This window comes from Phyllobacterium endophyticum (assembly GCF_003010935.1).
Taxonomy (GTDB): Bacteria; Pseudomonadota; Alphaproteobacteria; order Rhizobiales; family Rhizobiaceae; genus Phyllobacterium; species Phyllobacterium endophyticum.
This window is the reverse complement of the sequence record NZ_PGGN01000004.1, coordinates 403699-461369: the sequence shown is the minus strand read 5'-3', so window position 1 is coordinate 461369 and position 57671 is coordinate 403699. Positions and strand designations below refer to the sequence as shown.

Sequence of the window (57671 nt, the reverse complement as noted above, 5' to 3'; positions counted from 1 at the left end):
GCCGCCAGCCGCTACCAGCCCGTCAAGCCTGAAACATCCGGCGCCATTGCGCCCTATTCATACCGTTGAGGAATTCGCCTTGAGTGACCTACCAAGTCCGGCAATCGATGCCGACGTTTCCCCCTATGATCGTCTCAAGGCGCTGGGCATAGTTCTTCCCCCGGCCCCGAGCCCGATCGCGAATTTCGTCACCCACATTCAGGAAGGCAATATGCTGTACCTGTCGGGGCAGGGACCGCGGGAAGAGGACGGGTACATGCACACCGGTAAGGTCGGCGCCTATGTAAGCGTCGAAGAGGCCTACAAGCACGCACGTCTCACTGGTATCAACCTGCTTGCGGTCATGCATTCGGCGCTAGGAGATTTGCGGCGCGTCAAACGCGTGGTGAAGCTTCTGGGCATGGTCAATGCAGTACCTGATTTTGCCGATCACCCATCCGTCATCAACGGATGCTCGGACTTGCTGATCAATGTGTTCGGGGAGGCCGGCAACCATGCCCGTTCAGCCGTCGGGTTCAGTTCTCTGCCTGGCAATATCACCGTGGAAATCGAGGCAATCATATCTTTGAAGGATTAGATCAGGAATGACTGCGCCAACCCATCACCGTTTCGATCCGTTCCGCCGAGGCTTTTACCTCGGCCGTATAGCGGTCGGGATTCTCGGCGATTTTCTGCTCGGGAAGAACAATGGAAATGGTCGCGATACAGGCGCCCTTGTCGTCGCAGATTGGAGAGGCAACGCACGCGACGGCATAATCGGATTCGCCCGCCTGTATGGAAATGCGTGCCTGCAGGGCTTGTTTGGCCGATTGCGACAAGACGGAGGGATCAATAACGGCACGTCCTGTCGGGGAAGATTTCGCGCAATGCTCGAACAGATCCAGCCGTTCCTGTTCCGGGAGATGTCCAACGAGCAGGCGGCCGGATGCCGTCCAATTGAGTGGGACGCGGGTGCCGACACGCGACGTCACCTGGAAATGACCTGGCCCATCAGCCATCGCGAGCACCATCATATGATCACCATCGCGGCCACAGACCTGCACCGTTTCGCCCGAAACGCGGCTGAGATTATGCATCTCGTGATTGGCCACATTGAGAAAATCCAGCGAGCGCGCATAGGCAAGACCGTAGTGATAAAGGCGCGCTCCGAGCCAGACAGTGCTGTCGCCGTTGCGCGACAGAAGGTTCTTTTCCACGAGATCGTCAATGATCACGTAAACCGTCGACAGCGGTGCGCCTATAGCCTTGGCTATCGCGTAGACGCCGGCCGGACTTCCTGTTTCATAGAGATAATCCAGAACCTGCAGGGCGCGATCGATACCGCTGACGCGCGAGCGCCTAGCGGGCGCATCAGCCGATTGCTGAATGCCGTCGGATGCGTCCATGTCTGATGCCTTCGCGTCCACTTTCAGGCTCCTGGTACAATCGATGAAGTTCTCTGGCGCATTATTACATTATAGCGGCATATATGCCAAGCAAGCGGAATACCTTTTGAGGAGAATATCATGACCGACTCTCATACGTCGCCCGACATCCGCCAGTCGCTTGGACTAAGGCCGGTTATCAATGTCTCGGGAACGATGACATCACTCGGGGCGTCCATCGTTGTGCCGGAGGCCATTACGGCGATGAATGCCATACTCCCGCAATTTGTGGAAATCAACGATCTCCATAAAAAGGCGAGCCCCGTGATAGCACGCCTGACCGGGGGCGAGGCAGGCTTTGTGACAGCGTCCTGTTCGGCGGGGATCAGTCTCGCCGTGGCTGCAACAATGACGGGAAGCGACCTCGCAGCTATCGAACGGCTGCCGGACACAACTGGGCTGAAGAGTGAGGTCATCATACAGATGGGCCATGTTGTCAGCTACGGGGCGCCGGTTGACCAGGGCATCCGGCTTCCAGGAGCCAAGCCAGTTCTCATCGGCCAAGCCACCTCGTGCCATCCCTACCACCTAGAGGGTGCCATCAATGAACGAACAGCCGCAGCCGTCTTCGTGGTTTCGCACCACACAGTCCAGTATGGTTTGATCGCCCTGAGGACGTTCGCCGAAATCTGTCATGCGCACGGCGTTCCGGTCATCGTTGATGCTGCGTCGGAGTACGACCTGAAGATATTTCTCGCCCAGGGCGCCGACATTGCGCTTTATTCTTCGCATAAATTTCTTGGCGGCCCGACTGGCGGCATTGTTGCCGGACGCAAGGACCTGGTTCGAAATGCCTTCCTTCAGAATATGGGCATTGGTCGGGGTATGAAACTGGGCAAGGAAAGCATCCTTGGTACCATCGCGGCACTTGAAGCTTGGGAAAAGCGCGATCATGCCGGTATCCGCGCAAAAGAAACCGGATATCTGAATTTATGGAAGCAGACGCTATCCGGCAAGCGCGGTATCGCCGCCGAGATTGAACCGGACCCGACCCACAATCCGCTTGACCGTCTAAAAGTGACAGTCATTCCAGAAGAAGCCCATATTACAGCTTGGGATTTCGCCGATGCACTAGCGAAGGGTGCACAGCCCATCATTGTGCGGGATCACGAAGCCGAGCATGGCTTTTTTTACATGGATCCGTGCAACCTGCATCCGGGTGAGGAGAAGATCGTGGCAAGGCGTCTTGAAGAGGAGCTTGGCAAGGCCCGAGCCTCGAATGATATCATCGCGACGCCATTGGAAGAACGCTACGCCCGCCGTATTGCCGGCATGATGCGCTGGCCCGATTGATCGAAGGATAGGAACATGGAAAACTACGTCGCCCCGGTTCTTTCGGTTTCAAACCTAACCACATCGTTTCTGACCGACGGCAAGTGGCGCCCTGTGGTGCGTGATGTCTCTTTTGATGTCAGGCCCGGAGAAACCGTGGCAATTGTGGGTGAGTCCGGATCGGGCAAGAGCGTCACGTCGCTTTCTATCATGCGACTTCTCCAGGGAGACAAGAGCCGCATCGAGGGGAAGATCATGCTGGGCGGAAAGGACATACTCGCCTTGCCGGAGAACCAGATGCGCGGCGTACGCGGCAATGACGTCGCCATGATCTTCCAGGAACCCATGACAAGTCTCAACCCGCTGTTCACAGTTGGCCAACAGATCAGCGAAGCACTGCTTTGCCATCACGCCATGTCGCGCGCCGAAGCGAAGGCGGAGACAATCCGGCTCCTCGAAAAGGTGCGGATACCTGCCGCGAAATCGCGATCCAATGAGTATCCACATCGCTTCTCGGGCGGAATGCGCCAGCGCGTGATGATTGCGATGGCGCTGGCAAGCAAACCAAAACTGCTTATCGCCGATGAACCGACCACAGCTCTGGACGTGACCATTCAGGGCCAGATCCTCGATCTTATAAAATTGTTGCAGGACGAGGAGGGTACCTCTGTTCTCTTTATCACCCACGATATGGGCGTAGTGGCGGAGATCGCCGACCGGACCGTGGTCATGTATAATGGCGAGGCGGTCGAAACCGGCAAGACCGAAGACATCTTCGCGCGGCCGCAGCATCCGTACACGCGTTCGCTGTTGTCGGCAGTTCCGGTTCTGGGCTCGATGAAAGGGCACGAGCGGCCTTTGCGATTTCCGGTGGTCGATCGCGCTACCGGCACATCCGACACGCCGGTCGAAGCGGCCGATACGGTGCAAGCGGGGGTCCAGCCGCTGCTCGAAGTACGCAATCTTACGACGCGTTTCAACATCCATTCCGGTATGTTCGGCCAGCTCGAGGGCAGAGTGCACGCTGTCGAAAACCTGTCCTTCACACTGCAGCCCGGTGAAACCTTGTCACTTGTCGGCGAGTCCGGCTGTGGCAAGTCGACGACAGGGCGCTCGATCATGCGCCTTGTTCAGGCCCAGGCCGGCGAAGTGCTCCTCAATGGTCAGGACATCCTGACCATGGACGCGAAGCAGTTGCGTGACATGCGCCGGACCATGCAGATGATATTCCAGGACCCGTTCGCCAGTTTAAATCCGCGCATGACCGTCGGCGCGGCCATTGCAGAGCCGTATCTGGAACACAAACTTGGAACCCGTGCCGAAGCACGTGAGCGCGTTGCCGATCTGCTCGAGCGAGTGGGTCTTGCCGCAGACATGGCGAGCCGCTATCCGCATGAATTTTCCGGCGGTCAGCGCCAGCGCGTCTGTATCGCCCGCGCATTGGCGCTTGACCCAAAGATCATCGTTGCGGATGAGTCTGTTTCGGCGCTCGACGTTTCGATCAAGGCGCAAGTCATCAACCTTCTGCTCGACCTCCAGGCAAGCCTCAACCTCGCTTATCTGTTCATCTCGCATGATATCGCCGTGGTCGAACGCGTCAGTCACCGTATCGCCGTCATGTATCTGGGCGAAATCGTCGAGATCGGGCCCCGCGCCGCGATCTTTGAAAATCCGCAACATCCCTATACCAAAAGGCTGATTGCAGCCGTACCCGTTCCAGATCCTTCGCGAAGGGGTGTCAAGCGGCCTGCCTCCAGTGACGAGATTAAAAGCCCCGTCCGGGCTCCGGACTACGTGGTTCCGCTCCGCCACTACGCCGAAGTCGCGTCAGGGCATCTGGTTCAGATCTGATTTGATCCGGGCTTGAGACATTCATCCGATCGTGAGATGACACTGCCAGAGTTGCCCGCAGCATAGAGCAGGATTCGTCATGACCAAGGCTTTCATCGACCACCTTTCTTCCGAACTCGCGGGACTGAAACAGTCCGGGCTTTACAAGACCGAGCGCGTCATAACTTCGAAACAAGCGGGACAGATCGTTGTAGATTCAGGCGCAAAGGTACTCAACTTCTGCGCCAACAATTATCTTGGGCTTGCCGACAACGAAGAACTTGCAGCAGCGGGCAAGGCAGCACTCGACCGTTATGGCTATGGGATGGCCTCGGTGCGGTTCATCTGCGGCACCCAGGAAGAACATAAGCAGCTCGAAGCCCGCATCTCCAGCTTCCTCGGCCTCGACGACACCATTCTTTATTCCAGCTGCTTCGATGCCAATGGCGGTCTGTTCGAAACGTTGCTTGCCGAAGAAGATGCAATCATTTCCGATGCACTCAATCACGCCTCGATCATCGACGGCGTGCGTCTGTCCAAGGCGAAACGCTTCCGGTACGCCAATAATGACATGGCAGCGCTGGAGGAAGAACTGAAGAAAGCCGAGAGTAGCCGCTTCAAGATGATCGCTACCGACGGCGTATTTTCGATGGACGGTATCATTGCGAATTTGCAGGGAGTCTGTGATCTTGCCGAAAAATATGGCGCCTTGGTCATGGTGGACGATAGCCATGCGGTCGGTTTCGTCGGCGAAAACGGTCGCGGCTCTGCCGAGCATTGCGGCGTCGAAGGTCGCGTCGATATTATTACCGGCACGTTGGGTAAGGCGCTTGGCGGCGCGTCGGGCGGCTACACGTCCGGCAAGCGCGAGGTGGTCGACTGGCTGCGTCAGCGCTCGCGGCCCTATCTTTTTTCGAACACCCTCGCTCCCGTAATTGCAGCAGCATCGCTGAAAGTGTTTGATCTGATTGAGCAGGGCGCGGACCTGCGCGCTCGTCTCAGCGCCAATGCCGCCCATTTTCGTCGTGATATGACAAGGCTTGGCTTCAATTTGGCCGGTGCTGATCACCCCATTATTCCGGTGATGCTTGGCGAAGCCACGCTGGCGCAGGAGATGGCTTCACGCATGCTGGAGAAGGGCGTCTATGTCATCGGTTTTGCCTTTCCGGTGGTGCCGAAAGGCCAAGCTCGCATTCGCACGCAAATGTCTGCCGCCCATACCACCGAAGACGTCGCTCGCGTGATCGAGGTTTTTGCTGAAGTCGGGCGTGATCTCGGCGTCATAAAATAGGATAGAACCATGTCGAACATGATGAAGGCACTGGTCAAGGCGAAGGCCGAACCTGGAATCTGGATGCAACGCGTTCCGGTCCCGGAGCCTGGTCCTAACGACGTGCTGATACGAGTTAAAAAGTCTGCCATTTGCGGCACTGACGTCCATATCTACAACTGGGACAAATGGGCTGAAGCTACGATCCCGGTGCCGATGGTCGTGGGTCACGAGTTCAGCGGCGAAATCGCCGAGATCGGCTCGTCGGTGACCAAATACAACGTGGGACAGCGTGTATCGGGAGAAGGTCATATCGTTTGCGGCATTTGCCGCAATTGCCGCGCAGGCAGGGGACATCTTTGCCGCAACACGCTTGGTGTCGGCGTACATCGTCCTGGTTCCTTTGGCGAGTATGTCTGCATTCCGGAAGACAATGTAGTGCCGATTCCAGATGATATTTCGGATGAAATCGCCGCAATATTCGATCCTTTCGGCAATGCCGTGCATACAGCTCTGAGCTTCGATCTTGTTGGAGAAGATGTGCTCGTTACCGGTGCGGGCCCAATCGGTATCATGGGGGCACTGGTCGCAAAGCGATCAGGAGCCCGCAAGGTTGTCATCACCGATATCAACCCGGCGCGCCTCGCCCTCGCGCGCAAACTCGGGATAGATCATGTGGTCGATGCATCGGTGCAAAATCTCGCCGATGTCATGAAGGACATCGGCATGACTGAAGGTTTCGATGTCGGTCTTGAAATGTCAGGGGCAGCACCAGCATTTCGGGACATGATCGACAAGATGAACAATGGCGGCAAGATCGCCATTCTCGGCATCGCACCGACCGGTTTCGAGATTGACTGGAACAAGGTAATCTTCAAGATGCTAAATCTCAAAGGCATCTATGGCCGCGAAATGTTCGAGACCTGGTACAAGATGATCGCGTTTGTCCAAGGCGGCCTTGATCTGTCACCCATTATCACACACAGGCTGCCAATCGACGATTTTCAGACCGGCTTTGACGCGATGCGCTCCGGAAGCTCCGGCAAAGTTGTCCTGAGCTGGTAAGTTAGGGAAGTTCCATAACCGACGTTATGCCTCAATCTGCGTCAAGCGGGATGGGTTCAAGGATGAAGTGCAACTTGATAGCTTATGGTCAATGGGCAACGCTGTCGTTTGGCCTTTCGTCGTATCCACTCGTAAGTCATACTGTCGCCATTCAGTCCCCGCGCAAGGTGTGAACAGTCCATACGATTCGGGCAATTCGCCGCGGAGGTGTGCACGAACAATGTGTGATAATGGTTAGTTATATTTTGCCGATGACACGGGGACGTCGATGGAGCGCCTGGATCACAAGCTCGACTGTAAGTCCTGCGGTACTATCTATCTCAAGATTCCCGATGAGGTGCGCCTCATCACGCCGATTGAATGTACCTTGTGTGGCCAATTCCTTGGCTACTGGGGGGAGTTGTCGCGGGATTTTGACCGTCAAGGCGGACAGGAAGGTATTTTCGAGATGAAAGAGGGCCAAATTCTACGCAAAGCATAGATTGGAGCACGCCTTCTGCCATCTTTGCGCGGCTGCAATGAGATCGTGACGGTCACGTTCATTATTCGCTCCGCGGTTTGTGGAAATGATGTCAGATATCACACATTGAATGGTCGAATTACTACGATCCTCGTCCATTCAATAGAGACATTGTCCACATCATCGATCAGTGGTCACAATACGCAACCGCCTGGCGTGTTTCGCCGGAGGAATTCCAAAGATGCGTGAATAGTCGCGACTGAACTGCGAGGGACTGTCATACCCGACGTGGAAGCCGGCACTGGCTGCGTCCATGGCGCTGCTCACCATCAGCCGGCGCGCTTCCTGTATGCGCAACTGGGTTCGGAACTCGATCGGGCTCATTGCGGTGACAGCCCTGAAGTGCTGGTGGAAAGAAGAGCGGCTCATCCCCGCAATCTCCGCAGCCTCCTCGATGCGGCAGGCTTCCTGAAAATGCTTTCGGAGCCACACGATGGCGCGCGCGACTTGGCTAAGTCGGCTGTCGGCCTGTGTCATGTGCCGGATGACAATGCCTCCGGACCCGGTCAGAAGCCGATACAGGATTTCGCTGATCGTAAGCGGGGCCAGCGCCTCGATGTCGCGTGGCTCGTCGAGCAGGCTCGCCAGCCGAACGACCGCGTCCAGCATGGCTGGATTGGTTTGATTGAGCGTCAAGCCCATTGCAAGGGCGACGGGTTCGTCTGGGGCGAGCGGATGCCGAGCAGCGAGTTCCCCGAGCACTGGCAAGTCAAGGTCGAGTTGGAGGCTGAGATACGGCTCCGCTTTGGTGGCTTCGATCACAGATCCCATGACCGGCAGGCCGACGGAAGCAACAAGATATCTTGCCGGATCATAAATGTAGGCTGTCGTTCCCAGTGCCGCCTGCTTGCGCCCTTGTGCGACGAAGCAGACTGTCGGCTCATAAATCACAGGCATAGGCATCGTCGGCGTGGACGATCGAAGAAGCTTCACGCCCGGAATCGCGCCATCGAACGTTCCATCGTGCGGTGCATGCCGAGCGATTATATCGATTAACATCTTTAGTCTGGTCATTTCCTTTTATCCCACAGACCCCAGTCGCAAAAAAGAGTTGAGCGGCGACAATCGGATGATCGTGCAAGAATTTTGGAAACGTTGACTACCTCTCTCGCACTGATCAGCAGCAAATAGGGGTGCATCGAACGACATTACAAGGAGCGTCTCAATATGACTGCACCATCTTCTCTAGACCACTACCGGCTGCTTGGCCGGTCCGGCCTACGCGTTTCGCCACTGGCGCTCGGCACCATGACCTTTGGTCAGGATTGGGGCTGGGGCGCCGATCCGTGCGAGGCCAAGCGCATCTTCGACGCCTATAGCGATCGCGGTGGTAACTTCGTCGATACGTCCGTCAACTACACCAATGGCGCGTCGGAGCGCATCCTCGGCAGCCTCGTCAAGGACAAGAGCGAGCGCACCGTCATTGCCACCAAGTTCACCATGGCACGCGATCCCGCCAATGTGAATTCCGGCGGCAATCACCGTCTCAATCTCGTGCGCTCCGTTGAAACTAGCCTTCGCCAGCTCGACACAGATCGCATCGATCTTTTCTACCTCCACGTCTGGGACTTCACGACGACACCTGAGGAGGTCCTGCGGGCGCTTGATGATCTCGTCCGATCCGGTAAAATCCTCTATGTCGGCATCTGCAACACGCCTGCATGGCGGGTAGCGCAAATGCAGACGCTAGCTGACCTGCGCGGGTGGTCGCCCTTTGTCGCCCTGCAGATCGGATACAGCCTAGTCGAGCGGACCGTCGAGCACGAGTTGCTGCCAATGGCGCAGGCGATGGGACTTGGGGTTCTCCCGTGGTCACCCCTCGGCGGCGGTATCCTTACCGGCAAGTACAGCCGCGCCGACCTGTCGGATGACAATAATGCGAACGTCTCCGCGACGCGCAAGGGGGTAATCGCCTCTTCGGGCCATCTTAATGAACACTCCTTGCTGGTCGCAGACATCGTAGGCGACGTCGCCAAAGAACTCGGCGCCTCGTGCTCGCAGGTCGCGCTTGCCTGGACATTGCAAAATCCAGCTGTAGTCTCACCAGTCATGGGAGCGCGCACCCTGAAGCAGGCTGAGGACAATTTCGGAGCGCTGAGCGTTGCGTTTACCGACGATCACCTCGATCGACTGAATCGGGCGAGCGCGGTTCCGCCAATTTTCCCGGAGAACTTCATCGGCAGGCCGATGGGTCAGCAGTTGATCTTTGGCACGTCTACGGTCGAAAGCAGGAGATGACGCCATGATATTTACCATTCTCACCAAGGGAAGGACCATTCTCGTCGTTGGCACTCTGTTTTGCTTAACATCCCACCCGGCAACATCGCAGGCTGAGTCGACTACGAACTCGCAAGAAGTGCAGGCGAAGCGCAACAAACAAATAGTCACTGCAGCGTTCGATCGCTGGGCGGATGGCAGCTCGGACTTCTTCAACGAGATGCTCGCGCCAGACATCGAATGGACGGTTGAAGGATCAGGGCCGAACGCGGCCACTTACCGGGGTCGTGAGGCATTCATGTCAGGCGCAGTACGCCCCTTCGTCAGTCGCTTGCGTATACCGGTGCGTCCGTTGTCCAAACGGCTTTGGGCAGATGGCGATCATGTCATCATCAATTGGGAAGGCGAAGCCATCGCCCAAGACGGTCGCCCATATCGAAACCGCTATGTGTGGATATTCCGCATGGCAGGAGGCAAGGCCACCGAGGTCAACGCGTTCCTTGACCTCGCGCCTTATGACGACGTGCTACGGCGCATCCCGGCACCCGGGGAAGAAGGCGCGCAATGACAGACAATCTGATTTTGGCACGCCGGCTTGCGGCGCTCGCCGGAGTGACTTTCACCGCCGCCTTCGGTGTCGCCCCGCTCACGCAGTTGGGCGCGGCGAGCGCTGACCAGTTCGCAACAACAGCACAGGACAAGAAGATGAAACACCACACCTATGTCGGCATGTGGGTCACTGCCGACGGCATTATCAGGCAGGAACTACTAAGTAACGGGCGATACGATGAAGCGCGCGGAACACGCAAGAGCTCATATCAGGGACGATACGAAATCAGAGGAAACCGCATCGACTACTGGGATGATACTGGCTTCACCGCCGACGGCACGTTCGTTGGCCAGGACGAGCTCCATCATGGCGGAATGATCTTCTATCGCGAGAGATAAGTAGATATTGCTGGCTCTGAGGGATCGGAAGGGTGCCGGACGGAGGTGGTCGCACGGATAATTTACAGAACGCGTCATTTGCCCGGACCAGTTTTTAGGAGCCACCTAGCGGCGCTGGCAGACATGGCATTAACATCCAAGACAAAATTCAGCCTCGAAACGCGCGCAAGCAAGGTTATACAATCAAGGAGAACTGATGTTTGACCACGTCAAATTCGGAGTCAGCGACTATTCGGCGAGCAAAGCGTTTTTCCTCAAAGCACTAGAACCGCTCGGAGTAGCCGTTGTCTCGGAGGGGACGCCGACATACGGTGTCGAGCTTAGCCCACAGGGCAAGGCCTCGTTGTGCCTGTACAAAACCGAGGAGAAACCGGCGCACCTTCACCTTGCGTTCACCGCTGAGGATCGTCAGCAAGTGGAAGCTTTCTACCGCGCGGCTCTGGAGGCGGGAGGTAACGATAATGGCGCGCCAGGTCTGCGCCCACACTACCACGCGAACTACTATGCGGCTTTCGTCATTGGTCCAGATGGGCACAACATCGAAGTGGTTTGCCACAAACCCGAGGCTTGACTCTTCCATTAGGCAGGCCACGGACGGGTTGCTCCTTCCCGAGACCACTCGACGAAAAGCTGAAGCCGTTAACCTGCAGGACCCGTATAACCGATCGCATTTGGCCCGCCGTTCATCTGTCTAAGTTTCGTTATATACTGTTGGGGGCGCATCAAGTGACCCGGGGTCTTGTAGCCCATCGAGCGCGCGATCTCCCCGACGAAAGCATTGCAATTGTAAACGGTCGCTTGCCAGAAACGGGATCGCGCCTGCAACTTGCGTATATATGCAACGACTGTACGATATTCGGTTTCGTTCAACATGACCCGCCAGCTTGCCGACTTGTAACGGTCCTCCAGATCACCGTCACTTGCCCCGGTCTCGGCTGGTACGGGTATATAATGACCTAGAACGTAGGGAACTGGGCTGTTTGAGGCGGGGTGGAGTCCAGCCACGTCCTTGTCGATCATCTGACCGGCTTTATTGAGCCGGCCAAACATTACATATGAATGGCCATAGGTGAGAGCATAGCGGGAGCGGAACTCAATGAAATACCGCCCCTCTCCCGCTTGCTGCAATGCTTGTGTACTGGTGCGAGCCCGCGACGTCGCCGTTACATGCCCTGAACCCTGGTTGTTGTAAGACACTACATTGGGTTTTATTTGCGCGTTCGGCGCACATCCAGCAAGCACAACCATTCCCAATGCGAGCAACCACAACCGGCCATTCAACAACATCATACCATCCTCACCACCTTGAGCGCTTTATCAGCGCCAATTGACGGCGGCCGATGACACCCATAGGTGCCGGCGACTTTGTTCGACGGAGACAGGAAAGCAAATACTTTCCCACAGCACAGAAAGGGGTATTATTTATAGACTGGCGCCGCTGCCGGTTCTTCCATCGGCGGGGGAGCTTTCCCCTTACCAATCGATCCGCAGGCGCTCAAACTGAAAACTGAAAGTACGGCAGCTACGGTGATCAGAATTCTCTTCATCAGATATTCCTTTCCTCAAGTTAAGTAGGCCTAACAACCGCAGACTACCACAAATAGTAGTTGTTGCTAATACCCGCTGGGCGGAAACACACGGATCGTGTCACATTTGTCACAATCCTGCTCTTGCCACGGAAAATCTGTACATGCTGGTTGTTATATGATCAGGACTGGCGTCCCCAGCGGCGTACGTTCGTAAAGGTAAAGGGCATCTTCGTTGGTGAGCCGGATGCATCCGTTGGAAACAGCTTGACCGATCAGCCAAGGCTGGTTTGTGCCGTGAAGACGGAACATCGTGTCGCGCCCATTCCGATAGAGATAGAGGGCACAAGCACCCAGCGGATTATTGGGCCCTCCCGGTACGCCTCCTGCATACTGCGCGAGGTGCGGCTTTCGCTGGATCATACGTGTCGTTGGTGTCCATGAGGGCCATTCTTCCTTCCGCCCAATGGTCGCCCTGCCCTTCATCGTCAGCCCCTCCTCGCCGACCGATATGCCATATCGGGTTGCCGAACCGTTTTCCTCAACGGCGTAAAGGAACCGCTCATAGGTGTTAACGACAATCGTACCGGGCGCCTCGGATCCGGTATAAGCAACGCGCTGCCGTCGCAGACGACGATCCAGGTAGGGGCGTCCTCCCAAGCCAAACGAGAACGGCTGCCAAGTTTCACGGGCTGGGGAACAGCCAGCCACCATCAGAACCAGTCCAGACAAAACCAAACCACGACGCGTCAATTTCGCATTCTTCATCTTATCCCAGCCCTGCACCGCCCAGCACCACTGCGCATTACCCTAACATTCCAACACCTCTTGGCCAAGTCGTGGCGACACCGCCAGGTAAAAAGGGTGCCTCGGGCAGTGAAAGTATCCAAGAATCAACAATCGCCATGGCCGTCCCCGTCGTCCCTGCCCAAGAGATTTGTTGAGCTTCCACGGAAGATTGCGCCAGTATTCTCTCGTGCCCAGAAGGGCGTTGAAATTAAGGAACTTAAGCAAGGCACCGGGGTTAGAGAAGTGGTTGGCGCCGGAGCAGACGGCGCCCTTTTGCGCCAAGCGATAACGCGCTGATCGCCGCAAGTTCCTGACAGGAGGTATTCGTGGTCGCAAATAGACAAAGTCCTCAAGGGACTCCGAGCAGCGATGAGCTGCTGCGGCTGGTCATCGAGAGCGCCAAGGACTACGCGATCTTTTCCATGGATCCCAACGGAATAGTCACAAGCTGGAATTCCGGCGCAGAGCGGGTGCTCGGCTATAGCGACGAGGAAATGATCGGTCACTCGGCTGACGTTATTTTCACACCCGAAGACAGGGAGGCGGGCGTTCCGGACGAGGAGCGGATGCACGCCCAAGTACACGGTCGGGCCGAGGATGACCGTTGGCAGGTGCGCAGCGATGGCTCATATCTCTTCGCCTCGGGCCTGACCATGCCACTGGAGGACAGGAGTCTCGGGTTCGTTAAAATCTTACGCGACAGAACGGAACAGCATCAGGCAGAAGCACGCCTGAGGGAAAACGAAGAGCGCTTTCGGATCCTCGCAACCAGCATTCCGCAACTCGTATTCCGCTCACGCGGCGATGGCAACAGGACATGGGGCAGCCCGCAATGGGTTGAATTTACCGGGCTCAGCCTTAAGGAAAGTGTCGGCTTCGGTTGGCTTGATGCCATTCACCCCGACGACCACGAACTGACACACTCGGCTTGGCGAGATGCTGCAACAACTGGTGACTACTATGTGGAACATCGCGTACGCCGACAGTCAGACGGCGAATTTCGATGGCATCAAACGCGTGCGCGCCGCGTCGAGGGCGATGAGATCATGAGCGGAGACTGGGTTGGCACCATGACGGACGTTCACGATCTACGTGGCCTGAAGGACCGGCAGCAGATGTTGATGGCAGAGCTTCAGCACCGCACACGCAACCTGCTTGCCGTCGTCCAGTCGATCGCCAATCAAACGCTCCGCACGAGTACATCGCTGGAGACATTCGGTTCGGAATATTCAAGCCGGTTGCGTGCTCTTGGCCGCGTGCAGGGTCTTCTTGCCCGAGCCGAGGCAAATGTCGACCTGCGCGACATCGTCAATTCCGAGCTTGCGGCACATGTAAATTCGTCCAAAGAGGATAATATCCGCATTGAAGGCCAGTCGGTAGCGCTGCCAGCAGCTTCTGCCCAGGCACTGGGTCTCGCGCTGCATGAGCTTGCAACAAATGCGGTAAAGCACGGCGCGCTCGCTCAGGACGATGGAAAGCTTGACGTGGTCTGGAAAGTATCACCAGACGGACGAGTCACGCTGAATTGGAACGAGAGCGGCGTGAATATGCCAAACAAGGAGCGGCCAAAGCGTAAAGGTTATGGCAGTGAATTGATCGAACGCGCATTGCCATATCAGCTCAACGCTGAAACCAAGCTTGAATTTGCGACCGACGGTGTCCGGTGCGCAATAACAGTTTCCGCTGGTCAATCTTGAATGGAGGGCAGTATGGTTGATGCTGACACGGTAAATCTTGAAGGCAAACGGCTTCTAGTCGTCGAAGACGAATATCTGATAGCGATGGACCTTTCTCATTTTCTCGAGAAGCTCGGTGCCAAAATCGTCGGCCCCGCCGGTTCGATCGAGGACGCGCTAAAGCTCGTGGAATCGTACGACGCACTAGATGGTGCGATTCTTGATATCAATCTTCGTGGCGGGCGGGTGTTCCCTGTCGCGGACGCCTTGGCTAATCGTGGCGTGCCTTTCGTATTTACTACCGGCTACGACGCATTCACTGTTCCCGATGTATATGAGGACGTTCCTCGTTGCGAGAAGCCTATCGACGAGAACCTAGTGGCAACCCTCATCGCCAGACTCGGTTCGGAACGTTGATCGGACGCGACCTTTCCGATATTTCAATGAAGCCTGAACTCACCCTCTACCTGACGCCATTCGCTCGGTCCGATCAATCGCTGGTGCGTGTATCGGACGGAATGCAGCGGTCCATCCAGCTTGCGTTGCCAGAACTCCAAGAACCGCGTCATCTCCGGAAAGTCGGGAGCAAGATCGTATTCCTGCCAAATGAACGTCTGGAGCACGGACTTGAAATTCGGCATGCGGTAAAGGATGTGAGCCGTAGTCAATCCGTAGCCATGAAGCTGTCGTTCCATATCTGAGGAAAGTCGCATGAGATTCTCCATCGTAGACACTTTCTGCAGCATGTAGTTGTTCGACAACGATGTAAACAGTTTATTGTTCCATTACAGCAGGTTAGCAGCCGTTGCAATCGAGTGCTAACGATTTACTTTGCAGCAGTTCGACGATCATGCCCTCCCTATGACTCGACGCTCCTGTTTACCTCTTTTACGTGTTCGAGGAACCGCTTTTCGAAGGTCTTCCATAGCATGCGGATCTTGGGATCAACCGGCTCCTGCGCGATCATTTTGCCAAGTGCCTTTAGCTGGTCCTCAAGCTGCAGGAGAGAACTTCCGGCACCAGCGGCTTTATCATTTTCAGGCATTTCATCTCCGATCGGTTCAAAGTGAACACAGTCATTGTATCAGCGCAAGCTGAACGGCGGATTTACAAAGTTCTCTAGCTAGAGAACTCATCAGGCCCCGCCACGTGTTTTATGAAGTGCGCCGAAAAGAGCGTTATCTCAAATATTGATTTGCATGTGTGTGCAGCCCTCCTCATGTATATATCCGACGACACATTCGCACCACACTCCGCAAACTAACGGCCCTACCGACGATGCAAACAGATCTCTTTGGAAAATTGCCGACAGAGCTTCCAGAAGGATTTAAATACGCTCCTGATGTAGTGTCCTCCGCCTTGCAGCAATCTTTGTTGCAGGAGCTTCCCAAGCTGCCCTTCGAGGCCTTTGACTTTCACGGCTTCAAGGGTAGACGGCGTGTGGTTTCCTATGGCTGGAAGTATGATTTCGATGCCGAGAAGCTGGGGGCCGGCCCTGAGATACCGCGCTTTCTATTTCCTGTACGGAGGGTGGCCGCGCGCTTCGCAGGCCTATCATCCGAGCAACTCCAGCACGCCCTGATCACAGAGTATAGCCCAGGCGCTCCTATCGGCTGGCATAAGGACAAGGCTGTCTTCGGCGTCGTCGTTGGAATATCCCTGCTTTCTGCGTGTACATTCCGGTTACGGCGAAAAATCAATGGAAAATGGGAGCGTGTGTCGATCATCGCCGAACCCGGTTCTGCATATTTGATGAGCGGATCGGCGCGGACAGAGTGGGAACACTCCATTCCGCCAGTGGATCGCTTGCGATATTCCATCACCTTCCGCGAACTAAGAACAAGCAGCTGACCTCGTGTACAGTTCGGATGCACCGCCTCGGCATGGCCAATCCATTAGCGGGCAGGATCAGGTTGTTTCAATTTGCAGGACGAAGGTATAATATACAGGTCGTTCTAATTGTACTTAATTGCTTAAATGGCGGGAAATCTCCCCGTGGTAAACGTCTTTACATCAAGACAAGGAGAGTTCCTAAAGATGATTATCGCAACCGAAGTAACCGAAATCTCGTTTTCTACACAGCGCAAGAATGTTTTGTCACTATTTACGTCAAGACTGGCGAAAATTGCGCTAGCGGCCGTTCTGATGGGTGCGGTTGGGTTCACCGAAGCTGCCCAAGCACAATCATCTTCGCTTGAGATTTCCTATGCCCGGAACCTGAAAAATTCGGTCAAAACGGCGAAGGTAGTCAAGACCAGAAAGCTGGCTATCAAGGCATCTTTTCTAGGCCGCGCCCCCTTTATTTGCACACCAAGCGGTTTTGGCCAGAAATCATCTTGCTTCGCACGCTGAGCCGCCGGGCGTATCCGCCGCATGCCGCCAGCAGGTGAATAGTTGAAGCCGGCCGGCAATCCGGACGGCTTCAACGAACGTCCTACTTCACAGTTGAAAATTTCGCCCGCATCCGGTCGAAACGCGCGGTAGCATAATCACCAGGCTGCAATTTGCGATATTCGTCGCCCGAACCCGCGGGGCTGGTTTTAAATGCATACCATTCCCCATCGGGTTCGCGCTTCTGAAATATCGCGTTTCCCTTCTTGCGGTGGCTGAAGCAAGTCAAAGCATCGGCTTTACCGGTCTTTGCATACCACATAGCTTTGAAGCAAAGTTTCCCAGGATCGGTAACGAACCACCGGCCCGCGCCGTATGATCCAGACCCCTCACCCGTCCAAGCCCTGAACTCGCGCTGTTTCACGGCAAAATAGCCAGCACCATCCTTCCATAGCCAGGATCGATTGCCATAGAGCTTGACCAATTCATTGCTGGTCAGGGGTTCGGACATCGCCGGTGGCTTCGTCATCTTGGTCTGTGCGGCATCGGCGTCAAAGGCAACTGCACCCATGGCAGCAATGATCGCGCACAGAAGCGATAGTGTTCTTATCTTTTTCATTTGTTCGTCCTCCTGAACGGGATTGATCAATGCGCTAGTTTACGACTTCGTCGCTGACGACGCGCCAGTTAGGCAGCCCGTAAGGCTTCGGCCAAGGGTAAACTTCCTTGTCGTTGAAGTAGACGACAGCCGTCAGGTCCGGGAATTCCGGATATTGTTTGGCTGCATTGTCGGCCCAGTTGCGGACGTAGTCGGCATCGCCCTCATAGCCCAACTCGGCTACGACAATTGGTTTCCCAAAGGCGGCGGCAAGGCGGTAGCCGGGCGCAAGTATTTCGGCGAAAGTTCTTTCTTTTCCGAACTTGTCGACGTCGTATTGCTGCAACCCGAACACCGACAGACCGATGAGGTCGACGACGTCATCGCCGGGATAGAAGGCCGCAAGATCAGGCTCACCCTTAGGCGACCACATGTATTTCGCCGTCTTGTTATGCTGGCGGCAGACTGTCACCATCCGCCTGTAGGCCGAGGCGTAATCAGCAGCCTTCCAGTGCGACCAGGTGAACTGGTTGTCTGTCGCATCCATTTCCTGTGCCCAGCGGATGGTGACATCGCTCTTGAGCCCCGCCGCAGTCGAACAGACCGCAGCCATATTGGCATCGTACTTGCCGGCCAGAATACCGCTGATCAGTTGTTCCGGCGATGATCTCCAGTCAACGGCCCAAGACCACGGCTCGACCGTGATGAAAAGCTTTCTTCCGCGTTGCTGGGCATAATCGTCGGCGATGGACAAGGATGAAAGGTCGACGTCTTCCCATGGCAGAAAGAGGTGCTCGATCTTGGAGTTCGGATCGGCGCTAAAGTCGGCATGCGGATCATACGCACCAAACGTTACCGAGTTGGGGCCGATGATCGGCCGCTTGTCTAAAGCATGATTCGCATTCGGCTTGATGTTGGTGGGTATCCCTCGGGGCACACTGGCCGCGAGCACCGTTCCAGTTAACAGCAATGATGCAAATGAAACTGCGATTGCTGTGCGTGTTTTGTTATTGTTCATGGTCTTGTCCTCCTGCTAGCATTCGTCAACGTGTTGCCTGCTAGTCTTTTTTGATTTTGAAGATCGGATTTGATTGTTCCTATGTCCGCAGACACAAGATTTTCCTTCACGAGCTTTTTGAACTCGTCAGTTTCAGCCGGCACGGCATGCCGGAAGATGTACCAGGAGCCGGACGGCTCCTTCTTTTGATAGATGGTTTCACCAGCGCGCTTATGGCTGAAACAGATTGTATTGGGATGAACCCCGGAAACGGTGTGCCATTCGGCATTGAGGCATAGGCGGCCGTCGTCGGTTACCACCCACCGGCCTTGTGCCCATGCGGTTGTATCTCCTGCACCGGTGCTTGCCGTGAAACGACGTCCAGCATCGTCAAAGCGGCCGGCACCGTCGGCCCAAGCCCACGACCTGTCGCGGTACAGCATGTAAAGCTCAACACCTGTCATTGGCTTTGCATCCGCCGACGGAACGGCACTCTCCTCGGCATAAGCGCCATGAATGAAGGCGAAAGCCGGCAGACAGAGCGACACGAGAACGGCACGGCGTAATCCTTTGGCGCTCAGCCTTGGCTGAATGTTTCCTTGCGTAGCTCCCCGGCGCTCAAATTGGTTAGTTAGTATTGTTCTTAGTTTCATTTTGTGTCGCTCTCCTCGAGCCCTTCTTCTTGTGAGAAGTTGTTGGTAGGCGCTACTGGCAGCCACCGTGGCTTGAATGTCAGGCTCCGCAGCTCTCCGCTCCCGATTCCGGCGCCTGACACTGCGTACCTCGTCTCGTAGAGTTGCAATCTGCCTGCACCCCACGCGAGTGAATCCAGTCCTTCTTTCCCGCGTTCAAAAGTTGCAAATCCTGGCAGGACGATGAGAGCGAGGAGGCTCGCGGCCATAGCCGGACGATAGGTCCTTGTCCGGAATCTAACGATATTCTCTCTTGCATGCTGGACGACAATGGTCAGAAACAGGAGCGTATAGAGCACAGCATTGACGATCGCGAAGATATAGAACCCGCGTGTTTCCCCCGCATCCTGCACCAGTAAAACTGGCAGAACGGACGCTATCGACAGAAGCCCATAGGGCATGAGAACCCGCGAAGGTAACGGATCGACTTCGGACGCACCTTTAGGTGTAATGCGAAAATCGACGTGTGAACCCGTGATCCAGTCGCGGACAGCAGCAACGGTTCCCACCAGCGCCCACGGCCAACGTGCAAATAGAAAAAACATCGTTTCCCAGCACAGGATTTTTGAATCGAACGGCCGAAACGAGCCGGTGGCGCGCCAACGATAGACCAATACCATCAATGCAATGTAGAGCGGCGTGAAGTGAGCAAGAAAATCTACATAGGTCACGGCTACAAAGTTTTGTTTGCTAAGGAGAGCCAAGATCGGCATTGCGAACATCAGTGCCATGAAGAAGGCAAAAAGCGGATACCAAAGCTGAGCAAACAGAAACGAGAATTTCAGCTTCAATGACAGGCGCGGGACGTAGATTGGCGAATACTGCAGGAGCAGCATGACTAAGCTGCGAGACCACTGGAATTCCTGTGTAACAAGATCGGCGAATGTGCTCGGGCCGTCTCCATGGGCAATGGCGTCAAGCGCATGCACACCGCGCCAGCCATAAGCGCTCATGATCAAGGTCGTGGAGTGATCTTCGGCTAGTTCCGGCCCAAGGCCCCCAATTTGCTTGAGTGCAGCCGTCCGCACGGCGTAATGCGATCCGATGCAAAGTGGGGCCAGGCCTCCGGTGTAGCCCGCCTGAAGCGAGCCATGCATGTTAGCTTCGGCATAGAGTCTTCCCCGTGCGGACCAGCTTTTCGAAGCATTTTGATCGCAAATGCTCGGTGCCGATACGTAGCCAACACCAGGATCGGCAAACGGGCGCAGCATCTCGATGAGATATCCCGCCTCGGGGACATGATCGGCGTCTAGCTGCACAACGAAATCATACCTGTCATAGCCGTAGTGATCGTAGAAAAACGCGAGATTGCCTTCCTTGCAGCGCGTGCGGCGTGGCCAGGTGGATAGATGATAGTCCGGTCGGTTCTTTCGCGTGGAAACGAAAACGCCGTGCTGCTTGCACCATCTCAGTGTTTCGAGTGTCGGATCTTCGTCCGCAAGCCACACGTCATGGGGGAACTCCTGGGCTAGCATCGCCTTCAGGGTTGTTGCCACTATGGAAAAAGGTTCAGAGGGCGCTTTCGTCACAACCATGGCGACCCGGCTACCGGCTGGCAACCTGAGCGCTCCGTTCGGCTTCCTCGCACGATAGAAAATGGCCATGAAGTAGCCTGGCAACAGTGTTACCCAAGCGAGAATGGCAGTAACGGAGACGAAGCCCCAAAAGCCGATATAGTGCTCCGGCTGCAGCCACCAAGACCAGAAATAGACGAGGAAGGCCAGCCAGATCGCTGCACCAACGAGGTATTCCGTCTTCCTGGATCCCGTCAGAACCGGTACCAGAAATGGCTCCTGCTCTACGCTACTTTCTTGTATTTCGCTCATGCCCGTGACTCCAGTCCAAAGAATGGAGCGGCGGTGCGGACAATCGTTTCCAGATCGGAATATTCAGGTGCAAACCCAAGCGCGCTGCGAGCAAAGGTCGGGTCCGCATAGAGCGCTGGCGGATCGCCGGCGCGCCTGGGGTGCATTTCGACAGGCACTTCGCGTTTCGTAACGCGCCCAATTGTTTCGATGATTTCCCCTATCGAAGAGCCGCGGCCCGTTCCGAGATTGACGGCGAGGTTTTCGCCCCCGGCAAGGAGATGATCCAACGCCTGCACATGTGCACGTGCGAGGTCCGTCACATGAATGTAATCGCGAACGCAGGTGCCATCATCAGTGGCATAATCGTCACCGTAAACACTCAGGTGCCCGATCGATCCTCCCGCAGCGAGCAGTGCTCGCGGGATCAGATGCGTTTCGGGCTCGTGCCACTCGCCGAGTTCCCCTTCAGGATCGGCACCACAGGCATTGAAATACCGCAGTGCCACGTACCTCAGTGCATAGGCCGCTGCATAGTCCTGGAGAATTTGCTCCGCAATCAGCTTGGTCCTACCGTACGGATTAATCGGTCGCTGAGGTGTATCCTCGGTGATAGGCAGTACGTCCGGCACACCATATGTGGCACAGCTCGACGAGAAGATAACCTTGTCGATTGCTGCGTGGCGGCAGGCATCCAGAAGGGACAGCGTCCCGGCCACGTTGTTGCGATAGTATTTCGCAGGGTCCTCTACGGACTCGCCAACATAGGCCGATGCTGCAAAGTGCACTACTGCATCCGGCTCATACTGTGCGAGTGTCCGGGCTAGGCTGCTCGTGTCGAGGATGTCGCCGTGCACGAACGGTCCCCAGCGCACTGACGAATGATTTCCGGTAACCAGATTATCAAAGACGATCGGCTCAAGGCCGTTCGCGTGCAACAGCTTGGCGGTATGACTACCGATATAGCCGGCACCGCCCGCAACGAGAACTCTGCGCGGAGACATTATGCAATCTCCGCAAGTTCATGTGCTTCCTCGGAGAGAAGTCGGTCGAAGTAATGGATCGTCTTTTCAAGGCCGGTGGCGAGTGGCACCATGGGCTGCCACCCCAACTCACGCTGAGCCAGAGAAATGTCTGGGCGGCGCTGGCGCGGATCATCTGTCGGCAAAGGATTGCGAATGGTCTTCGAACGGGAGCCTGTCATCTGGATTACCATCTCTGCAAGTTCAAGAATGGTAAATTCAACCGGATTTCCGAGATTGACCGGTCCGGTGAACGATGGCTCGGTTGCCATTAATTGCTGGAACCCATCAATGAGATCGTTAACAAAGCAGAACGAGCGTGTCTGCGAGCCATCACCATAAATGGTAATGTCCTGGCCCTTTAACGCCTGCACGATGAAGTTGGAGACGACCCGGCCATCATCGGGACGCATATGCGGTCCATACGTATTGAATATCCGCGCTACCTTGATCTCGACGTGATGCTTCTTGTTGAAATCGAAGAACAGCGTTTCGGCGCTACGCTTGCCTTCGTCATAGCAGGAACGTGGGCCGAATGAGTTGACGTTACCCCAATATCCCTCGACCTGTGGGTGAACCAGTGGATCGCCGTATATTTCGGATGTCGACGCCTGGAAAATGCGTGCTCCGGTGCGCGCCGCCAACTCCAGCAGATTGAGCGCTCCCAGAACGCACGTCTTCATCGTGTGTACCGGATCTGCCTGGTAATGCGGAGGCGATGCCGGGCAAGCAAGATTGTAGATCTCGTCAACTTCGATATCGATCGGATCGACCACGTCATGCTTCAAAACACTAAAGCGATCGAAATTGCGCAGATGACGAATGTTGCGCTCGAGCCCCGTCGAAAAATTATCGACGCAGATAACAGTGTGGCCGGCCTTGAGAAGCCGTTCGCAAAGATGCGACCCGAGAAAACCAGCGCCGCCGGTTACGAGAACATGGCGCGGCCGTTGTTTTGAGCGGACCACTCGCACATCACCGAAGAGTGCGTTCACATTTGGACGGGAAGATAGCGGGCGCATTGTTTTCATTGATCTGACCCCAAAAACTTGTTTTTCTTTTCGATCGGCGGCGTCCGTTTTTCTTCAATCCGAACCGTCGAATTTGTTTTGACGCCGTCGTCGTTCTTGTTTTTGGTATACTTTCTTGCCCTTGGACTGTCGTTAGATGCGCATCCGGGAACTTGCCGCTCCGTCCATATTTGGGCTGCACAGCCGGAGTTTGATAGAAAAAACGCGTATCGGCAGAATATGGCGGGCGTCGCTGCCCTCGCCCGTTGCGGCGGCTACGGGGCTCAGACGATATTCTGGATTGTTGCGGATACGCGTGGGAATGCCGGCGTTCCGTTCACCCTCAATGGCCGAGCGATTTAAGCCACTCGTCGAAAGAATGTCCGGTCTCGCCGATTTCCGCCGGTGAAACAGCATGCGCAAAATATGGCGGCACCGCAACGCTGCGCGCCTCGCGCGGGCTGTAGCCGAATTCCTTGCTGAATGCCCGACTGAAATGGGCTGCGGACGTGTAGCCTACGGCGGCCGCTATTTCGATGATCTGCTGCCGGTTGGCCGAATTGCTAAGTGCCGCGTGCGCCGACAAGAGGCGCCGCTTTTGTATGTAGTGAAGAACACCGCCGCTTGGCTCGAACAACTGGTAAAGCCGTGTCCGCGAAATCCCAAGTTCGCGGCACAGCGTATCCGGTGTGAGATCGGGTGAATTCAGATTTCGCTGCACGTGGCGGCGAACTCGCTCCATAAGCGCCAGATTGCCCTGCGTTTCAGTTGTACCGGATGTGTCGGTGGATGATGAGACGCAAGTAATGATCATATCCCTCGTCGTCTGCACTATCTGAGGAAGATCCTTCGCGGTCAGACTGGCAAGATTGGTTTCGATACTGTCGAGGTATTCGATCAGCAACTTGGTATAGTTTCCGGATATGCTCGTGTTGTTCTTTATATCTTTGCCGATTTCAGTAAACAACTCGCGTGGCAGGAATACAGACATACTTTTTGCGTCGGTCGTGCGGCCTCGAAATGGGTACCCGAGCGATCTGAACTCGACTTTGCCCGGTTCTCCCTCGCAAACAAGTCCGTCCACTTCCGTCCATGTCCGGCCGGAGCGCAGCACGACGACGTGCCAATGGTCAATTGTATTGGACCGCAGTCTTGCGGATGATCTTAGATAACTGTGGGCGGGGGCGTCCTGCTGCACGACAAGCATGCTGCCAAGATTCCAAGCTGTATGATCCGCGGGAAACCCGCTCTCCGTACCGGCACCTTCCGGCAATTTGATGTCGACGAGCGGCGCCAAATACGTCTGCCAAGCGGCAAACTGATCGCTAGGGGGCAAATCGCGGGTGGTGAATTTCAAGGGTTGGAGGGCGGGGAACGTGGCCGCAACCGCATCCTCGACAGGTCTTGCGGACCGGGGCCAACGGCGTCGTTCTCCATGCACTGGCGGGGCATCGCCTCCTGTATCATCCGGTGACGCGAGCGGTTGTGACAGCTGTTTGCCTTTTCTGGCGTCTGGCAAATCTATCCTCCTGACAACGGAAACCGGTTTTCCTGTCGTACGATGAGTAAACCCGACGTGCCTTCATCGCACAGCGAGGTTAACGTCCCGTTGAAGGTCTAAATTCGGGGATAGCCATAAAAATAGAGGCCGAACTGGTATATCCTCGTGACCGATCTTGGAAGCGCAACATGGGGCACGACTTCAGCTTCTAAGTCAATATCAAAACGAAGGAAGTCGCGCCGGGGAATTTGTCCGGCGCGATAGATTAATTCGTATTGGATTACGAGCGTTATTGCTCGCGGAATGCACGGTTGAATTGATCAGCCAGAGGTTTGGAGAGGAACGACATGGCGGTGCGCTGTTCTGTCGAAACGAAGACTTCTACTGGCATGCCTGGCAGGAGCGTACTTCCTCCAAGCTTTTCAAGTTCGTCTGACGGCACAACCACGTCCGCCAGGTAGAATACCTGACCAGTCGCGGGATCGCTGCTGGTTGCGGCGGAGACATAGGCAATACGGCCAAAGAGTTCAGGTGTTGTGCGCTGGTTGAAGGCCGAAAAACGCAGCTTTGCCGGCTGGCCGACGAAAACCTGGTCGATATCGGTTGGCGCCAGCTTGGCCTCGATCTTCAGTGCCGCGTCTTCCGGAACGAGCGTGACCAGCTTCTCGGCAGGCGTGATGACGCCGCCAATCGTATGTACAGACAGTTCGTTGACCGTGCCGGAGAGCGGCGCTCTTATATCCGCGCGCGCCAGACGGTCTTCGATTGCCACCCGCCGCTCCCTGAGTTCTGAGAGTTTCGGTTCGATCGAACTCAGTTCGCGTTGTGCTTCCGTCCGTGCCGTCTCGTCAATGGCTAGTATCTGCAGGCGGATTTCACCCATGCGGGCCTTGGCCCTGGCAATATTGGCCTCCACCTCGCCGCGTTCGCCCAGTAGCTTGGCCATTTCTCGATCAATGATATATTTGCGTGACGTTTCGATCAGCCGCTTGTCTGTCAGCCCCTTTATCTTGCCATGTTCGGTCGTCACCAGCGCAATCTCATCGATTTTGGCATCGCGCTGCGATTGCAGCCCTTTTATCTCCTCGCCGAGCTGATCGATACCCAGTGTAAGTTGTTCCTTCTGGCTTTTGCGGTTCTGCCGATTGCCATCAAACATGCGGTTCTCGCCGAAAAAGACGTGTGGGAAATCCTTTACCCTGGACGTCAGTTCGGGCGAGAATTCTATTGAATCGCGATTATCGCGCTCCGCCATGAGCCGGGCCTGTTTTGCCATTAGCTCAACAAGTTGGGTCCGAACGATCGAAAGTTCTGCGCGCGTTTCGGCGTCGTCCAGCCGCAGCATAACTTGTCCCTTTGTGACAAAATCACCCTCTCTGACGGCGATCTCGCTGATGATGCCGCCATCCCGGTGCTGAATTGATTTCAAGTTCTGATCTACCTTGACCATTCCCGGAGCAATGATCGCCCCGGTGAGCTGGGCCGTTGCGGCCCAACCTCCTGCTCCCACAAAGAGAAGCATACCGAGGGTGATCCCCGCAAAGACGCGCGGCCCAACTGGAAAACTATTGTCGCCCTCGATCAGGCTTGTAGAGCCGCTGGCATTGTTTTTGTGTTTTTGTCGGCCGAACATATTTCACTCCCGCTCACATCCAGATGGTGTTCTTCAAGTATTTTCGACGACCATCAACATGTGATGGCCTGTTAGATTAATCGTCATTTCATAGTGTTCATCGCGGTCCATATCGACTTCGATCAGTGTCTTCTGAAGTTCGTCCGTTCCCTCATGTCGAACCCGGATAGGCAGCGGTTGCGCGCCAGCTTCCTCCCCATAAGTATCCTCGAACCGGTCTTCCAGCGTATCGATGACGTCTTCGAATATCTCGTATCTCGACATCTCGATGCGATCCCCCACCATGAAGTCGAGGATTTGGTGGATGACCTCGGCGCTGGAACTGCCTTCGGGTATCGCGAACTGGAATGTGTCAGCGCCACCATTGCCTTCCAGGATCATGGCGGTCGTACCCACATTTATCTGATCGTTGGAAGTGCTTCCGACTACCTGTTCGAAACCGGAAATCACATCTTGGCCGATGTCGAATCCAGTCGCCGTGCCGGTGTTCAGGTCGACAAGCACGCCCTGCGCAGCCTGCGAATAGTCGAGGGTGTCGAAGCCTTCCTCTCCCTCGTATCTGTCGTTGGCGGCGTCCGCCGCGGCGAGCACGGAATCGTCGCCTGCGCCAGCCAGTACGACATCCGCGCCTTCGCCATCGCTTAGCACGTCGTGGCCTTCGCCACCGCAGAGGATGTCGTCCCCGCCGCCGCCCGAAACCACATCATCACCGCAGCAAGCTATCAGCGTCTCATCTTCGGCACCGCCGGTGATCTTATCGTCACCATCTCCTGTCTTGATTACTTCGAAATTAACTATGCTGTCCTCGCCAATTTCCGTGCCGCTAGCATTTGCAGCGACCAGATCGACAACCACGTCCATCAGTGCAGCCGAATAGTCCAGCGTGTCGATGTCGGCACCGCCATCATATGTGTCTACTTCACTGTCCATGGCGGCGGTGACGGTATCATCACCATTGTTTCCGCTTACAGTATCCGCCCCTGCCCCATCCGATAGCTGATCATCGCCCTCGCCGCCCGACACGACGTCTGCGCCGCTGGCGCCATCGATACGGTCATTGCCGCCGTTGCCGTAAATTTCATCGGCGCCATCACTGCCCTTGATGTCGTCCTGTCCTGACCCGGCCCGCAGAACCTCGAAGGGCGAGAACGTATCTTCACCGATCTCCTCACTGGAGGCAGTTCCTGCGGCGAGATCGATCATGCTGCCATTTTGGGCAGCCGTATAGTCGAGTGTATCACGGCCGGGGCCGCCATCATACTGGTCGGCCACCTGATCGGCATCGCCTATGACAGTATCGTTGCCATCGCCGCCACGCACGACGTCCTTGTTATTACCGCCACTGAGAATATCATCGCCAAAGCCACCGTTGAGCTCGTCAGCACCCGCCTGGCCGAGAATGATGTCATTACCGTCGCCGCCGTCCAGTTTGTCGTCGCCGCCGTCGCCGTGAATCGTATCGCGGCCATGTTCGCCCGCCATACTGTCATTGCCTTCGCCGCCGAAAAGCAGGTCGTCATCACGCCCGCCGTTGATTGTGTCGTTACCGCTGTCACCGAATATCGTATCGCGCCCCTCCTCGCCGAAGAGCCGGTCATTGCCGCTGCCGCCCCAAACCTGATCGTCGCCGAGCCCGGCAAGGACGATGTCATCGCCGGCCCCCGCGAAGATGATGTCATTTCCACTGCCGGCAACAATATGATCATCGCCATTGCCGCCATTGACGGTGTCGTTGCCGCCCCTGGCGTCGATATTATCATTGCCGTCACGCCCGTCGATATCATCGGCGCAGTTGGTTCCGACGAGAATATCATCGCCTTGGGTGCCGATGACCGGAGGGGTCTTCAGCACTGAGAACTGGGCGGTCTGCAGGATCGAGAGTTTGCCGTCGGTGATCTGGTAGGTGATGGTCACGGGACCGAGCATCGCTGCGTCGAAGTACCAGCCACTCGACGTCTGCGTCAGCGTTCCGGAGGACACGCTGATATTCTGGATGCGGAGCGCATCACCATCCGGATCCGACGCGCCGCGCAGTAGATCGGACAGCCCGATCATAGCAACCGCGCAGCCAAAGACGTCAGTCAAATAGACGGGTCCGTTGATCCGCGGTGCACGATTGGCGACTTTCTCCTCGTCTGTATCGTCATCCTCATCTTCATCTTCGCGGTGATCGACCTCCTGGACAGGCGCAAGCTGAACGTTCGAGCCTCCGCTATGGCCGATGTTGGACACGCGGCCACCGCGCCAGGCATTGTCGTTTGCAGCATGGAAAGAGAACGAAACCCCACCGAAGTTCTTCAAAAGCGCAGAGTTTGGCAAGTTGAGCCTTTGGAACTCGATCATTGGCGAATCGGAAAGCTCATAGCGCCAATCGCCGTTACCGAACAATTGCCCACCGGAGCCCGGTTTCTCCCTTGTCCGCTCTTCCATCACACTCGTCACTTCGGGAGCGCCCGCTGCGGCTACCTCGGGTGAGCCAGCCTGATCCGGTGGCGGAATCTTAGCCTCTTCATGCCGCTCCTCACCGCCGAGACGGGGGAATGCACTTTTAAGGTAAAGCGCAAGCCCTGTTAGAAACACCGTAAAGAAGAGCGGTGCATTGGAGCGCTTGTCCGCGTTCTTCAGGACATAATGTTCGTGAGACTCGTCCGGCTCCGTTTTTTCGGATTTGGTCCCTTTGACATCTATTATCATGCTGAAACCCTCGATGTGACGCGCGGCGCATTTTGTGCGGCAGGCGCGGGTCTTTTGACCGTTTCTGCGGGAGTAGACGATTTGAGAATTTCCTCTTTCGGCCCGAATGCCACCATCTTGCCATTTTGGATGACTGCGACCATGTCGACCGCCGCAAGCGCGCTTGGCCGGTGCGCGATAACGATCGCGATACCACCTCGCTCACGAATAGTCTTGATTGTCTGCGTCAGCGCCATCTCGCCTTCGCCGTCTAGATTCGAATTTGGCTCATCCATGACGACGATGAACGGGTTGCGATAAAGAGCGCGTGCGAGCCCTATGCGCTGGCGTTGTCCGGCTGACAGAGACGCGCCCTGCGGACCGAGTGCCGTACGGTAGCCATCCGGCATGCGCACGATCATCTCGTGAATGCCTGTAATCTTGGCGGCCTCCACGATCGCCCTTGCGTCGACCTTTGATTCAAGTCGCGAGATATTCTCTTCGACCGTTGCGTCGAGCAAGGCTACGTCCTGCGGCAGATAACCCATATATTTGCCGAGGTTGCTGTCGGCCCATTGGGTCAGTTCGGCATCGTCCAGTCGTACGCTCCCGCGTAGCGTAGGCCAAATACCGGTCAGTGCGCGGGCAAGCGTCGTCTTGCCGCCGCCGCTCGGCCCAATGATGCCGAGCGCCTGCCCTGCATTGATCTCGAAGCTCACATCGCTCAGGAGTACACGGCCGGACCCTGGGGCCGCCACTGTAATCTTTTCAACTTTCAAAGTCGCCTTAGGAGCAGGCAGATCCATCGGAGTATCTGAGGCAGCAAGTGCAACCACAGTTTCCTTCAACCGTTGAAACGCCGTTCGCGCGGCAACAACACCCTTCCAGTTACCGATTGCAAGGTCGACGGGTGCCAGAGCACGGGCCGAAGCAACCGAGGCGGCAATAATTGCGCCGGCAGAAAGTTCGCCCTGAATCGTCAGCCAGGCACCAAGTCCGAGCACTGCCGATTGTAGGATCATGCGTAGGACACGAGAAATCGCACCGAACGTTCCGCTGATGTCATTCGTCCGGGTTTGAAGCTCGAGGTGATCCCGGTTGGCCACATTGAAGCGATTGACCGCCCGGCCTGCGAAACCCATGGCCTTGAGTATGTCGGCGTTACGGGCATTGGAATCGGCAATCGCATTGCGGGCAATCGCCGCCTGATGAGTTGCGCTTGAAAGGCGCCTGGTCATCAGCTCGGTGGCAATGGTCAGCATGGACAGGATGAACGCGCCGGCGAAGGTCAAAGCACCGAGATAGGGATGAAGCATATAGACGAAAATAAGATATAGCGGCATCCACGGCAGATCGAATAGTGCAACCGGTCCCTGGCTGCCGAGAAAGCCGCGCACCGTATCTACATCGCGGCCCCGTTCCAGCGATTCTGCCGTCGAAAAGCCGAAGCGAGGCATATCGATCGCGACTTGATGCGCCATCGGTGCGATTTTGCTATCGAGACGCGCTCCGATACGCACCAACACCTGCGAGCGGATAATATCGAACATGCCCTGGAAAAGGTAAAGTCCGATCGCCAGCGCCGACAAGGCCAGAAGCGTTGGGACGCTGCCGCTGGTGAGCGCGCGATCATAGATCTGAAGCATGTAAAACGAGCCGGTCAACGCGAGGATGTTGATGACGCCGGAGGTGGTGAAGAGGAACACGAACATGCCGCGAAAGCCTTGCGTAAGCTTTTCTGCATTTTTCCGCTTCGTACCGATCAAAGGGGTTTTCGAACGCATTACCATCACCGTTTCTTGGTTTTGTTGGCTGGATCAGCGAGCCGGCGTAGACCGGCTCGCTATCGCTCCTGATCACAGATTGAAATCTGCGTTGGTGAGGTTGTGGTTGCCCTTGATGCTCAGTCGCAGCTCTGCTCCGCTGTCGCCATCCACACTGCCCTGAACGATCGTGTAGTCACCATCCTCGCGGGTTTCATGCGTGACAACCAGTTGTGCAGCACCGCTTAGGTTCGAACCGGCTACCAAGGTGAAGGACTGGTTGCCGCCTGCGCCGCCATTGGCATCGACCCCGCTAAGATCGATCTTGTCCCCGGGCTGGAAGCCCGCGATCGTATCCCCATCTGCATCCCCTGCGGAGAGGAAGCGGAATGTGTCATTGCCGGCACCACCATCGATGATGTTGACGACACTGCTTGCTGTAATCGTATCGTTGCCGGAACCCGTCACGACGTTTTCGACATTCCATAGCGTGTCATTGCCCGATTGAGTGCTCGACGCACTGCCCCGGCCCATGAAGCCCGTACCAAGATCAACACTTAGGTTGGCCGTGATCGCGGCCAGGTCGAGTGTATCGATACCGGCGTCACCGTGGTAGGCGTCGTCCCCATCGCCGGATCCACCGACAAACATGTCGTTACCGTCGCCGCCATGAGCCGTATCGTTGCCGATACCGGCATCGATCAGATCGTTCCCTGCATCCCCAAAGATGCGATCGGACCCAGCATCACCGTAGAGCATGTCATTGCCTGCCCCGCCGAGGATGTCGTCACTTCCGGCACCGCCGAAAGCCATGTCGTTACCACCTTCAGCACTGATGAAGTCATCGCCCTCGTCGCCGCGAACAACATCCGCGCCGTCGCCACCGAGGACCGTATCGTTGCCGCCAAGGGCAATGATATTTTCGCCCTTAACCGTGCCTAGGAGAACGTCGGCATTGGCTGTACCCACAACTGGAGCGCCTGGTGTATTGCCAGGTGCCGGAGCATCGTCGTCATCATCGTCATCGTTACAGGAACCGCCATTGTGGTTGTGATCATCGTTGTCCTCGTCGTCCTCGTCTTCATCATCGACTGGATCCCCGCCAATTTGCGGCATGCCACCGGGTGCAGTGAATTTGATCGTATGTTCACTGCTCGTCATGGTGGTGACGCCATCCTCTATCGTGACTTCGTAGTCAGCGACGGTTGCGCCTTCCGGCAGTTCGACCACGTCCTGCGGACGGAGGTTGCCGACGATGGTGTCGTTGCCGCCATTTGACCTGAAGACGATGCGGTGAGCCGAACTCAAGGCCGATATATCTACCGTATCATCGCCTGCATTCCCATCGATGGTGATGGTATTGAAATTCAAGCTCGTAAACGGTGCATTGAAGTTACCGATAACCTCGATCGTATCGCCGTTGTTCACCCCTCCATCCGGCGTGTTCGGATTGTTGTTGTTGTTGGCAGTGGTATTGAGGGTATTGACGGTAATTTCTTCGATATTGTCGAGTTCGGCAATGATGGTCGTCGTTAGCCCAACCGTACGAGTTATGACGATTTCAGTGTTGGCTCCTGACACCGCAATGCCGGCCAAGAGAGCTTCCGCTTTCGCATAAATCCGGAATGTCTCGGCTAGCCCGTCCCGCCCGTTCAAGTTGAAGGTGTCGGTAGCGCCGGCTCCACCATCGATGATGTCGAAACCATCGGTGTCACCGGAGGCGTTGGTATTCCAGACGATCGTGTCGTTGCCGGTTCCGGCCACGATGATATCGTTGCCTGTACCGCCAGCGATCGTGTCGTTGCCGTCGCCAGCATTGATATTGTCATTGCCGCCGCCGCCGTTGATCGCATTGATGGCGCCATTGCCGACAATGATATCGTTGCCGCCGGTTCCCGTGATATTGGCGGTTGTAACGCGATTTATCGTCACGGTGGCCGGGTCGGTCAGAGTGCCGTCGCTTACGGTATAGGTGAAGGAGCCGCCGGCGATCGTGTTATCGGCAAGGGTAATAATTCCCGCCCCCAGCGTTGGGCCAGTAGCAAGTCCAATGGCTCCGCCCACTGCCGTAATACTGACCGGCGAGCCCTCGGGGTCCGTATCGTTGGCAAGCAGCGCTGCCTGCGAGACGGAGAATGCGGTATTCGCAGCCACATTGGTGATGACCGTGTCGTTGTTGGCTGACGGTGCATCGTTCGAGGCTGTGACGGTGACCGTCGCGGTCGCGATATTGCTGTTCAATAGCCCATCATTGACTGTAACCTGAATGGCTCTGGCGCCAGGAGACGGGTTATCCGATGTGTTTGCATAGCGCACTTGTTGGATAGCCGTCCGGTAATTGGCGATTGAGGCTGTACCTGAAAGGTTCAGGGTGATCTGACCTGCTACGGAGGTATCCACCGATGAGCTGATGCCGCCTGGAAGCAAGCCGAGTACCGAAAGGGCATCGCCTGCACTGGCATTGGTCAGCACAACCCGAGCTGAACTCATGGTCGTACCGTCGTCGGTGATCAGTGCACCGTTAGCAATCGCGACGCCTAGGCCGTTTTCCGTATAGCTCGTTTGATAGTTGTTGCCGGGCGTGCCAGGGGTTGTGGTTGTCGTGCTGGTCGTGGTGGCAATATTGACGTTGTTTATGCGGACGTCTTCTCCCGTTCCAGTGATCGTCGAGGCGACAAAGCGGATGGCTGAGTTCGGCCCAGCGCCGGCGAGGTTCAGGTTGAAACTAGGATTATCCGCGCCATCAAATCCCCCGGAGATGCTGCCTATCGTTTCGAGAATGGTGAAATTCCCGGGCGTGAAGCTCCCTGAGGCTGAATATTGCACCTGGACGGTTTCCCCGACATCGATGCTGCCACCAAAGCCGTTGTTTCGATCATACTCGAACGACAACACAGCAGTCGTAAGGCCTGAGAGATTGACGGTACGTGTGATCGTCGCGCCGTCCCCCGCCAGGAAACGAAGGTCATTGGTGCCGTTGTCGAGTTGGATCTGCCCGGCAGTCACGCCGCCGCTGTCATTGGCCTCCACCCAAGGTGTTCCAGCCCAGTTGACGGTGCCATTGCTGTTGTTGAAGGCTGGTGTATCGAACGTGTCACGAAACGCCTGAGGAACAGATACGGTGGATGTATTTGTGACATCACCATGGAGATCCAGGGTAGGTGCTTGCAGAGAAATATCCTGGTCGGTGAAGTCGAGAATTTCAACATTGCGAATGGTATCAGTGCCATCTGTCGCAAGCCCACCAGTATGGGCTACAGTGATTGTTCCATCGGTGTTGAAGTCGATATCGTATTCGTCTCGTGCTCCGGAGAAGATCGCCCGATCGACATCGGCAATGCCGTCGCTGTCGGTATCGTCATTGCTGTTCTTGATCATTCGAACGATGCCGAGCTGTCCGGGATTGATCGAGCCGTTGAACATGCTGGCGGCAAGTGTCGTCATCGACTTGTGCAGAGCGATAGGCGTACCAGCATGCTCCGTATCATTTGCAGCATATACTGCAATCTGAACGTCGAGATACTTGTCACCGTCGATGATGTCATCGCCGGCATTGCCGGTGATTGCATCGCTGCCGTCGCCGCCGAGGATGATGTCACCACCATCAAAGATCGTCACGTCAGCGCCGAGAACCTCCTGCAGGCCCTGGATAAGGGCGATACCCTCTGCGTCCAGCACGCTGCCGCGATAGCCCGTCGTTCCGCCGTCAGCCAGCGGTGCGCGATCTGCGGCCACGTCCTCAGTGCCTTTCAGAACGTCGTTGAATCTCGTACCCGAGAGACCTTCCACCGACTCATACTCGTCGAGAGCCGCGTTCTGCGGCAGGGTCGGTGCTTCATCGAAGATAATGGGGATGGACAGGTCGGCATTTACGCCAGTCAGATTATCCTTGTAGGTCGCCCAGTCGAAGCCGGACATGCCCACCATCTTGCCGCGGCCGGCACTGCCGACCATGATGTCGTCGCCGCCTTCGCCGATGAACTCGTCAAAGCCACCATCGCCGAGGAACACATCGTGTCCGTCGATGCCGTCGTGGGCGAAGACTTCGTCGAAGTTGTCGCCGGGGGCACCGTCGAAGGTACCAGTTTCGATCCAGTCATTGCCTTCGTTGCCGAGGATGCGTTCGGCGTTCTTGTTGCCGTAGATGAAGTCGTTCCCCGTGCCTGCGAAGACTTCCGAGCCTGCATCTGTGCCGAGAAAGATGAAATCCTGGCCGTCATTGCCCATAACCAGGTCGAGACCCGGTCCAGCATGGACCACGTCGTTGCCCTTGCCGGCCTTGATATTGTCGTCACCACCAGAGTCCTTGATGATGTCGTCGCCGTCGCCACCGTTGATGATGTCGTTGCCAAAGCCCCCTTCCAGGTTGTCGTTGCCACCATCGCCAAAGAGCGTGTCGTCGCCGATGCCTGCAATCATAATGTCGGCTGCTTCAGTGCCGCCGAGCACCACATGGTCGTCACCGGTGTAGCGGAGGTAGTTTGTGTCAGGTCCGACCGTGCCGGGATTATTGCGAACCACGAGCGGCGTGAGTATGCCACCGCCGGTTGGATCGGTGCTCTCAAGCGTCCCGTCTCCATTCAAGTCGTTGAACTGGCGGCTCTGATTGACCTCGAGGATCAGGCCAGGCGTCGAGAATACGTCGGACGGCAGATGCGTCGCATCGGTGTTGCGCATGATCATCGCGGCAAAAGAATTGTTCTCCATTTCACCGAACAGATGCAGACCGTCGAGCCGTTGCAGATAGTAGAAACGATCACCGCTCTGCAGATTCTCCATCTGCACTTCGAAGACGAAGTTGAAGGTGGAACCAAGCATGCCGCCGAAAGGCATGGTCTCTTCGGCCAAGCCCCCGATCCAGAGGTCGACATTGTTGAGGCCGCCGAGCGAGCCGCCCGCATAGAAACCCGTAGCGTTAAGGAAATCGAGGGCATCGGCAGGAACAGTCATGCCGCCGACTGACACGCCGGTGATAATGGTCAGTGCCGCATCGCGCTTTTCCTGAAGTGTGTCCGCGCCGGTAATCAGCGGATGCGTGCCGTAGGAGGCGATGAAGTTGATGATCGAGGCTTCGTTCTTGAGATGGCCGGCAAAGTCGACCCAGCTTTCATAGGGCTTGAGAAGAACATTCTGGTTGCTTGCCTCATAGAATTCGGCGCGGGCCGCATTCAGTGAGGGCACGCCGGTATCACGGCCACGCGCCAGGTTGATGGTCGCGAGGTCAAGCGGCAGGCCGAGCAGGTTGTTACGCAGCGCGCTGGTAACGAACTCGTCAATTTGGTTGCCAACCTGGCGAGTCATGCCGCGGATGATCGCACCGGCGGCAACATCGTCTGTGATGGCATGATTGACGCCGTCGAAAGCCGTTGGGTTGAGGAAGCCTTGGATCAGGCTAATGTGGTCGGGCGTGAAGGACGCGTCGTACTTGTCGATCGACTCAGTCAGCATCGAGTGGCCGAAGCGGTAGACGACGTGGGCGAACTCGGCCACAATCGATGGATTCAGCGTCGTGTCGAAGCCGTCCGGCACTAGGAAGACGTTGATATTTGGCTGGATTTTGCGGGCGAATTCTTCAAAGACGAGGTGCTGGTACTGCATCTCGGTGCCAAACTTGGCCGCCTGGAACAGTCGTTCGCCATCCCAGTTGAGGCCAGCGGCAGTGGCGGGAACCGTGGTAACATCATTGATGAGCCACTCATTCAGGAAGGCAACGGCTTCGGCCTCCGATCCGCCGCCATCAAGAATGGCTTGGGCGTCGGCGAAAGCGACCTCCTTGGTATGTTCGACCAGCCGATTGTGCTCGGCATGGAATACATGGTGAACGGCGGTCAGGCCGATGTTCTCATTGACGCGGCCGTCACCGGCGATGAAGTGTGCGTCGAGCAGTTCATTGTCATACTCTCCGTCGACAGGAATGTTGCCGCCGATTTCGGTGTCACCGTCGGCAAGACCATCAGGCGCTGCGCCATGTGCGATGTCGGCAAGGAAGGCGTGATTTGTGAAGACCGAACGAACTGCAAGCAGGGGATCGGTCGCTCCGAAGACATTGTGGGGATTGACTGGATTGTTAGGATCACCCTCAACTACCAGATCATCATTAGTGTTGGGAATGCCGTCAGGTCCAATGCCGATGACCAGCTGCGGGTAGCCATTGGGACCTGGGATAAAGTTGCCGTAAGGATCGGTCCGCAGTAGCGGAACCGCGGCAACATCCTGGTCGGTCAATTGGATGCCGAGGACGTTTGCTGCTTGTGCCTTGAGTTCGGCCCAGGTTGCCATGCCACCGTTGGCGCCCTCGATCAACTTGCCGGTTGCCGCCGGACCATCCGGCGTTGACACGTACTGCCGGATGAACACCTGATGCGCGGGATTCGACGTATAGGTCTGGTTTTGGTCGACATAGGAGGTAGTCGTATTGACGGGTCGGCCGTCGTCCAGACTTTCGTCCACGCCGACGGTTGCGGGATTGTCGCCCAAGACGCCGTCAGCGCCAGGGGAAGTGGTGGCGCGCGTCAGCACCATAAAATTGGTCGAACTACCTTCAACATACAGCGGGTCATCCGGTTGCAACGGAATCATTACCGCGCCGTTACCGCCTTTGTTGACGAGGTCAAGACCGTGGTCGAAGAACTGACCAAACAATGTGAACCACGAGTTGAACGGAGCCGACAGACCTTCATCCGGCGCGATATTGGGAAGGTGGACATTGGCGCCGTCGAGTTCGATGCCGTTATTAGCCAAGAGGTCGTATAGTCCGCCGGGCACGCCGGCTGCACCATCCAGGGTCGCCTGCGCAGCCGCAAGCGCTGCGGCCGCATTCGCGGCAGCCACCTGCAGCGCAGCATTGGTGGGGTTAGCCGAGGCAGCTGCCGCGGCAGCTGCCTCCACGCGCTGGGCATCGGCCACTGCTCGGAATTCGTCCTGGAGGGGAAAATAGGCAGCCGAGATCGAAGCGGTGATCAGCATGCCCGGATCATCGTTGCCGGCGCGCTGCAGTGCCGTCAGAATCGCGGCAGGATTGCCAAGGGTCTGATCGACGATAAGGTTGGAGATCGTCCGAACTTCAGGATCGATAACATCGCCTGGGTTTGCGAACGTTCCCGGACCATCCACGTCGTTTCCGGGCGTGTAGGTAATCGGAATGGCCGGCGATGGTCCCGCGCCGTCGGGATCAACCATGACAGTCCGGTATTGCGGGTTGAGTAGCTCGAGGAACTCCTGGTCGGCCGCGCCCCACTGTTCCTGACCGGGCAAGAGATGGTTGTACGAGCCGTCGACAGTGCGAAGGCCCCAAGCGACGTTATATGAAGGGATCGATGCAGGGTTTGCGTTCAGGCTCGTGCCATACAGGGGTGCGCCCTCGGCTCCGTTCGTCTGTACGTATAGAGCGTGATCTTCTGCGATCTCAATTTGCTTCAGGATGAAATCGAGATCCGAACGAATATAGGTAACCATGTTACTCTCCCATTAGACACAAGACACGCCGGTGCGGCGACAATCCCCACTTGCGTCTGCTCATGCCGACGCAATTAAACTTTGACCTTCGACCGGGTTTCTCTTGACCACTTCCAAAACAAAGGAACAAACTGGTCCAAAAGAACTTCGGCACGGGTTTCGATGGTCGGATGATGTCGGGGGGGAGGCAAATTTGATAGTTCGGAAGGTCCAGTCAAATACACAGACTTTCGTCGCCAGAAAGACGGGACTTTGGGCCCGGAGGCAAATGTGACCTTTGACCCTAAGGACGAGGGCGACAGGTCGGGGCCAAAAACTGCGTTCCGCTACTGGCAGAGCCTCGGGCTGACGGCACAGTTCCTGATTGTGGCGACGCTTATCGTTTGTGGTTCAATGGCGATCTTGGGCGAATGGCTGAGCTCACAGATGGCAGCAAGTCAGCTGCGCAGCCGAGCCGAGGCGGGTGCTCTCTACATGGAAGGCTTTTTGGCTCGTCACGTAGAAGAAGGTCCCGATGGACTATATGTTTCCGCTGCCCGTCAGAAGGAACTGGACGACCTGCTGATTGGAACGGAGCTCGCGAAGCGCGTCGAAGGTTTCCGAATCTGGCGTCAAGACGGAAGTGTCGTTTACAGCACGGACAAATCCTTGATGGGCAAGAGGCTTCCATCAGGTGATATCGACCAAGCGTTTACAGGAACAGTCGTGTCGCAGCTCGAGATCGGACATGACGATGAAGGAGATGAGGCTCATGGGGACGATCATCCGATGGTCGAGATCTACGCACCGATTTACCGTCCTGGCTCACAGGAGGTGATCGCCGTGGGTGAACTCTACGAAGAAGCACAAGGATTCATCTCTGAACGCAACCGCGTTCAGCGTCGTACCTGGGCCCTCGTCGGTGCAACGACAATTGCGATCATGGCCCTGCTTTTTCTAATCGTCAGGCGTGCTAGCGGTATTATCGAGAGCCAGCGTTTAAAGCTCAAGTCGCAGTTGGCCGATGCGCAGGCGCTGGCGGAGCAGAACGAAAAGCTGCGCACTGCTGCCGATCACGCCCGCCTGGACGCTAGCAAATCCAACGAGGCACTGCTTAATCGCATCGGTTCTGATCTGCACGACGGGCCGGTCCAGCTGCTTAGTTTACTAATCCTGAGACTAGCAGGTACTCCAGGCGCAGCACAGCCAGCAGATGTCTCTGAAACTGCGCCAGATGAACTTCACCCGGTGCGACTCGCGAGCCGCGTTCTTGCGGAACTACGTGAACTTTCAACGGGCCTCGTTCTGCCCGAGATTGAGAACATGCCGCTTCGTGAAGCGCTCCGGGTTGCTGTAGAGCGTCACGAATATGCAACCGGTTCAGTCGTCACCGCAAGCTATGAAGACCTGCCGGAGAACGTAGCCTATCCTTTGAAGATATGCCTCTACCGCGTAGTCCAGGAGGGACTCAACAATGCGTTCAGGCATGCCTCTGCATTGGACCAGCAGGTCATCGCTTCGGCCGACAGAACCTTGATTACAGTCATCGTCAGCGATGCGGGACCAGGTTTGGCACGCGCCGATGCACCATCTGAACGCAACAGGCCCTTGGGACTTCAAGGGATCCGTAATCGCGTGCAGACCTTTGGCGGGTCAGTTGAGCTGAAGCAGCGCCGGGCGAAAGGCACGCAGTTGATCGTCTCAGTTCCGCTTGAAGGAAACTCGGCGTAGAGAGCGCCTCTAATGGCGCGACATGGGCTCGCCATGGCTGCCGACTTCGAGCTTTTGGGCAGCGATGAGGACTTCCAGCCGATTTCTCGCATGCAGTTTCTGCATCAGAATCGTCATATAGTTCTTCACTGTCTTTTCTCCGATGCCCAACCCAATGGCGATCTCGCGATTTGTAAAGCCCCGAAGCAAAAGCCGAACGATCTGCTCCTCACGAATGCTGAGCTTGATCGGTCCGTTCGACATGCGGCGCAAGGAAGCGACCCGAAGGGCTTCGATTACCTTACAGGCAAAGCTTGGCGTGATGAAGGTTTCGCCGCTGTGAGCTGCACGCACACCTTGAACGAGTTCTTCAGCACTACTCCCCTTCAGTATGTAACCGCTCGCACCGGCATTGAGTGCTTTCACCGCATAATCGCTTGCTGTCATGGCTGTAAAGGCCACGACTTTCGTACCGCTTGACTTGGTCACGATCTCGTTGATGGTCTCGAAGACATTACCTGGCATGAAGAGATCGAGGACCATGACGTCCGGACGCAGCTGTTTGTTTATCTGCAGCGCGTCGTCGGCGGTTGTCCCTTTGGCGACGACCGAAAAATCGTCATTCACCTCGAAGAGATTGACGACCCCCGCGAGCATGAGCGGGTGGTCGTCCACCAGAGCGATCGTTATTGGTGCCATAGTTTTGCGCCCCCCCCGTGCCTTTGCGGCTTCTGCCACTATTAGGCACCTATTCTGTCATTCTGTCCTTAGGCAATTGGGACTACACCAAAATTGGTGGCTTAGAACTGAAGCTGTGGGCCTTATAAATCGCTCCTGACGTTTCCTGGTTTGATCAGTCGCTTCTGCGCCTGCCTGCGCTCCATGGCATCGTCAGAAGAGGCGAACCTGCGGCTCAAAAAGGGAGAGTTACGCAGGCCGAACCGCCATGGCGTGGCAGGTGCCTTGCTGATACCAATGCGAACTCCTGTCGCTATCTCCACGACCTCGGCCCGAGCTTCAAGTGTAAAAGGCGGCGAAAGCAGGGATAACCCGTCATATGACCTATCGATGGCGAGGGCTTGGGCGAGTTTCCCAGGTCCCGAACATAGAAGGCGAACGTCCTCGGTCAATCGCCGCAGCTTCATCGCATCCAGACCCAGTTCCGGCTGCAACGCCCGGATCAGAACGGCGGACCCTGGATAGCAGACAAAGTTGAGGCACCAGTGGATGCCGTAGGAACGGTAGACATATGCATGCGCGGCCGGGCCAAACATGCTGCGGTTTGCCAAGGTGGGTCCGCGGAAACTATGAGAAGCAGGATCATCCGAGGCATAGGCTTCGGTTTCAACAATCGTGCCACCGATGCCGTGGACCATAAGTCTCATCCCAATGAGGTCCCGGGCGACCAGATCCGGACTTCGTTCAAAAAACTCGATCATCAGATCCCTTTGTTTCCATTTCCAAGGAACAAATTGTCCCGCGTCGCCTTTATTATCAAGGCGGGCAACTACGATCAGGTCCTTTCGTCCTCGTAGCTGCCTTACGCAAGAATATAGGAGGTTCTAATGGGTCGCGGTATACTTCTCTGGTTGCTCGGAGTGCCAATTCCAATAATTCTGCTTCTCTTTTTGTTTATGCGATAGGAGAGCGCCATGTCTCTCACCGACTTGAACGCGGGTGTGGACGCAACAAATGAGTCGAGTTCCAGCGCGCTCAGCTGGGGTCCGATACTAGCCGGATCTGTTGCTGCAGCGGCAATAACCTTGTTGTTAACATTACTGGGATCCGGATTTGGCCTGACCATGGTGTCGCCTTGGGCTCCTGAAAATTCGTCGGCTACAACCTTTGCGGTTTCGGCAGCGATATGGCTGGTGCTCGTCCAGTGGATATCGGCCGGCGTTGGCGGTTATTTGACAGGCCGTCTGAGAACAAAATGGACTGGTGCGCACACAAACGAAGTATATTTCCGGGACACTGCTCATGGATTTGTAACGTGGGCGGTTTCTACACTGTTCGTTGCGGCCATGCTTGGATCTGCAGTGACTTCCACCGTCGGCGCCGGTGTCCAGGCAGCTTCGAACGTAGCTTCGGGAGCTGCAGGGGCGGCGACTGAGGCGGCAGGAGCCACAGCCAACAATGCGTCCGTCGCATATTACGTCGACAGCCTTCTTCGCCCTGGCACTCCCGGCTCACCTCCACAGGATGCTGCGGGTGATGCGAGTGCAGAAGTTTCAAGAATACTCATAAATGCCGCAACAACGGGCAGCCTTCCTGCCGAAGATAGGGCCTACCTTGAGCAGGTTGTTGCTGCGCGCAGCGGACTGAGCGCGCCTGATGCAAAGGCACGGGTCGATGCTGTTTTGGCCCGTGCGGACGAAGCCAAGAAAGCCGCCCTGGAAACCGCCGATACCGCGAGAAAGGCGACGGCGACAGCGGCATTTATGGCAGCATTTTCGTTGCTGATTGGCGCCTTCATAGCCAGCGTAGCAGCCGCGCTTGGAGGTAGGCAGAGGGACGAGGATGAAGAGGCATATCTATCATCGTCCACTGGTGCGTACAGGTAGTTTGCCATCACTTCGCGGGCAAATCGCGTGACTCGGTAGGGTGCTGGCGGCGCCCTCCACTTTTTCAGTTTCGAATTCCTCCCGTTTGCTCACCAACGATTGACGGACCCGTGACTTGACTTGCTGATCTCAGCATCCATCTGTGTCCTGTTTCAGATGAATTGTTGCTGCCCGGAACTCCCAATCCAAAAGCGCGGCCACCAGAGAGTTGAGGTATTAGAGATGAGCCAGTTGTTTCAGCCACTGCGGTTGAATTCGCTTGAACTTGCAAACAGGATCGTCATCGCACCGATGTGTCAATATTCGGCTGAAGATGGCTCGGCATCCGACTGGCACATGATGCACCTTGGTCATCTTGCGCTGTCGGGTGCTGGGCTGCTCGTTGTTGAAGCGACGGCGGTAACGCCGGAGGGGAGAATTTCGCCCAGCGACCTAGGCCTCTATTCCGATGAAAATGAAGCGGCTCTTGGGCGCATTGTCGCTGCCATACGGGATTATTCGCCTATACCGTTTGCCGTCCAGTTGGCCCATGCAGGGCGGAAAGCTTCGACCCGTGTGCCATGGGAGGGCGGCAAGCAAATTGCACCGGCCGCGCCGACCGGCTGGAAGACAACCGCGCCCTCGCCTGTGCCCTACCTTGAGGAATACGACGCTCCCATCGCCTTGGATGAAGCTGGCCTTGTGCGGATACGAAACGGGTTCGTTGAAGCGGCGCTACGTGCAGAAAGGATCGGGATCGACGGCATCGAGATCCACGCGGCACATGGATATTTGCTGCATGAGTTCCTGTCGCCATTGTCAAACAAACGCAACGACCAGTATGGCGGTAGCCTTGAGAATCGCATGCGATTCCCCTTGGAAGTGTTCGATGCAGTACGGTCGGCGTATCCCGGTAATAAGCCGGTTTGGGTACGTATTTCCGCCTCCGATTGGGTCGATGGCGGCTGGGACATCGAGAATTCGATCGTCTTTGCTAAAGAGCTCGAGGCGCGTGGCTGTGCTGCCGTCCACGTCAGCAGCGGCGGCCTCTCCCCTTTGCAAAAGATGCCGGTGGAACCGAATTATCAGGTGCCATTCGCCCGGCAAATCAAGCAGGCTGTTAACATGCCTGTTATTGCCGTCGGACTGATCACTCGGGCAAAGCAAGCAGAAGCGATCATCGCGGATGGTGATGCCGATGCAATCGGGCTGGCGCGGGCAATCTTGTACGACCCGCGCTGGCCGTGGCATGCCGCGGCGGAACTGGGCGCACAAGTGATAGCTCCAGAACAATATTGGCGATCCCAGCCTCGAGAACACGCAGATTTATTCAAGATTCGCCAAAGCGCCTGACTGCGAAGCCTGAGCAGCCGTGACTAATCGAACTTGCGGCGCTCGTTCTCCGAGGAATAGTGCAACCGCTTGTCCTCATACATCAACAAATCAGCCCGCTTGGCCACGGCTTCCATCTTTTCGCCGGCATTGCTGGTGGCCCAGCCGATGGCTGTATTGAGCGGTATGTTTGAGTAGTACTGATTGTTGATCTCGATAAGGCTGCGAATCTCCTCAACCATGCTTGTTGCACCGAGCTCGTCAATGGCCGGGAGAAGAACAGCAAACTCGTCTCCGCCGATGCGTGCGGCGTAACAGGGGGGCTTGATGGCTTCTGCAAGAACCTCCCCTACGCGACGCAATAATGCGTCGCCCACACCATGCCCCCATTGGTCGTTGACCACCTTCAATCCATTCAGATCGAGAATGATGATCGACACGGGGTGGAATTCATGACGCTCAAGCCTGTTCATTTCATCCACATAAAAAGCCCGATTATAAAGCTTGGTGAGCACGTCATGCTTCCCAAGATATTCAAGATAGGCCTCCGCCTTTTTTCTGGCGGTGATATCCGTCAGAGATATTTGAACCAGAGACCAGTCCTGCTCGTGACCAGGCAAAACGGAAAATTGCAGCAGAACATGCCGCTCGGTACCGTCCAGCGCATAGTTTACCGTTTCCCGCTGATGGAAAAGGTTGCCATTCCACAGTTCTATGAGCTGTTCCCTGAAGTGCACATTCATCCGGTCTCTGAAAATATCTGGTAGCCGGCGCAACAACGTCAATTTGTCAGGCGCAAGAAATAGCCTAAGCGTTTCATTGTTCACATCAATGACGCGTATCTCACTTGCACATTGCCCGACGAATTCAGGATGGACGTCGGTGAAGACGCGGAAATCCGTTATTCCCCGGTCACGCAACTCATCCAGTAGACGCTTGATACGGCTAAAATCTTCAACCCAGAGCGACACGGGAGAGTATTCGAACAACCCTTGGGCATAGCGTTTGCTTTCGATCTGCTGTCGCCGCGCATCCTCGCGTTCGGTGACATCTTCGATTGAAAGTAAGACTCGCTTCCAGGTCTGTTCATAACCCGGCAGGACCGCCCCCCGCAATTGTATGTCGAGCCGACGGCCACTCAATGTGTAGTTGACCGTATCGCTCGAGAACTCGGTGTGACCGTCCCACAGAGCCGACAGTTCCTGGATGTGAGATTGCAGCATGTCGTCGCGAAAAATAGCGTCGAGATTTCCTGTCAGGTGGCCAAAATCTTCAGCTTCGAAAAGGGATAATGTTTTCTTGTTGACCTTCAGAACGCGTATCAGGCTTGAACATTGTTTGATGCGGTTTTCGTCTTCACGCAGATAGGCTCTTATGTCGGCGACACCTGATTGACGCCATTCCTCAAAAAGGTCTCTGACGCTACTGAAATCCTCCAGCCACAGCGAGATGGGAGCCAGATCGAATGTCTCGATATCGGTGTGATTGTCGACATGTTCGTTCATAGAGGGCAAGTCTCTCGTCTGGGTTCCATTCACCCGCCTGCACCTACATGAACCAAAATCACTGAACAATCGTTACTTTGGAATAAACTTGCCATCAGGCACTCAGCGAGCCGCCTGTCAAAGAAGAAGCCGCCATGCTCCGAGAATGTCGGGATCATGGCGGCTCCTTAGATGGTTTGTAAGTCTATTCCTCGCGTTGACCCGTCAGGCTCAGCAGTAGCTGAAACAGATTTATGAAGTTGAGGTAGAGCGAAAAGGCCCCAAACACTGCCAGTTTCTGCTGCGATTCTGAATCGAAGCTTTCGGCATACTGTTCCTTGATCGACTGCGTGTCCCAGGCAGTCAAGCCGATGAACACCAGGACGCCGGCAACCGAGACCACGAACTGCAGCATCGATGAACCGAGGAAGAGATTGACGAGACTTGCCACTACGACGCCAATCAGCCCCATGATCAGGAACGAACTGAACTGGGAGAGATCGCGTTTTGTCGTATAACCATAGAGGCTGGTGGCACCGAACATTGTCGCCGCGATAAAGAACGTGCGGGCGATGCTGGTTCCGGTAAATACCAGGAATACGGATGCCAGCGAAAGTCCCATCACCGCACAAAAAGCCCAGAACATGGCCTGCGCCGATGCTGCGGACATGGTCTGCATCTTGAATGAGAAGAACATCACGAAGGCGAGCGGTGCCAGCATGACGACCCATTTCAGTGGTGTCGAAAAGATTGGTACATATAGTGCTGGTGTTGAGGCGACGACAAATGCGACGACCCCCGTCAGCACTAAACCAAGACCCATATAGTTGTAGATGCGCAGCATGTGCTGGCGCAATCCTTCATCGAACAATGCCGCGGATTGGCCGCGTGCCGTGTCCAGTCCATAACGAAGTGGTGTATTCATCGTGTGATCCTCTGTCGGTTGTTCAGTATAGAGTATTTGAAAGCTGCGATGCGGCGGCTTCGAGATCGGCAGGACTCGCATTCGACACAAGCGCATAGGCGACATCGCCAATCTGGAAATAGGCGGCCGAGCTAGCGCCTACGCGGAGCCCCTTCGGCTTTACGACATCGAAGGTTCCCGGACGGACCGCGAAAAGCGATATCTTGCCCAAATTGTCCGACGCGATTTCCATTTCGACGCTCGGCCCAAAAGGCGATGGGAAAAGCTGCGCATCTTTGACACTCCACTGGGCAGGCAATTGCGGCATGGTGATTGCCGTCGCTGCTCGTATCTCGGCAGGATCATAAGGGTTCACGTCGGACTGCGACTTCATCCCTGCCCTGACCAGAGACGTTTTATGCGCCATGACCGCGTCCGACACAAAGCTTGGTGGCGGCGTAGAGGCGACGACCTGAGAGATCGTCAGGGGGCCGAAACCGGCATGCGCCAACCAGCCCAGAGCGACCAGAACCGCTATGGCTGCGGCACGTTGCAAACTACCAAGCAGTCGGTTGCGCATCAGACCCCTTTCGAGGCGACGCGCCGCTTCACTCGTTTCCAGCGTTCCCCTACTTTGCATACCGGTAAGCGCCATGCGCAACTCGTCGCGAGCCTGCAGATCCGACATCACGCGAGCAGCCTGTTCAGGATGATGTGAGAGATAACGGGCAATTTCGATACGTCGGCTCGCATCGAGCTGATCGTCGACATAGGCATCAAGGTCGCTCTCGACGACAGGATCGATCACGTCACTCATCGCGGCCTCCAACAATCCTCAGACGTGCGATCTTGCCGGCTTGCGGCTCGGCTTCCAGTAAACGTAGCGCTGCACGAGCCCGGCTGATTCTAGACATCAGCGTTCCAATGGGTATCCCCAAGGTTGCTGCAGCCTCCTCGTAGGAAAGGTTCTCAATCGCAACGAGATGAAGCGCTGCCCTCTGCTCTTCCGGCAGTGCAAAAAAGGCTCGGCGAATATCGGACAGATGCACGGAGTGCTCCTGTGGGGGTTGCAGACTCGTGTCCGCCACACTTGCCATCGCTTCCGCGCGGCTGGCCTCGGCCCGATTTGAGCGCTTGTTGTCGATGAAGCCGTTGTGGAGGATCGTCAGAAGCCAACCCTTTAGGTTACCGCCTTGGCGAAAGTGGCTCCGTTTTTCATAGGCACGCACAAGCGTATCCTGCACCAGATCTTCCGCATCGGCTTCGTTGCGCGTCAGGGAGCGCGCGTACCGGCGAAGCGAGTCAAGCTGGCCAATGACATTAAAGCGGGAAGTTTGAGCCTTCATATCAGGTATACGGAGCAGCCGCGAATTTATTCCCGTTCGTTAAAAATATTATCACAGAAAGGCAAATTAGACGACTAGAGCAGCCTCTGCTTCTTTAGCTCGTCTTTGAGGTAAGCATAGTAGATCGGCGCTGCGATGAGACCAGCAATACCAAACCACGCCTCCATCACGATCATAGCAAGCAGCAACTCCCATGAGCGGGATTTTATGCGCGATCCGATGATCCGGGCATTCAAGAAATATTCGAGCTTGTGGATGATCACCAGGAAGGCGAGAGAACCCACCGCTGCGACAAAAGAAACACTGAGAGCCACGACTACTATGACAGTGTTGGAGATCAAGTTTCCGACAACTGGAAGAAGACCAGCGATAAACGTTACAGCAATCATTGTTTTCACCAGCGGGAGGTGAACGCCAAAGAAAGGCAGGATCACTAGGAGAAAGATAGCGGTAAAAACTGTGTTGAGGGCCGATATGCGAAGCTGCGAGAACACGATATTGCGGAAAGCTGCGCTGAACAGCGCGACACGTTCGCCTAGCTCAACCGCCAGTGGACCCGGTTCGCGTATGGAAGCAATCGACGAACTGAGGGCAATCATCCCGCCGATCACCATCCCTACGATGATCCTTACCAGGAGAACGCCGAGTTCCCGTCCGACGAGTTGGAGTTGCCCCGCATGTTCGCGCAGCCATTTCGCCGCCAGTGTTTCCAGCTCTTCAAGATTCGACGGGAAATAATCGCGGGCCCAATTGGGCAGGTGAAGTTGGGCCGTATCGATGATTTCCGCCATCTTCTGGAACAGCGATATGATCCCTTCGTCCGAACTGTCCGTGAGTAGGGCCATGCTGCTTGTAACGGCTGCGACGATCACGAGGATGAAAACAAGGGCCAGTAGTGCCAGTGCAATCGTCTTGGCTAGATGCCCGGAGATGCCCAGTCTACCAAGCAGTGGAGCCGAATAGTGGACGAGGTTGTATACGAGAAGCCCTGAGAGCAGCGCCGATAGCAATCCGAGTTCCAGCACTGCAACGAGTGCAATAAACGACAATATGTAGGTTGCGATCCGGAGTAGAGCGGTGGTTGGCAAGTGTATCACCTGAGAGGGCTTTCAATCATGGCTGTACCTACCCTCGAAAGCCTCGGGGACGCAAGCACCTAGCACATCATAACGGATTTGCAATTATCTACCGCTACAAGGATAGAATGAACCGCCGGATGCAAGGTGGCGGTCAGCGCGTTTAATGCGGCCATCACCCTTGCCGGACGACTAGGGATGCCACCATACCAGGCCCATCTCACCAGCGAAAAGCGGATCGAGGAACGGACCCGGACACGCTTGCGTTCCGGTAAGCTTGTTACTCTCGATGGTCGTTTCATTACCGAATGCCACTTTCACAACATTGCGGGCGGTGGCGCCCGGATCAGGGTTGTTGGCCAATGTGCCATTCCCATCCGGTTCTGGCTCTTCGATGATCAGCACCGCAGCGCTCTTATCACGGAAATTGTGTGGCGCAAGGATGCTGAACTTGGTGTGCGTTTCGTTGACAATGCAGGTGTACCGTATCTGTCGGACGCGATGCTCAACGCACTCTCCGGCAAATATTATTCCCTTTAGGGCTACTGACGCTTCACGCCCTTGGTGTTCTGATCACGAATCTCCTGCGCCGTGATATAGTTGAACTGTTCTACGAGAAGATCTTTCACCAGTGGTTGCGGGAACCGGGCATTTACCCCATCGATTATCGCTTTCCTGACATCATCGAAGTTCACCTTCTGGACCTCTTTGACGTCAGAATAGTGCCCGTAGAACTGTCTAAAAATCTCGTCATTGATGAAGTAGGAAACGGGAATACCGAACGACGCGTTTACACCATGATCCAGCGTGTAGGCCAACTGTGAGACTACATAGCCCTGAACCGCGTTGTCGATGATAATAGGAACGCTGAATACATCTGTTTTACCGTCATCCAAGATCTCGATTGCCTCAGACCCGACGGCGGCTGTCGCGGAGTTCTGCCAAACGGCAACATAAAGCGATCCAAGTGCGACGGCGCAAATCCACAAGCCAATCAGCAAGATTCGGATCATGCGCCGAGTCCGTTCCTTACCTGGCTTGCCGTATAGGTTCCGTCTGCCTCCTGGGTTTCCAGTGCATCGCGTATGATGCCAGCGAGTTCCGTCACTGCGCGCAGGTGCAATTTTATCGCATCACAGTTGCGGTCCAGCTTCTGCCGCAGATTGTCGAGAACCGGCTGGAGAGCCTTGAGCGCGGTAATATCAACTGTTTTCAACGCCTTGCCCAGCGCCTTGTTGAAGTCGCGCAAACCGCGGCTTTTGTGGGCATTGATATCGGCCAGATCGACAGCTTGACCCTCAAGAAGCATTCGCGTCTCTTGCTCCACAACATCCTCCAGACGCCGGATGGCAAAAAAGACGGGCTCCAGGGCCGGCTCGATCGCTCTGCTGTGGATTTGATCCTTGTGCATAATCTCTATTTCCATATCTGTTCCTCCAATCTCATCGGCCTTGAGGCTCGCGCTCTAACCCTGCCTGGAGTTGCCAACGGTATCCGTGGACTTGAATTGCTTTTGAATGGACGGACGTTCAATCAGGTCCAAAATGGCATTGGAATCCCGTGTTTGAACAGGTTGCTGGACAGTAGACCCCCCCTCGTTCGATTTTATGGCTCTCTGATGTTCCAGCATTTTCGCCACGCCTATGCCGCCGGCGTCGGCCATTTTGTTAGCGACGGCTTCAGCCATCATCGATTTCCAATAGTTGCCGGCGATCCCCTCGCCATAGACAGCCTGGTTGTCTCCTGTAAACATCGATTCGACGAAAGACTGCAGCATGAAGGCTTCAAATTTTCTGAACGCAGGAATTGGCGCCTCATGAACTTCCCGGCCAGCGGCATCAGGTAAAACCGATTGCTGCACGCGAGCAAAATTCTCCCGTGGCAGTTGCCCCGCTGCCGAAACCCGATCAGAAACCATGCTGCGCAGCTTCTCCACTGACGCCCGCAACGTGTTCGGATCAGCGGCCATCGCAACATCCAGCACCAGATCGGAAGGTGGATTAATAGCCATCGATTCCAGTTCCATCGCTTTTCATGATCCTAGTCTACCTCGCCAAACTTACGGGAGGCTTGAGCCGTGCATCTTTAGATTGCCGACTTCGCGAGCAGGAAACCCTGATACTCCTCCATCTGGTACATCAATTCGGCCCTCGCCATCTCTTTCTCGATTGCACGAAGCCGCGCGCCAAGCGCGTCCAGTGTACGCGCCGCTTTCAACAGATCGTGTTTTGCTTCGACGATTTCGTCACCGAGCCGGGTCTGTAGCGCCTTGTTTGTCTCCAGGCGCTTCGTAATGATTTGCGCAGGAGCGGCGACCTTCGAGCTCGCTGAGAAGAGGTCGTCCTGCAATTTGACGAGACCGTCGTTCTCATCCTCTCTTGCGAGGTACTGCTCGTTAAGACGTGATAGATGGAGTTCACAGCGGGCTTTGGTTAGTTTCTGCAGTCTGATCAAAGTCAGACTTGAAGCTCGCGAGCTACTTGCCATTGTTAGAAGTTCCTCAAATAGGTGGCGGTTTCGTTGGTAAAGAACCGCAGAAGATCGGACATGCTGAAATAGAGCAGCATCAAGCCGCCTGCCAAAACGAAAGGCAGCGAGATGAAGTAGACGGGAATGGATGGCGTCAGCTTGTTGATGAGGCCCACCGCGATATTGACCACGACGGCGAATACGATGAAGGGCGCGGCGATGCGAATGGTACTCATGAAGGCTGCCGAGATTGTGTCTGTCAGATTGATCATCGCTGTCGCCGGCTGGAAAACACCATCGACCGGAATGGTTGAGTAGGATGAAAGTAGCGCGCGCAACACCTCCAGATGCAGGTCCGAGACAAAGAACAGGCACAAGGCGGAAAATGTGAAGAGGCTGGCAATTGCCGCCTGCGGCTCATCCGCTTCGATTGCACGCTCCGGCGCGCCCGAGTATCCGGTTGCCATCGCCATGGCGTTGGCCATGAACTGCAATGCCCAAAAATACAACCGAGACAGGATACCAATCAACGCACCGACGATCGCTTCTACGGCGAAGATTCGCATCAGCATCAAGGGCTCGGTCCTTACAACGGGCGTTACCTGCGTCAACACCAGCGGCACCACCATCAGTGAGCAGGCAAGTGCCAGGAATAACCGGATTTGCATGGGGATACGCGGACTGGAGATGCCAGGCATGATCATTAGACACGATCCGACGCGGGCAAAAACCAGCAGAGCCGCGATGACACTGTCGCTCAGCGGCGGCACGTCCGGGGCCTCACGAGATTGTGCCAAGCGACCGCACTTCAACGCCGCGCGCGATTTCTACATGCGACAGCACCGACAATGTCGCAAACAGCCGCTCGATGATCATCCTGATATAGGGTCGCGCTTCCGGCGAAGCGACGAGTACGAAACGCTCGCCCGCATCGAGATACTTCCGGATCGCCACACTCGCCTCGGCGCCAAATTGCTCCAGGAGACGTGGATCAATGTCGAACTCCGTGATCTCGCCTTTTGCATCACGCTTGAGGCTTTGGTGGAAAACCATGTCCCAACGGTTGCCGAGACGTAGCACCGAAAGAACGCCATTATCAGCAAGATCGCCACAAATTTGCTGCGCCATGCGCATTCGCACATGTTCCACTATCATTTCCGACCGGCGAATATGTGGGGCAACTTCCGCTATCGCCTCAAGGATAAGGTTCAGGTTCCGGATCGACACCCGCTCCGTCAACAAAAGTTTGAGAACCGCCTGCAGGCCTGAATAGGAGAGGTTGGCCGGGCAGATATCATCGAGAAGCTTGCGGTATTCAGGTCCGAGCCGGTCCAGCAAGGCACGCATATCCTTGTATGAAAGAAGCTGCGCCAGATTGTTGCGGACAATTTCGCTAAGATGCGTCAACAACACGGAGAGGTTGTCCACCGTCATATAGTTGTCGCGCTTCAGGTCGGCTGCGAACGTCTCCGGTACGGAATAGGCTTTCATGCCGAACGCCGGCTCTCTCACCTCTTCGCCAGGTACGTGAGGAGGTGGACGGTCACCTGGTATAACAAGGATTTCACCGACCCTCAGCTCGTGCGAAGCGACGACCGTTCCATGGATCTTGATACGGTAGGTTTTGGGCGGCAAAAGAACATCATCGGTCACTTTTATCTCGGGCACCACAAAGCCGTATTCGACAGCAAACTTCTTGCGCATCTTGTTGACACGGTGTGCAAGCTCAAGCTGCGATGCGAGGAGTCTTGCCGATATTTGCTTGCCCAGGCAAAGCTCGATCTGCGCCGTCTCAAGGGAAGCGCGAACGGAGTTGCGATCTTCTTCTTGGGCCTGTTTTTTCTTCAGCGCTGACTCTGCTTCGGCAGCAGCAGCAACCCGTGCCAACTTACGCGGCACAGATATGCCAATCGCCACAAGCCCGGCGGCGAGCACAAAAAAGGGGAATGCCGGTAGCCCGGGCAGTATACCGAGTACGAAAAGCAACAGGGCGGCGACGAACAGGGCCTTTGGATACGCACCGAGCTGCCCGAACACAGCCTTGTCGGTAGAGCCGCGGGTGCCGCCTTTCGACACCAGAAGGCCGGCCGCGAGCGACACGATCAGCGCCGGGATCTGCGTGACCAGTCCATCACCGACGGAGAGTTTGGTAAACACATCGGCCGCCTCGCTCACCTCCATTCCGTGCCGCGTCACACCAATGATAATGCCGCCGAAGATGTTGACTGCGGTGATGATGAGGCCCGCGATCGCGTCGCCGCGCACGAACTTCGAGGCTCCATCCATCGAGCCAAAGAATGAGCTTTCCTCTTCGAGTTCACGCCGCCGGTGCTGCGCTTCCTTCTCGTCTATCAAGCCAGACGAAAGATCCGCGTCGATCGCCATTTGTTTGCCGGGAATTGCGTCAAGGGTGAAGCGCGCTCCTACTTCCGCGATACGTGTAGCGCCTTTGGTGATAACGAGGAAGTTAACGATGATCAGGATCGCGAAAACGACCAGGCCGATAACAAAATCGCCGCCCATGACGAACTGCGAGAAACCGTGGATGACCTGACCCGCCGCAGCGTATCCTTCGTCGCCATGAGTGAGGATGACACGCGTCGTCGCGATATTGAGCGACAGGCGCATCATCGTCGCAATCAGCAATACGGTCGGAAAGGCGGAAAAATCGAGCGGCCGCTGGATCCACAATGACACCATCAAAATGAGCACCGAGAGGGCGATCGAGAATGCAAGCCCGATATCAAGAACAACCGGCGAAACAGGGAGGAACAGCACTGTCAGGATGATGACGATACCGAGGGCAAGACCGACATCACTGCCGGTCAGATATCCCTTGTCGCCCAATCGCTTTACTGCAGCCTGCTGCACGTCATTCTCCTATTAACGAGTCGACGATAGAGGGTGAAGCTTGCGCGAAACCAACCAGTGGCGTGGCGTGAGCTGAACTAGAATCCCTTCTCGATTCGCGAATAGGTCAATAGTGTCAGCGTGTTGATTTGTGAGCCGACGAAAGGCGCGGTCAATGCGAGGACCGCGAGGATGACGAGAATCTTCGGCACGAATGTGAGCGTTATTTCCTGAATTTGTGTCAATGCCTGAAACAGCGCAATGCAGACCCCCGCCAGCATCGCTGCCCCCACGGCAGGACCGGAAGCCACTATGACAGTCCAGATAGCCTGATTGACTATATCGAGGGCGTCCGCCTCGTTCATTTAGCTAACGACGATTCCGGCCATGATTGGGAGTTTTGCACCACCCTTTAGCGTGGCGATCATACCATCGCTATAGATTTGAACGGACTCAACGATACCGCTTACGGTACCGTCGGCACTTGTGACAGTACGGCCGATGATACCATCGGCTTGGGAGAGCGATGAACTTGCCAGCAATTGGTCAAGTTTCTTGTTGGTCTGAACCGCCTGCTCGACACTCGAAAACTGCGCCAGCTGCGAAATTTGCTGTGTTGCATCCATGGGTTCGGTCGGATCCTGATTTTTCATCTCGGCCACGAGCAACTTCAAGAACGCCTGATAATCGACGCCAGGCCCGGTCGCCTTAGGCGCCTCTGTTGTTTCGGACTGTGTTCCGACGGGAGGGATAGTGGTCATGCGCTTGCCTCCGGCCTAAGGGCCTGTTCAGCTTGAGAGGAAATGATCGGCTCGGTTGTGCCGGACAGAATCTGTGCTTCCAGCGTATAAAGCAGCCGAATGGATTTCAGGGAATCGAATACCCTTCCCTTGCACATCATCTCATCGATCAGCTTCAATTCTTTGAGCATCTGCTGGTTGTCGAATGTTGCAAGAAGCGAAGCCAACATGCGCTTGAAAGTGCGATTAGCCTCTTCCTTGATTGCGGGATTGATCAGCATGATCTGTGCAGCGAAGTAAAGCTGTCGTAGAGGTGTGGTCGTCTGATCCGCCTGAATGACGTGGGTTTCAAGGAGGAAGCTGACATCGTTCATGAATTCGATCGAAACCTTGCGGTCAACGCGCAGAACGGCTCCATTCACATAGACTTTTTCACCGGCGCGCAACGAGAGTTTCATGATCAAAGCCCGTCGCGTATGGTCTTGGTGATATCGATAATGCTGTCATAGTCCCTGGAAGTCTCCTGCCGGATTGCCTCCAACTCTTTGAGAATGAAGAGACCTATCGAAATCAACGAAGCGCGTATTTTCTCCGGCAATCCATTGGCCGGACTCCCCAAGTCCTCAATCACGATCATCCACAACCGTGACGTGAAATACACTGCCTCGATACCTTTGTGGGAGTATTTTCCCTCATCACGTGCCGCTTCAAGCATCAAGATGGACTGATCGAACAGCGAACGCTCCCGCTCCTTGGCCTCGTCTGCACCATCATTCATGATGTCGTCGTATCGTGCCTGGTACATGTCACCTTCCGGCGTTTGACGGGAGGAACTCCCGCATTCGTTGTCACTTCAAGTGATTGAGCAGGCTCAGGCTCTGAATCCTGACGGTCAGTGCGTAAGAGGCGTCGATCTGGGTCCTCAAAGCTTCGACACGGCTGGCGGCCTCATAGGGATCCACCGCCTCCAGATCCAGGACCGAGCTCTTGAGAACATTGATCTGCACCGTCAGCCGGTCGGTGGCGTCCTTGGTTCTGGCTTGTGCATTACCGAGGAAAGACTGCGCACCTGCCAACAGCGTGGAGTTCCGGTTCGTCGTCTCGGCAACCTTGTCGATGACCGCGTCAAATGCTGCTTGGTTGAGACCGATATCGCCGAGTTCCGCCATCATGGTGTAGCTCATCGCAAGCTGACGAAATCCCGCATTGTTGGCGCTGACCGAAGTCTCGGCAAGCTCTGTCGGCGCTATTCGGCTCTTGACGAGCGTATCGGACGCCGAGGACCAATTGGACCAGGAACCTGCATCGAATTCGGCGGCGAAAGACGTGTTCAGATACGTTGTCATGTCTGCGGCGCTGATCGTTGCCACCTGTGGGTCAGTGGTGGCGAAGCCGAAACGGTCTTGAAACGATTTCAATATGGCAGCCCGAGCCGGATCGCCTGCCGACCCGTAGTCACCCAGCGGCTTCACGTCCGTGTTCTCTCCAGCAAATACATACTCGCCGTTGTAGCTGGTGTTGACCAGGTCAGTAGCGGTCTGCAAAAGACCCTTGGCTTTGTCTACAAGAATGGACCGCCCCTCGCTCGCTCCGCGCATCGCAGTCACGTTGCCTAAAAAGTCCTGCGAACCCTTGATGACATTGGTCAGAGCATTTTGGGAGGCTTTCATGCGTTCCGATATCAGCCCGTTGGTCTCGGTCAAAACCGTCAACCGATCATGCTCCTTGCGCAATGAGATCGACTGGCCGGCGCGGCTACCAAGCGTAAGTCCTTTGTCGAAGACAACGCCGCTCGTAGCTTCCTGGCTCGCCCTGACCAGATCTGCCTGTGCCCTCGCGATGATATTACGTGTGGAGTTGGATAGCATGTAGGATGAAACCGACTGGGTTTTCATATCTATCTCACCGCCTGCAGGAGTTCGTTCAACATGGCATCCACGGCGGAGATGATCCGCGCCGATGCCTTATAGGAATGTTCAAGAGCAAGCATCGACTCCATCTCCTCGTCGATGTTTACCCCGCCGGCATTGGAAACTGCCTCTTCGGCTCGCGACTCAAGAACGCTGTTATACTGATTGGTCTGGGTCGCGGTTTTGCGCTTGGCCTCAAGCGAACTGATCGTAGCCGCCGAAAAAGCAAGCAGGCTCTGCCCATCGCCGGCGTCTGCGTTTGGATCGTAGCTGCGAGGCGCGGAGATAGCGCCTATTAAATTTTGGAGCCGCGCTGAAAATCCTGCCGAGCCATTTGGATTCTGCACATAGTCTGCGCCGCCCGCCCCACCATCTCGCAACCGAGCAGGGTCGCCGCCCTCGGTCAGAATGAACGCGGAAGCCACTTTGATAGTCCCGGCAATGCCCGGGAGAATTGACGCATCGGGTGGCATTAAAGGTGCGCCGGAATAGGTGAAAAGACCCGGAACGGCTGGTAATGTCGCGGGTGTTTTTTGGTCGATTTCCGCGAACATGCTGACAAGACTGCGCGCGATTTCATCCAACTGGCTTTGGTAGCCCGGCGCCGTATCGTTCCGCAACTGCAATAAACCGCTGAGTCGGCCTGTACCGTAAGGCTGCTGGAAGGTTCCATGTGATAGCGGCACGCCGTCGATATAAACGTCGTTGCCTTCCGTACCCGCGCTGAACGCGCTCGACGGCGTAAAACTGACCGTGCGCGGCGAACCTTCGAAAAGAGTTACGCCGGATTCGGCAAACACGACCATGTCATTATCGCTGCGGACAAGCGTAGTGATTCCGATCTCGCTCGACATCTGCTTGAGCAAACCATCGCGCTGGTCGAGGTAGTCAGCGACATCCGCCCCTGAACGCGTGCCATTGATTATTCGGTCGTTGACAGTCTCGAACTGTGCCAGCAGTGAATTCAGGTTCTTGACGGAGCTGCTGATGTCGCTGTCGGCGTCCAGGCGCAGCTTCTGTGTTTCCTCCGTACCCCGGTTCAAGGCATTGGCAAGTTCTGTTGCCTTGCTAACGGCAGCTTCTCCCACAGACGTATTGCCGGGCTGCGACGCGTAGAGTTGCAGTGAATCGCGCAGATTGCCGAGGAGCGAACTTGGCGATCCCGAAGCATCATCGGCCGAATAGATTCCCGACAGCCGATCGAGACCTTTCTGCAGCGTGCTGGATGCGCTGTATTGACTCCTGCTTTCAATGAATTTCGACAGCAGCGCAGCGTCGGCAGAACGGGTCATGGAGAGATAGGTCGAGCCG

At 55.9% G+C, this 57671-nt stretch carries 56 protein-coding genes (2 of these 56 only partly in view); 19 read left to right on the top strand and 37 right to left on the bottom strand.

All coding sequences use genetic code 11. The features are described from left to right. Both CU100_RS20380 and CU100_RS20375 read left to right on the top strand, forming a co-directional pair. Positions 1 to 69, top strand: the 3' end of a protein-coding gene (locus CU100_RS20380) for an amidohydrolase/deacetylase family metallohydrolase (protein WP_106718417.1). 1158 nt of this gene lie to the left of the window's left edge; the window shows 69 of its 1227 coding nt (coding positions 1159–1227); its start codon lies off the left edge, out of view; its stop codon occupies positions 67 to 69. A gap of 10 nt (positions 70 to 79) precedes the next feature. Further along, positions 80 to 577 carry a RidA family protein gene (locus CU100_RS20375; RefSeq protein ID WP_245419143.1) on the top strand — a complete coding sequence of 166 codons (498 nt, stop codon included), beginning with the start codon at positions 80 to 82 and terminating at the stop codon, positions 575 to 577. Position 578: 1 nt separating this feature from the next. On the opposite strand, the gene CU100_RS20370 is transcribed toward CU100_RS20375, so the two are convergent. Continuing rightward, positions 579 to 1385, bottom strand: coding sequence for an IclR family transcriptional regulator (locus CU100_RS20370; RefSeq protein ID WP_106718415.1), 807 nt, complete (start codon positions 1383 to 1385; stop codon positions 579 to 581). Between the two features lie 120 nt (positions 1386 to 1505). Between CU100_RS20370 and CU100_RS20365 the strand changes: the two genes are divergently transcribed. From CU100_RS20365 to CU100_RS20345, 5 genes are all read left to right on the top strand, one after another. Then, complete coding sequence (locus tag CU100_RS20365) at positions 1506 to 2717, top strand: aminotransferase class V-fold PLP-dependent enzyme (protein ID WP_106718414.1); 1212 nt, start codon at positions 1506 to 1508, stop codon at positions 2715 to 2717. 15 nt (positions 2718 to 2732) lie between these two features. After that, positions 2733 to 4547, top strand: a complete 1815-nt coding sequence (locus CU100_RS20360) for an ABC transporter ATP-binding protein (protein ID WP_106718413.1) — start codon at positions 2733 to 2735, stop codon at positions 4545 to 4547. Between the two features lie 79 nt (positions 4548 to 4626). Beyond that, a complete protein-coding gene (locus CU100_RS20355) occupies positions 4627 to 5817 on the top strand; it encodes a glycine C-acetyltransferase (protein ID WP_106718412.1) in 1191 nt (396 codons plus the stop codon). A gap of 9 nt (positions 5818 to 5826) precedes the next feature. Continuing rightward, positions 5827 to 6861: an L-threonine 3-dehydrogenase gene (gene tdh, locus CU100_RS20350; protein ID WP_106718411.1), complete on the top strand. Its 1035-nt coding sequence runs from the start codon at positions 5827 to 5829 to the stop codon at positions 6859 to 6861. Between the two features lie 268 nt (positions 6862 to 7129). Beyond that, positions 7130 to 7342, top strand: coding sequence for a hypothetical protein (locus tag CU100_RS20345; RefSeq protein ID WP_106718410.1), 213 nt, complete (start codon positions 7130 to 7132; stop codon positions 7340 to 7342). A 159-nt stretch (positions 7343 to 7501) separates the two neighbouring features. Here the strand turns inward: CU100_RS20345 and CU100_RS20340 are convergent, their stop codons facing one another. Beyond that, on the bottom strand, positions 7502 to 8395 hold the full coding sequence (locus CU100_RS20340) for an AraC family transcriptional regulator (protein ID WP_106718409.1): 894 nt from the start codon (positions 8393 to 8395) through the stop codon (positions 7502 to 7504). 153 nt (positions 8396 to 8548) lie between these two features. On the opposite strand from CU100_RS20340, the gene CU100_RS20335 reads away from it, so the two are divergent. The 4 genes from CU100_RS20335 (at position 8549) to CU100_RS20320 (ending at position 11117) form a co-directional block, all read left to right on the top strand. Further along, positions 8549 to 9619: an aldo/keto reductase gene (locus CU100_RS20335; protein WP_106718408.1), complete on the top strand. Its 1071-nt coding sequence runs from the start codon at positions 8549 to 8551 to the stop codon at positions 9617 to 9619. Positions 9620 to 9623: 4 nt separating this feature from the next. Continuing rightward, entirely contained in the window at positions 9624 to 10166 is a 543-nt protein-coding gene (locus CU100_RS20330; protein ID WP_106718407.1) for a nuclear transport factor 2 family protein, read from the top strand. Next, positions 10163 to 10546, top strand: coding sequence for an Atu4866 domain-containing protein (locus CU100_RS20325; protein ID WP_106718406.1), 384 nt, complete (start codon positions 10163 to 10165; stop codon positions 10544 to 10546). Before CU100_RS20330 ends, CU100_RS20325 begins: the two co-directional genes overlap by 4 nt. 196 nt (positions 10547 to 10742) lie before the next feature. Continuing rightward, positions 10743 to 11117, top strand: coding sequence for a VOC family protein (locus CU100_RS20320; RefSeq protein ID WP_106718405.1), 375 nt, complete (start codon positions 10743 to 10745; stop codon positions 11115 to 11117). 68 nt (positions 11118 to 11185) lie between these two features. On the opposite strand, the gene CU100_RS20315 is transcribed toward CU100_RS20320, so the two are convergent. From CU100_RS20315 to CU100_RS20305, 3 genes are all read right to left on the bottom strand, one after another. Continuing rightward, positions 11186 to 11836 carry a hypothetical protein gene (locus CU100_RS20315; protein WP_106718404.1) on the bottom strand — a complete coding sequence of 217 codons (651 nt, stop codon included), beginning with the start codon at positions 11834 to 11836 and terminating at the stop codon, positions 11186 to 11188. Positions 11837 to 11964: 128 nt separating this feature from the next. Next, positions 11965 to 12093, bottom strand: coding sequence for an ABC transporter (locus tag CU100_RS20310; protein ID WP_106718403.1), 129 nt, complete (start codon positions 12091 to 12093; stop codon positions 11965 to 11967). Positions 12094 to 12246: 153 nt separating this feature from the next. Continuing rightward, entirely contained in the window at positions 12247 to 12840 is a 594-nt protein-coding gene (locus CU100_RS20305; RefSeq protein WP_106718402.1) for a L,D-transpeptidase, read from the bottom strand. Positions 12841 to 13187: 347 nt separating this feature from the next. On the opposite strand from CU100_RS20305, the gene CU100_RS20300 reads away from it, so the two are divergent. Next, on the top strand, positions 13188 to 14558 hold the full coding sequence (locus CU100_RS20300) for a sensor histidine kinase (RefSeq protein ID WP_106718401.1): 1371 nt from the start codon (positions 13188 to 13190) through the stop codon (positions 14556 to 14558). A 12-nt stretch (positions 14559 to 14570) separates the two neighbouring features. Further along, on the top strand, positions 14571 to 14954 hold the full coding sequence (locus CU100_RS20295) for a response regulator (RefSeq protein WP_106718400.1): 384 nt from the start codon (positions 14571 to 14573) through the stop codon (positions 14952 to 14954). A 23-nt stretch (positions 14955 to 14977) separates the two neighbouring features. On the opposite strand, the gene CU100_RS20290 is transcribed toward CU100_RS20295, so the two are convergent. Together CU100_RS20290 and CU100_RS20285 are read right to left on the bottom strand one after the other, a co-directional pair. Continuing rightward, on the bottom strand, positions 14978 to 15250 hold the full coding sequence (locus CU100_RS20290) for an usg protein (protein WP_106718399.1): 273 nt from the start codon (positions 15248 to 15250) through the stop codon (positions 14978 to 14980). Between the two features lie 146 nt (positions 15251 to 15396). Beyond that, the gene (locus CU100_RS20285) at positions 15397 to 15582 is read right to left on the bottom strand and encodes a hypothetical protein (RefSeq protein ID WP_106718398.1); all 186 of its coding nucleotides are present in this window, start codon (positions 15580 to 15582) and stop codon (positions 15397 to 15399) included. 233 nt (positions 15583 to 15815) lie between these two features. Between CU100_RS20285 and CU100_RS20280 the strand changes: the two genes are divergently transcribed. Continuing rightward, positions 15816 to 16388 carry an alpha-ketoglutarate-dependent dioxygenase AlkB gene (locus CU100_RS20280; protein WP_106718397.1) on the top strand — a complete coding sequence of 191 codons (573 nt, stop codon included), beginning with the start codon at positions 15816 to 15818 and terminating at the stop codon, positions 16386 to 16388. Between the two features lie 186 nt (positions 16389 to 16574). Continuing rightward, on the top strand, positions 16575 to 16889 hold the full coding sequence (locus CU100_RS20275) for a hypothetical protein (protein ID WP_106718396.1): 315 nt from the start codon (positions 16575 to 16577) through the stop codon (positions 16887 to 16889). Between the two features lie 82 nt (positions 16890 to 16971). Here CU100_RS20275 and CU100_RS20270 read toward each other — a convergent pair whose 3' ends face one another. The 11 genes from CU100_RS20270 to CU100_RS20215 form a co-directional block, all read right to left on the bottom strand. Then, a complete protein-coding gene (locus CU100_RS20270) occupies positions 16972 to 17487 on the bottom strand; it encodes a DUF995 domain-containing protein (protein ID WP_106718395.1) in 516 nt (171 codons plus the stop codon). A 34-nt stretch (positions 17488 to 17521) separates the two neighbouring features. After that, on the bottom strand, positions 17522 to 18484 hold the full coding sequence (locus CU100_RS20265) for a glycoside hydrolase family 26 protein (RefSeq protein WP_106718394.1): 963 nt from the start codon (positions 18482 to 18484) through the stop codon (positions 17522 to 17524). Then, positions 18481 to 19116, bottom strand: a complete 636-nt coding sequence (locus CU100_RS20260; protein WP_106718393.1) for a DUF995 domain-containing protein — start codon at positions 19114 to 19116, stop codon at positions 18481 to 18483. The genes CU100_RS20265 and CU100_RS20260 overlap by 4 nt, the downstream gene beginning before the upstream one ends. Next, positions 19113 to 20981, bottom strand: coding sequence for a glycosyltransferase family 2 protein (locus CU100_RS20255; protein WP_106718392.1), 1869 nt, complete (start codon positions 20979 to 20981; stop codon positions 19113 to 19115). Before CU100_RS20255 ends, CU100_RS20260 begins: the two co-directional genes overlap by 4 nt. Continuing rightward, a complete protein-coding gene (gene galE, locus CU100_RS20250) occupies positions 20978 to 21964 on the bottom strand; it encodes a UDP-glucose 4-epimerase GalE (RefSeq protein WP_106718391.1) in 987 nt (328 codons plus the stop codon). Before galE ends, CU100_RS20255 begins: the two co-directional genes overlap by 4 nt. Next, positions 21964 to 22977 carry a UDP-glucuronic acid decarboxylase family protein gene (locus tag CU100_RS20245; protein WP_407070365.1) on the bottom strand — a complete coding sequence of 338 codons (1014 nt, stop codon included), beginning with the start codon at positions 22975 to 22977 and terminating at the stop codon, positions 21964 to 21966. The genes galE and CU100_RS20245 overlap by 1 nt, the downstream gene beginning before the upstream one ends. A 358-nt stretch (positions 22978 to 23335) precedes the next feature. Beyond that, complete coding sequence (locus CU100_RS20235; RefSeq protein ID WP_106718671.1) at positions 23336 to 24484, bottom strand: helix-turn-helix domain-containing protein; 1149 nt, start codon at positions 24482 to 24484, stop codon at positions 23336 to 23338. A gap of 298 nt (positions 24485 to 24782) precedes the next feature. Then, positions 24783 to 26126, bottom strand: coding sequence for an HlyD family type I secretion periplasmic adaptor subunit (locus CU100_RS20230; protein WP_106718388.1), 1344 nt, complete (start codon positions 26124 to 26126; stop codon positions 24783 to 24785). 33 nt (positions 26127 to 26159) lie between these two features. Further along, the gene (locus tag CU100_RS27515) at positions 26160 to 28820 is read right to left on the bottom strand and encodes a calcium-binding protein (protein WP_106718387.1); all 2661 of its coding nucleotides are present in this window, start codon (positions 28818 to 28820) and stop codon (positions 26160 to 26162) included. Further along, positions 28817 to 30583, bottom strand: coding sequence for a type I secretion system permease/ATPase (locus tag CU100_RS20220; RefSeq protein ID WP_106718670.1), 1767 nt, complete (start codon positions 30581 to 30583; stop codon positions 28817 to 28819). The genes CU100_RS27515 and CU100_RS20220 overlap by 4 nt, the downstream gene beginning before the upstream one ends. 72 nt (positions 30584 to 30655) lie before the next feature. Then, on the bottom strand, positions 30656 to 38017 hold the full coding sequence (locus CU100_RS20215; protein WP_106718386.1) for a peroxidase family protein: 7362 nt from the start codon (positions 38015 to 38017) through the stop codon (positions 30656 to 30658). Positions 38018 to 38287: 270 nt separating this feature from the next. Here CU100_RS20215 and CU100_RS20210 point away from each other — a divergent pair, with 270 nt between their 5' ends. Next, positions 38288 to 39727 carry a sensor histidine kinase gene (locus CU100_RS20210; protein WP_106718385.1) on the top strand — a complete coding sequence of 480 codons (1440 nt, stop codon included), beginning with the start codon at positions 38288 to 38290 and terminating at the stop codon, positions 39725 to 39727. A 9-nt stretch (positions 39728 to 39736) separates the two neighbouring features. Here the strand turns inward: CU100_RS20210 and CU100_RS20205 are convergent, their stop codons facing one another. Further along, positions 39737 to 40405 (bottom strand): response regulator, encoded by a 669-nt coding sequence (locus CU100_RS20205; protein ID WP_106718384.1) that lies wholly within the window; start codon positions 40403 to 40405, stop codon positions 39737 to 39739. 122 nt (positions 40406 to 40527) lie between these two features. Next, positions 40528 to 41148, bottom strand: coding sequence for a DNA-3-methyladenine glycosylase (locus tag CU100_RS20200; RefSeq protein ID WP_280951625.1), 621 nt, complete (start codon positions 41146 to 41148; stop codon positions 40528 to 40530). A gap of 210 nt (positions 41149 to 41358) precedes the next feature. On the opposite strand from CU100_RS20200, the gene CU100_RS20195 reads away from it, so the two are divergent. Both CU100_RS20195 and CU100_RS20190 read left to right on the top strand, forming a co-directional pair. Further along, positions 41359 to 42270, top strand: a complete 912-nt coding sequence (locus CU100_RS20195; RefSeq protein WP_106718382.1) for a hypothetical protein — start codon at positions 41359 to 41361, stop codon at positions 42268 to 42270. 222 nt (positions 42271 to 42492) lie between these two features. After that, positions 42493 to 43602 carry an NADH:flavin oxidoreductase/NADH oxidase gene (locus CU100_RS20190; protein WP_106718381.1) on the top strand — a complete coding sequence of 370 codons (1110 nt, stop codon included), beginning with the start codon at positions 42493 to 42495 and terminating at the stop codon, positions 43600 to 43602. A gap of 23 nt (positions 43603 to 43625) precedes the next feature. On the opposite strand, the gene CU100_RS20185 is transcribed toward CU100_RS20190, so the two are convergent. The 5 genes from CU100_RS20185 to CU100_RS20165 all read right to left on the bottom strand — a co-directional run bounded on the left by CU100_RS20185 (position 43626) and on the right by CU100_RS20165 (position 48412). Then, the gene (locus tag CU100_RS20185) at positions 43626 to 45086 is read right to left on the bottom strand and encodes a sensor domain-containing diguanylate cyclase (protein WP_106718380.1); all 1461 of its coding nucleotides are present in this window, start codon (positions 45084 to 45086) and stop codon (positions 43626 to 43628) included. 184 nt (positions 45087 to 45270) lie between these two features. Then, positions 45271 to 45990, bottom strand: a complete 720-nt coding sequence (locus CU100_RS20180) for a Bax inhibitor-1/YccA family protein (protein WP_106718379.1) — start codon at positions 45988 to 45990, stop codon at positions 45271 to 45273. A 22-nt stretch (positions 45991 to 46012) separates the two neighbouring features. Then, positions 46013 to 46786 (bottom strand): anti-sigma factor family protein, encoded by a 774-nt coding sequence (locus tag CU100_RS20175; protein WP_106718378.1) that lies wholly within the window; start codon positions 46784 to 46786, stop codon positions 46013 to 46015. Next, on the bottom strand, positions 46779 to 47315 hold the full coding sequence (locus CU100_RS20170; protein ID WP_106718377.1) for a sigma-70 family RNA polymerase sigma factor: 537 nt from the start codon (positions 47313 to 47315) through the stop codon (positions 46779 to 46781). The genes CU100_RS20175 and CU100_RS20170 overlap by 8 nt, the downstream gene beginning before the upstream one ends. Before the next feature lie 74 nt (positions 47316 to 47389). Further along, on the bottom strand, positions 47390 to 48412 hold the full coding sequence (locus CU100_RS20165; RefSeq protein WP_210204110.1) for an AI-2E family transporter: 1023 nt from the start codon (positions 48410 to 48412) through the stop codon (positions 47390 to 47392). Positions 48413 to 48589: 177 nt separating this feature from the next. On the opposite strand from CU100_RS20165, the gene CU100_RS20160 reads away from it, so the two are divergent. Then, entirely contained in the window at positions 48590 to 48931 is a 342-nt protein-coding gene (locus CU100_RS20160) for a PilZ domain-containing protein (protein ID WP_106718376.1), read from the top strand. A gap of 2 nt (positions 48932 to 48933) precedes the next feature. On the opposite strand, the gene CU100_RS20155 is transcribed toward CU100_RS20160, so the two are convergent. The 12 genes from CU100_RS20155 to flgK all read right to left on the bottom strand — a co-directional run. Next, complete coding sequence (locus CU100_RS20155; protein WP_106718375.1) at positions 48934 to 49404, bottom strand: hypothetical protein; 471 nt, start codon at positions 49402 to 49404, stop codon at positions 48934 to 48936. Further along, complete coding sequence (locus CU100_RS20150; RefSeq protein WP_342588319.1) at positions 49401 to 49817, bottom strand: flagellar protein FlgN; 417 nt, start codon at positions 49815 to 49817, stop codon at positions 49401 to 49403. The genes CU100_RS20155 and CU100_RS20150 overlap by 4 nt, the downstream gene beginning before the upstream one ends. 39 nt (positions 49818 to 49856) lie before the next feature. Further along, a complete protein-coding gene (locus CU100_RS20145; RefSeq protein ID WP_106718667.1) occupies positions 49857 to 50402 on the bottom strand; it encodes a rod-binding protein in 546 nt (181 codons plus the stop codon). Positions 50403 to 50476: 74 nt separating this feature from the next. Beyond that, entirely contained in the window at positions 50477 to 50878 is a 402-nt protein-coding gene (locus CU100_RS20140; RefSeq protein ID WP_106718374.1) for a hypothetical protein, read from the bottom strand. 2 nt (positions 50879 to 50880) lie between these two features. Then, entirely contained in the window at positions 50881 to 51630 is a 750-nt protein-coding gene (fliR, locus tag CU100_RS20135; protein WP_106718373.1) for a flagellar biosynthetic protein FliR, read from the bottom strand. Positions 51631 to 51640: 10 nt separating this feature from the next. Beyond that, entirely contained in the window at positions 51641 to 53731 is a 2091-nt protein-coding gene (gene flhA / locus CU100_RS20130; protein ID WP_106718372.1) for a flagellar biosynthesis protein FlhA, read from the bottom strand. A 77-nt stretch (positions 53732 to 53808) separates the two neighbouring features. Further along, entirely contained in the window at positions 53809 to 54075 is a 267-nt protein-coding gene (locus CU100_RS20125; RefSeq protein ID WP_106718371.1) for a flagellar biosynthetic protein FliQ, read from the bottom strand. Then, positions 54076 to 54471 (bottom strand): flagellar hook assembly protein FlgD, encoded by a 396-nt coding sequence (flgD, locus tag CU100_RS20120; protein WP_106718370.1) that lies wholly within the window; start codon positions 54469 to 54471, stop codon positions 54076 to 54078. Continuing rightward, positions 54468 to 54908 (bottom strand): flagellar biosynthesis repressor FlbT, encoded by a 441-nt coding sequence (flbT, locus tag CU100_RS20115; RefSeq protein ID WP_106718369.1) that lies wholly within the window; start codon positions 54906 to 54908, stop codon positions 54468 to 54470. The genes flgD and flbT overlap by 4 nt, the downstream gene beginning before the upstream one ends. A 2-nt stretch (positions 54909 to 54910) precedes the next feature. After that, positions 54911 to 55255 carry a flagellar biosynthesis regulator FlaF gene (gene flaF, locus CU100_RS20110; protein ID WP_106718368.1) on the bottom strand — a complete coding sequence of 115 codons (345 nt, stop codon included), beginning with the start codon at positions 55253 to 55255 and terminating at the stop codon, positions 54911 to 54913. A 43-nt stretch (positions 55256 to 55298) separates the two neighbouring features. Beyond that, positions 55299 to 56345 (bottom strand): flagellar hook-associated family protein, encoded by a 1047-nt coding sequence (locus tag CU100_RS20105; RefSeq protein ID WP_106718367.1) that lies wholly within the window; start codon positions 56343 to 56345, stop codon positions 55299 to 55301. A gap of 2 nt (positions 56346 to 56347) precedes the next feature. Beyond that, positions 56348 to 57671: the 3' portion of a flagellar hook-associated protein FlgK gene (gene flgK, locus CU100_RS20100; RefSeq protein ID WP_106718366.1), read on the bottom strand. 143 nt of this gene lie beyond the right edge of the window; the window shows 1324 of its 1467 coding nt (coding positions 144–1467); its start codon lies beyond the right edge, outside the window; its stop codon occupies positions 56348 to 56350.

What these genes read in the sequence shown, in the direction of transcription:
- CU100_RS20370 (WP_106718415.1), bottom strand. Translation starts at nt 1,385, where the DNA reads ATGGACGCATCCGACGGCATTCAGCAATCGGCTGATGCGCCCGCTAGG.
- CU100_RS20365 (WP_106718414.1), top strand. Translation starts at nt 1,506, where the DNA reads ATGACCGACTCTCATACGTCGCCCGACATCCGCCAGTCGCTTGGACTA.
- CU100_RS20360 (WP_106718413.1), top strand. Translation starts at nt 2,733, where the DNA reads ATGGAAAACTACGTCGCCCCGGTTCTTTCGGTTTCAAACCTAACCACA.
- CU100_RS20355 (WP_106718412.1), top strand. Translation starts at nt 4,627, where the DNA reads ATGACCAAGGCTTTCATCGACCACCTTTCTTCCGAACTCGCGGGACTG.
- tdh (WP_106718411.1), top strand. Translation starts at nt 5,827, where the DNA reads ATGTCGAACATGATGAAGGCACTGGTCAAGGCGAAGGCCGAACCTGGA.
- CU100_RS20345 (WP_106718410.1), top strand. Translation starts at nt 7,130, where the DNA reads ATGGAGCGCCTGGATCACAAGCTCGACTGTAAGTCCTGCGGTACTATC.
- CU100_RS20340 (WP_106718409.1), bottom strand. Translation starts at nt 8,395, where the DNA reads ATGACCAGACTAAAGATGTTAATCGATATAATCGCTCGGCATGCACCG.
- CU100_RS20335 (WP_106718408.1), top strand. Translation starts at nt 8,549, where the DNA reads ATGACTGCACCATCTTCTCTAGACCACTACCGGCTGCTTGGCCGGTCC.
- CU100_RS20330 (WP_106718407.1), top strand. Translation starts at nt 9,624, where the DNA reads ATGATATTTACCATTCTCACCAAGGGAAGGACCATTCTCGTCGTTGGC.
- CU100_RS20325 (WP_106718406.1), top strand. Translation starts at nt 10,163, where the DNA reads ATGACAGACAATCTGATTTTGGCACGCCGGCTTGCGGCGCTCGCCGGA.
- CU100_RS20320 (WP_106718405.1), top strand. Translation starts at nt 10,743, where the DNA reads ATGTTTGACCACGTCAAATTCGGAGTCAGCGACTATTCGGCGAGCAAA.
- CU100_RS20315 (WP_106718404.1), bottom strand. Translation starts at nt 11,836, where the DNA reads ATGATGTTGTTGAATGGCCGGTTGTGGTTGCTCGCATTGGGAATGGTT.
- CU100_RS20310 (WP_106718403.1), bottom strand. Translation starts at nt 12,093, where the DNA reads ATGAAGAGAATTCTGATCACCGTAGCTGCCGTACTTTCAGTTTTCAGT.
- CU100_RS20305 (WP_106718402.1), bottom strand. Translation starts at nt 12,840, where the DNA reads ATGAAGAATGCGAAATTGACGCGTCGTGGTTTGGTTTTGTCTGGACTG.
- CU100_RS20295 (WP_106718400.1), top strand. Translation starts at nt 14,571, where the DNA reads ATGGTTGATGCTGACACGGTAAATCTTGAAGGCAAACGGCTTCTAGTC.
- CU100_RS20290 (WP_106718399.1), bottom strand. Translation starts at nt 15,250, where the DNA reads ATGCGACTTTCCTCAGATATGGAACGACAGCTTCATGGCTACGGATTG.
- CU100_RS20285 (WP_106718398.1), bottom strand. Translation starts at nt 15,582, where the DNA reads ATGCCTGAAAATGATAAAGCCGCTGGTGCCGGAAGTTCTCTCCTGCAG.
- CU100_RS20280 (WP_106718397.1), top strand. Translation starts at nt 15,816, where the DNA reads ATGCAAACAGATCTCTTTGGAAAATTGCCGACAGAGCTTCCAGAAGGA.
- CU100_RS20275 (WP_106718396.1), top strand. Translation starts at nt 16,575, where the DNA reads ATGATTATCGCAACCGAAGTAACCGAAATCTCGTTTTCTACACAGCGC.
- CU100_RS20270 (WP_106718395.1), bottom strand. Translation starts at nt 17,487, where the DNA reads ATGAAAAAGATAAGAACACTATCGCTTCTGTGCGCGATCATTGCTGCC.
- CU100_RS20265 (WP_106718394.1), bottom strand. Translation starts at nt 18,484, where the DNA reads ATGAACAATAACAAAACACGCACAGCAATCGCAGTTTCATTTGCATCA.
- CU100_RS20260 (WP_106718393.1), bottom strand. Translation starts at nt 19,116, where the DNA reads ATGAAACTAAGAACAATACTAACTAACCAATTTGAGCGCCGGGGAGCT.
- CU100_RS20255 (WP_106718392.1), bottom strand. Translation starts at nt 20,981, where the DNA reads ATGAGCGAAATACAAGAAAGTAGCGTAGAGCAGGAGCCATTTCTGGTA.
- galE (WP_106718391.1), bottom strand. Translation starts at nt 21,964, where the DNA reads ATGTCTCCGCGCAGAGTTCTCGTTGCGGGCGGTGCCGGCTATATCGGT.
- CU100_RS20230 (WP_106718388.1), bottom strand. Translation starts at nt 26,126, where the DNA reads ATGTTCGGCCGACAAAAACACAAAAACAATGCCAGCGGCTCTACAAGC.
- CU100_RS27515 (WP_106718387.1), bottom strand. Translation starts at nt 28,820, where the DNA reads ATGATAATAGATGTCAAAGGGACCAAATCCGAAAAAACGGAGCCGGAC.
- CU100_RS20220 (WP_106718670.1), bottom strand. Translation starts at nt 30,583, where the DNA reads ATGCGTTCGAAAACCCCTTTGATCGGTACGAAGCGGAAAAATGCAGAA.
- CU100_RS20215 (WP_106718386.1), bottom strand. Translation starts at nt 38,017, where the DNA reads ATGGTTACCTATATTCGTTCGGATCTCGATTTCATCCTGAAGCAAATT.
- CU100_RS20205 (WP_106718384.1), bottom strand. Translation starts at nt 40,405, where the DNA reads ATGGCACCAATAACGATCGCTCTGGTGGACGACCACCCGCTCATGCTC.
- CU100_RS20195 (WP_106718382.1), top strand. Translation starts at nt 41,359, where the DNA reads ATGTCTCTCACCGACTTGAACGCGGGTGTGGACGCAACAAATGAGTCG.
- CU100_RS20190 (WP_106718381.1), top strand. Translation starts at nt 42,493, where the DNA reads ATGAGCCAGTTGTTTCAGCCACTGCGGTTGAATTCGCTTGAACTTGCA.
- CU100_RS20185 (WP_106718380.1), bottom strand. Translation starts at nt 45,086, where the DNA reads ATGAACGAACATGTCGACAATCACACCGATATCGAGACATTCGATCTG.
- CU100_RS20180 (WP_106718379.1), bottom strand. Translation starts at nt 45,990, where the DNA reads ATGAATACACCACTTCGTTATGGACTGGACACGGCACGCGGCCAATCC.
- CU100_RS20175 (WP_106718378.1), bottom strand. Translation starts at nt 46,786, where the DNA reads ATGAGTGACGTGATCGATCCTGTCGTCGAGAGCGACCTTGATGCCTAT.
- CU100_RS20170 (WP_106718377.1), bottom strand. Translation starts at nt 47,315, where the DNA reads ATGAAGGCTCAAACTTCCCGCTTTAATGTCATTGGCCAGCTTGACTCG.
- CU100_RS20160 (WP_106718376.1), top strand. Translation starts at nt 48,590, where the DNA reads ATGCCACCATACCAGGCCCATCTCACCAGCGAAAAGCGGATCGAGGAA.
- CU100_RS20155 (WP_106718375.1), bottom strand. Translation starts at nt 49,404, where the DNA reads ATGATCCGAATCTTGCTGATTGGCTTGTGGATTTGCGCCGTCGCACTT.
- CU100_RS20150 (WP_342588319.1), bottom strand. Translation starts at nt 49,817, where the DNA reads ATGGAAATAGAGATTATGCACAAGGATCAAATCCACAGCAGAGCGATC.
- CU100_RS20145 (WP_106718667.1), bottom strand. Translation starts at nt 50,402, where the DNA reads ATGGCTATTAATCCACCTTCCGATCTGGTGCTGGATGTTGCGATGGCC.
- CU100_RS20140 (WP_106718374.1), bottom strand. Translation starts at nt 50,878, where the DNA reads ATGGCAAGTAGCTCGCGAGCTTCAAGTCTGACTTTGATCAGACTGCAG.
- CU100_RS20125 (WP_106718371.1), bottom strand. Translation starts at nt 54,075, where the DNA reads ATGAACGAGGCGGACGCCCTCGATATAGTCAATCAGGCTATCTGGACT.
- flgD (WP_106718370.1), bottom strand. Translation starts at nt 54,471, where the DNA reads ATGACCACTATCCCTCCCGTCGGAACACAGTCCGAAACAACAGAGGCG.
- flbT (WP_106718369.1), bottom strand. Translation starts at nt 54,908, where the DNA reads ATGAAACTCTCGTTGCGCGCCGGTGAAAAAGTCTATGTGAATGGAGCC.
- flaF (WP_106718368.1), bottom strand. Translation starts at nt 55,255, where the DNA reads ATGTACCAGGCACGATACGACGACATCATGAATGATGGTGCAGACGAG.
- CU100_RS20105 (WP_106718367.1), bottom strand. Translation starts at nt 56,345, where the DNA reads ATGAAAACCCAGTCGGTTTCATCCTACATGCTATCCAACTCCACACGT.